At 62.0% G+C, this 57,671-nt stretch carries 47 protein-coding genes and 8 pseudogenes (1 of these 55 running past the window's edge); 16 read left to right on the forward strand and 39 right to left on the reverse strand.

The features are described 5' to 3' along the window. Positions 1 to 95: 95 nt before the first annotated feature. Positions 96 to 275 (forward strand): annotated as a pseudogene (locus CWO89_RS47545) (transposase); the annotation flags it as partial. Here CWO89_RS47545 and CWO89_RS03185 read toward each other — a convergent pair. The 9 genes and pseudogenes from CWO89_RS03185 to CWO89_RS03230 all read right to left on the reverse strand — a co-directional run. After that, a pseudogene (locus tag CWO89_RS03185) lies at positions 268 to 1,374 on the reverse strand (nitrilase-related carbon-nitrogen hydrolase); the annotation flags it as partial. The pseudogenes CWO89_RS47545 and CWO89_RS03185 overlap by 8 nt on opposite strands. A 22-nt stretch (positions 1,375 to 1,396) precedes the next feature. After that, on the reverse strand, positions 1,397 to 2,095 hold the full coding sequence (gene urtE, locus CWO89_RS03190; protein WP_130577223.1) for an urea ABC transporter ATP-binding subunit UrtE: 699 nt from the start codon (positions 2,093 to 2,095) through the stop codon (positions 1,397 to 1,399). Beyond that, positions 2,092 to 2,296, reverse strand: a pseudogene (locus CWO89_RS49385) (ABC transporter ATP-binding protein C-terminal domain-containing protein); the annotation flags it as partial. The pseudogene CWO89_RS49385 and the gene urtE, both read right to left, overlap by 4 nt. A 91-nt stretch (positions 2,297 to 2,387) precedes the next feature. Beyond that, on the reverse strand, positions 2,388 to 3,545 hold the full coding sequence (gene urtC / locus CWO89_RS03205) for an urea ABC transporter permease subunit UrtC (protein ID WP_130577224.1): 1,158 nt from the start codon (positions 3,543 to 3,545) through the stop codon (positions 2,388 to 2,390). 5 nt (positions 3,546 to 3,550) lie between these two features. Then, a complete protein-coding gene (urtB, locus tag CWO89_RS03210; protein WP_130577225.1) occupies positions 3,551 to 4,444 on the reverse strand; it encodes an urea ABC transporter permease subunit UrtB in 894 nt (297 codons plus the stop codon). A 78-nt stretch (positions 4,445 to 4,522) separates the two neighbouring features. Then, on the reverse strand, positions 4,523 to 5,773 hold the full coding sequence (locus tag CWO89_RS03215) for a transporter substrate-binding domain-containing protein (protein ID WP_130577226.1): 1,251 nt from the start codon (positions 5,771 to 5,773) through the stop codon (positions 4,523 to 4,525). Positions 5,774 to 6,115: 342 nt separating this feature from the next. Continuing rightward, positions 6,116 to 6,706 (reverse strand): ANTAR domain-containing response regulator, encoded by a 591-nt coding sequence (locus CWO89_RS03220; RefSeq protein ID WP_028161838.1) that lies wholly within the window; start codon positions 6,704 to 6,706, stop codon positions 6,116 to 6,118. A gap of 14 nt (positions 6,707 to 6,720) precedes the next feature. Further along, the gene (locus CWO89_RS03225) at positions 6,721 to 7,872 is read right to left on the reverse strand and encodes a transporter substrate-binding domain-containing protein (protein ID WP_130577227.1); all 1,152 of its coding nucleotides are present in this window, start codon (positions 7,870 to 7,872) and stop codon (positions 6,721 to 6,723) included. A 197-nt stretch (positions 7,873 to 8,069) separates the two neighbouring features. Then, the gene (locus tag CWO89_RS03230) at positions 8,070 to 9,026 is read right to left on the reverse strand and encodes a LysR family transcriptional regulator (protein WP_130577228.1); all 957 of its coding nucleotides are present in this window, start codon (positions 9,024 to 9,026) and stop codon (positions 8,070 to 8,072) included. 36 nt (positions 9,027 to 9,062) lie between these two features. Here CWO89_RS03230 and CWO89_RS03235 point away from each other — a divergent pair. Continuing rightward, positions 9,063 to 10,692: pseudogene (locus CWO89_RS03235) on the forward strand (GMC family oxidoreductase). A gap of 32 nt (positions 10,693 to 10,724) precedes the next feature. Beyond that, a pseudogene (locus CWO89_RS03240) lies at positions 10,725 to 12,220 on the forward strand (CoA-acylating methylmalonate-semialdehyde dehydrogenase). A gap of 94 nt (positions 12,221 to 12,314) precedes the next feature. Here CWO89_RS03240 and eutC read toward each other — a convergent pair. From eutC to CWO89_RS03300, 12 genes and pseudogenes are all read right to left on the reverse strand, one after another. Next, positions 12,315 to 13,121 (reverse strand): ethanolamine ammonia-lyase subunit EutC, encoded by an 807-nt coding sequence (gene eutC / locus CWO89_RS03245; protein ID WP_130577229.1) that lies wholly within the window; start codon positions 13,119 to 13,121, stop codon positions 12,315 to 12,317. A 1-nt stretch (position 13,122) separates the two neighbouring features. After that, positions 13,123 to 14,514, reverse strand: a complete 1,392-nt coding sequence (locus CWO89_RS03250) for an ethanolamine ammonia-lyase subunit EutB (protein ID WP_130577230.1) — start codon at positions 14,512 to 14,514, stop codon at positions 13,123 to 13,125. A 9-nt stretch (positions 14,515 to 14,523) separates the two neighbouring features. Continuing rightward, on the reverse strand, positions 14,524 to 15,312 hold the full coding sequence (gene hisN / locus CWO89_RS03255; RefSeq protein WP_130577231.1) for a histidinol-phosphatase: 789 nt from the start codon (positions 15,310 to 15,312) through the stop codon (positions 14,524 to 14,526). Next, on the reverse strand, positions 15,312 to 16,247 hold the full coding sequence (locus tag CWO89_RS03260; protein ID WP_130577232.1) for a choline/ethanolamine kinase family protein: 936 nt from the start codon (positions 16,245 to 16,247) through the stop codon (positions 15,312 to 15,314). Before CWO89_RS03260 ends, hisN begins: the two co-directional genes overlap by 1 nt. Positions 16,248 to 16,267: 20 nt before the next feature. Further along, the gene (locus tag CWO89_RS03265) at positions 16,268 to 17,233 is read right to left on the reverse strand and encodes a phosphotransferase (RefSeq protein ID WP_130577233.1); all 966 of its coding nucleotides are present in this window, start codon (positions 17,231 to 17,233) and stop codon (positions 16,268 to 16,270) included. After that, positions 17,230 to 18,519: a Zn-dependent hydrolase gene (locus CWO89_RS03270; protein WP_130577234.1), complete on the reverse strand. Its 1,290-nt coding sequence runs from the start codon at positions 18,517 to 18,519 to the stop codon at positions 17,230 to 17,232. The genes CWO89_RS03265 and CWO89_RS03270 overlap by 4 nt, the downstream gene beginning before the upstream one ends. Then, entirely contained in the window at positions 18,512 to 19,273 is a 762-nt protein-coding gene (locus CWO89_RS03275) for a DeoR/GlpR family DNA-binding transcription regulator (RefSeq protein WP_130577235.1), read from the reverse strand. Before CWO89_RS03275 ends, CWO89_RS03270 begins: the two co-directional genes overlap by 8 nt. Positions 19,274 to 19,334: 61 nt before the next feature. Beyond that, on the reverse strand, positions 19,335 to 21,173 hold the full coding sequence (locus CWO89_RS03280; protein WP_130577236.1) for an ABC transporter ATP-binding protein: 1,839 nt from the start codon (positions 21,171 to 21,173) through the stop codon (positions 19,335 to 19,337). After that, positions 21,170 to 22,090 carry an ABC transporter permease gene (locus CWO89_RS03285; protein WP_130577237.1) on the reverse strand — a complete coding sequence of 307 codons (921 nt, stop codon included), beginning with the start codon at positions 22,088 to 22,090 and terminating at the stop codon, positions 21,170 to 21,172. Before CWO89_RS03285 ends, CWO89_RS03280 begins: the two co-directional genes overlap by 4 nt. A 13-nt stretch (positions 22,091 to 22,103) precedes the next feature. Continuing rightward, positions 22,104 to 23,084 (reverse strand): ABC transporter permease, encoded by a 981-nt coding sequence (locus CWO89_RS03290; protein WP_130577238.1) that lies wholly within the window; start codon positions 23,082 to 23,084, stop codon positions 22,104 to 22,106. A gap of 69 nt (positions 23,085 to 23,153) precedes the next feature. Then, positions 23,154 to 24,729 (reverse strand): annotated as a pseudogene (locus tag CWO89_RS03295) (ABC transporter substrate-binding protein). 397 nt (positions 24,730 to 25,126) lie between these two features. Beyond that, positions 25,127 to 25,786 carry a TetR/AcrR family transcriptional regulator gene (locus tag CWO89_RS03300; RefSeq protein WP_165420972.1) on the reverse strand — a complete coding sequence of 220 codons (660 nt, stop codon included), beginning with the start codon at positions 25,784 to 25,786 and terminating at the stop codon, positions 25,127 to 25,129. 157 nt (positions 25,787 to 25,943) lie between these two features. On the opposite strand from CWO89_RS03300, the gene CWO89_RS03305 reads away from it, so the two are divergent. From CWO89_RS03305 to CWO89_RS47550, 9 genes and pseudogenes are all read left to right on the forward strand, one after another. Further along, positions 25,944 to 27,311, forward strand: a complete 1,368-nt coding sequence (locus CWO89_RS03305) for an aminotransferase class III-fold pyridoxal phosphate-dependent enzyme (RefSeq protein ID WP_130577240.1) — start codon at positions 25,944 to 25,946, stop codon at positions 27,309 to 27,311. A 41-nt stretch (positions 27,312 to 27,352) separates the two neighbouring features. Continuing rightward, positions 27,353 to 28,462, forward strand: a complete 1,110-nt coding sequence (locus tag CWO89_RS03310) for a histone deacetylase-like amidohydrolase (protein ID WP_130577241.1) — start codon at positions 27,353 to 27,355, stop codon at positions 28,460 to 28,462. A gap of 138 nt (positions 28,463 to 28,600) precedes the next feature. Then, entirely contained in the window at positions 28,601 to 29,896 is a 1,296-nt protein-coding gene (locus CWO89_RS03315; RefSeq protein WP_130577242.1) for an ABC transporter substrate-binding protein, read from the forward strand. An 87-nt stretch (positions 29,897 to 29,983) separates the two neighbouring features. Then, a pseudogene (locus CWO89_RS03320) lies at positions 29,984 to 30,724 on the forward strand (ABC transporter ATP-binding protein); the annotation flags it as partial. After that, positions 30,717 to 31,445, forward strand: coding sequence for an ABC transporter ATP-binding protein (locus CWO89_RS03325; protein ID WP_130577244.1), 729 nt, complete (start codon positions 30,717 to 30,719; stop codon positions 31,443 to 31,445). The pseudogene CWO89_RS03320 and the gene CWO89_RS03325, both read left to right, overlap by 8 nt. Before the next feature lie 4 nt (positions 31,446 to 31,449). Next, positions 31,450 to 32,334 carry a branched-chain amino acid ABC transporter permease gene (locus tag CWO89_RS03330; protein ID WP_130577245.1) on the forward strand — a complete coding sequence of 295 codons (885 nt, stop codon included), beginning with the start codon at positions 31,450 to 31,452 and terminating at the stop codon, positions 32,332 to 32,334. Between the two features lie 7 nt (positions 32,335 to 32,341). Further along, the gene (locus CWO89_RS03335; RefSeq protein ID WP_130577246.1) at positions 32,342 to 33,379 is read left to right on the forward strand and encodes a branched-chain amino acid ABC transporter permease; all 1,038 of its coding nucleotides are present in this window, start codon (positions 32,342 to 32,344) and stop codon (positions 33,377 to 33,379) included. 15 nt (positions 33,380 to 33,394) lie between these two features. After that, entirely contained in the window at positions 33,395 to 34,981 is a 1,587-nt protein-coding gene (locus tag CWO89_RS03340) for a GMC family oxidoreductase (RefSeq protein WP_130577247.1), read from the forward strand. 98 nt (positions 34,982 to 35,079) lie between these two features. Further along, a pseudogene (locus CWO89_RS47550) lies at positions 35,080 to 35,191 on the forward strand (transposase domain-containing protein); the annotation flags it as partial. Between the two features lie 787 nt (positions 35,192 to 35,978). Here the strand turns inward: CWO89_RS47550 and CWO89_RS03345 are convergent. The 4 genes from CWO89_RS03345 to CWO89_RS03360 are packed head-to-tail and all read right to left on the reverse strand — an operon-like array spanning position 35,979 to position 41,111. Next, positions 35,979 to 37,178, reverse strand: a complete 1,200-nt coding sequence (locus CWO89_RS03345) for a M24 family metallopeptidase (RefSeq protein ID WP_130577248.1) — start codon at positions 37,176 to 37,178, stop codon at positions 35,979 to 35,981. Between the two features lie 42 nt (positions 37,179 to 37,220). Then, positions 37,221 to 38,678 carry an MFS transporter gene (locus CWO89_RS03350; protein WP_130577249.1) on the reverse strand — a complete coding sequence of 486 codons (1,458 nt, stop codon included), beginning with the start codon at positions 38,676 to 38,678 and terminating at the stop codon, positions 37,221 to 37,223. Beyond that, a complete protein-coding gene (locus CWO89_RS03355) occupies positions 38,641 to 39,486 on the reverse strand; it encodes an alpha/beta fold hydrolase (protein WP_130577250.1) in 846 nt (281 codons plus the stop codon). Before CWO89_RS03355 ends, CWO89_RS03350 begins: the two co-directional genes overlap by 38 nt. A gap of 2 nt (positions 39,487 to 39,488) precedes the next feature. Further along, the gene (locus CWO89_RS03360) at positions 39,489 to 41,111 is read right to left on the reverse strand and encodes an FAD-dependent monooxygenase (protein WP_130577251.1); all 1,623 of its coding nucleotides are present in this window, start codon (positions 41,109 to 41,111) and stop codon (positions 39,489 to 39,491) included. A 110-nt stretch (positions 41,112 to 41,221) separates the two neighbouring features. Between CWO89_RS03360 and CWO89_RS03365 the strand changes: the two genes are divergently transcribed. Next, a complete protein-coding gene (locus CWO89_RS03365) occupies positions 41,222 to 42,133 on the forward strand; it encodes a LysR family transcriptional regulator (RefSeq protein ID WP_130577252.1) in 912 nt (303 codons plus the stop codon). A gap of 20 nt (positions 42,134 to 42,153) precedes the next feature. Here CWO89_RS03365 and CWO89_RS03370 read toward each other — a convergent pair whose 3' ends face one another. Next, positions 42,154 to 42,570: a 4'-phosphopantetheinyl transferase family protein gene (locus CWO89_RS03370; RefSeq protein ID WP_283813496.1), complete on the reverse strand. Its 417-nt coding sequence runs from the start codon at positions 42,568 to 42,570 to the stop codon at positions 42,154 to 42,156. Here CWO89_RS03370 and CWO89_RS03375 point away from each other — a divergent pair. Beyond that, complete coding sequence (locus CWO89_RS03375) at positions 42,491 to 43,036, forward strand: LysR substrate-binding domain-containing protein (RefSeq protein WP_282529636.1); 546 nt, start codon at positions 42,491 to 42,493, stop codon at positions 43,034 to 43,036. The genes CWO89_RS03370 and CWO89_RS03375 overlap by 80 nt on opposite strands. A 744-nt stretch (positions 43,037 to 43,780) precedes the next feature. On the opposite strand, the gene CWO89_RS03380 is transcribed toward CWO89_RS03375, so the two are convergent. Further along, positions 43,781 to 44,839, reverse strand: coding sequence for a saccharopine dehydrogenase family protein (locus CWO89_RS03380; protein ID WP_130577255.1), 1,059 nt, complete (start codon positions 44,837 to 44,839; stop codon positions 43,781 to 43,783). 122 nt (positions 44,840 to 44,961) lie between these two features. Between CWO89_RS03380 and CWO89_RS03385 the strand changes: the two genes are divergently transcribed. Further along, positions 44,962 to 45,912 carry an AraC family transcriptional regulator gene (locus tag CWO89_RS03385; RefSeq protein ID WP_130577256.1) on the forward strand — a complete coding sequence of 317 codons (951 nt, stop codon included), beginning with the start codon at positions 44,962 to 44,964 and terminating at the stop codon, positions 45,910 to 45,912. 118 nt (positions 45,913 to 46,030) lie between these two features. Here CWO89_RS03385 and CWO89_RS03390 read toward each other — a convergent pair whose 3' ends face one another. Beyond that, the gene (locus tag CWO89_RS03390; RefSeq protein ID WP_130577257.1) at positions 46,031 to 46,429 is read right to left on the reverse strand and encodes a winged helix-turn-helix transcriptional regulator; all 399 of its coding nucleotides are present in this window, start codon (positions 46,427 to 46,429) and stop codon (positions 46,031 to 46,033) included. Between the two features lie 102 nt (positions 46,430 to 46,531). On the opposite strand from CWO89_RS03390, the gene CWO89_RS03395 reads away from it, so the two are divergent. Beyond that, positions 46,532 to 47,554 (forward strand): zinc-binding alcohol dehydrogenase family protein, encoded by a 1,023-nt coding sequence (locus tag CWO89_RS03395; RefSeq protein ID WP_130577258.1) that lies wholly within the window; start codon positions 46,532 to 46,534, stop codon positions 47,552 to 47,554. 377 nt (positions 47,555 to 47,931) lie between these two features. Here CWO89_RS03395 and CWO89_RS03400 read toward each other — a convergent pair whose 3' ends face one another. The 11 genes from CWO89_RS03400 to CWO89_RS03460 form a co-directional block, all read right to left on the reverse strand. Further along, positions 47,932 to 48,330: a filamentous hemagglutinin family protein gene (locus tag CWO89_RS03400; RefSeq protein WP_165420973.1), complete on the reverse strand. Its 399-nt coding sequence runs from the start codon at positions 48,328 to 48,330 to the stop codon at positions 47,932 to 47,934. 52 nt (positions 48,331 to 48,382) lie between these two features. Beyond that, positions 48,383 to 48,796, reverse strand: coding sequence for a GFA family protein (locus CWO89_RS03405; RefSeq protein ID WP_130577260.1), 414 nt, complete (start codon positions 48,794 to 48,796; stop codon positions 48,383 to 48,385). A 104-nt stretch (positions 48,797 to 48,900) separates the two neighbouring features. After that, positions 48,901 to 49,365 carry an SRPBCC family protein gene (locus CWO89_RS03410; protein WP_130577261.1) on the reverse strand — a complete coding sequence of 155 codons (465 nt, stop codon included), beginning with the start codon at positions 49,363 to 49,365 and terminating at the stop codon, positions 48,901 to 48,903. Continuing rightward, the gene (locus CWO89_RS03415) at positions 49,362 to 49,691 is read right to left on the reverse strand and encodes an ArsR/SmtB family transcription factor (RefSeq protein WP_130577262.1); all 330 of its coding nucleotides are present in this window, start codon (positions 49,689 to 49,691) and stop codon (positions 49,362 to 49,364) included. Before CWO89_RS03415 ends, CWO89_RS03410 begins: the two co-directional genes overlap by 4 nt. A 320-nt stretch (positions 49,692 to 50,011) precedes the next feature. Next, complete coding sequence (locus CWO89_RS03425; protein ID WP_130577263.1) at positions 50,012 to 51,493, reverse strand: aldehyde dehydrogenase; 1,482 nt, start codon at positions 51,491 to 51,493, stop codon at positions 50,012 to 50,014. A gap of 389 nt (positions 51,494 to 51,882) precedes the next feature. Further along, on the reverse strand, positions 51,883 to 52,983 hold the full coding sequence (locus tag CWO89_RS03435; RefSeq protein WP_245475685.1) for a sigma-70 family RNA polymerase sigma factor: 1,101 nt from the start codon (positions 52,981 to 52,983) through the stop codon (positions 51,883 to 51,885). Between the two features lie 80 nt (positions 52,984 to 53,063). After that, positions 53,064 to 53,813 (reverse strand): SDR family NAD(P)-dependent oxidoreductase, encoded by a 750-nt coding sequence (locus CWO89_RS03440; protein WP_130577264.1) that lies wholly within the window; start codon positions 53,811 to 53,813, stop codon positions 53,064 to 53,066. 217 nt (positions 53,814 to 54,030) lie between these two features. Then, a complete protein-coding gene (locus tag CWO89_RS03445; protein ID WP_245475687.1) occupies positions 54,031 to 54,957 on the reverse strand; it encodes an SDR family oxidoreductase in 927 nt (308 codons plus the stop codon). A 23-nt stretch (positions 54,958 to 54,980) separates the two neighbouring features. Next, the gene (locus tag CWO89_RS03450) at positions 54,981 to 55,772 is read right to left on the reverse strand and encodes an SDR family NAD(P)-dependent oxidoreductase (RefSeq protein WP_130577265.1); all 792 of its coding nucleotides are present in this window, start codon (positions 55,770 to 55,772) and stop codon (positions 54,981 to 54,983) included. 269 nt (positions 55,773 to 56,041) lie between these two features. Continuing rightward, the gene (locus CWO89_RS03455; protein ID WP_130577266.1) at positions 56,042 to 56,461 is read right to left on the reverse strand and encodes a YciI family protein; all 420 of its coding nucleotides are present in this window, start codon (positions 56,459 to 56,461) and stop codon (positions 56,042 to 56,044) included. Positions 56,462 to 56,795: 334 nt separating this feature from the next. Continuing rightward, positions 56,796 to 57,671, reverse strand: the 3' portion of a protein-coding gene (locus CWO89_RS03460; RefSeq protein WP_130577267.1) for a zinc-dependent alcohol dehydrogenase family protein. 132 nt of this gene lie beyond the right edge of the window; only the last 876 of its 1,008 coding nucleotides appear in the window; its start codon lies off the right edge, out of view; its stop codon occupies positions 56,796 to 56,798.

Genomic DNA, 57,671 nt, shown 5'->3' on the forward strand with positions numbered 1-57,671 from the left:
TGCGGAAGGTTCTGCAAAAGCTGAGAGGCTGAAGCGGTCATGGTAAGTCCGGTGATTGCGAAGATCACCGCTCATAGAGGAGCTTGGACCCCGCCATGACCGTGACGAAGATTAGGACGGACGTCTCTGCAGTCAAAGAGTTGTTGAGGTCGGACAAGGAGTTCCTGAAGCCGCTGATCCAGGGTGCGGTGCAGGAGATTCTCGAAGCCGAGATGACGGAGACGCTGGGTGCGGAGAAAGGAGAGCGCAGCGACGGACGGCTTGGCTATACGTCCGCAGCTTCATGGCGAGCCTGGTCAACGCCTTGACGGCGGGCCCCTCCAGTTCCTCGGCGTGCGCTGCCGGATCGGTCAAGCCGGTCAATGACAGCTCGGGAAAGACGACCATGTCGGGCTTGGCAGTCCCGACAAGCTCGCGGGCGCGATGCTCGATGGTCGCCAGATTTGCAGCGACATCGTCGGCTGGCGAAAATTGCACGACCGCCAGCTGCGACAGCTTCCCCTTCGGAATCGGCTGGTAGCCGTAGAGCTTGAAAAAGTCGCCCGGATTCCAGGTGAAACTGTTGGTCATCAGTTCGGGGTAGAGTTCCGGGCGCCGTTTCTCAAACACTTTCTCGCCGAGCACCTCGCGTTTGCGTGACCTGCTCAGATCGATTTCTGCATAAGCGATGCCGTCCCCGGCATCGATCGACGCCGCCACGCGGCCGTCCGGCTCGATGATGCAGCTGCCGCCCGAGAACTGCACGGTGCGCTCCAATCCCCAACGGTTCGCCTCGATCACGTAGCAGGAATTCTCGAATGCCCGGTTGATCCAGTAAGGCGCAGGCGTGCGCTCCTGCAGCCAGTTCGAGATGTGGCAGATCACGTCGGCGCCCGCGACCGCCTCGATGCGTGCGGTTTCGAAAAAGTGCAGGTCCATGCAGACCAGCATTCCGATCCGACCGAGTTCGGTCTTGAAGACCTGATGCGCGACGTCGCCGTTCGCCGCCCATTTGGGCTCGGCGATATAGGGATGCGATTTGCGATGCCGACCGACGATCCCGTTCGGTCCGATGAGGACGGCTGTATTGTAGTAGAGCTCGGTCGCAGGATCGACCTCGGGCATCCCGAGCACGATGTAGCAATTATGCTGCTCGCAAATCCGCTGGAAGCGGTCCGTCGACGGGCCCGGAACGGTCTCGACGAACGGCTTGACCTCGTCGCGATCATACCAGCAGTACCCCGTCGTCCCCATCTCGGGAGTGACGATCAGGCGCGCGCCCTCGGCTGCGGCCTCGGTGCAGAGCTTGATCAGACGCGCGAGATTGCGCTCCTTCTCGTACATGGTCGGCTCGAATTGAACCGTTGCGGCGCGGTAGCTCGTGGATGTCGTCATTGATGTACTCCGGAAGGCGCCGTCAGACGGCCATGTGCTCGTGAACGAGCGTGTCGGTGAGAGTGGAGATCGGGCCAGACGCAACGATCTGCCCCTTCTCGAGCATCGCGAAACCGTGGGACGCGAAGCGAACGAATTCGATGTTCTGCTCGACGAGGACGACGGTCAGCCCCATCTCGCGATTGAGCCGAACAATGATGCGCTCGATATCCTCGACGATCGACGGCTGGATGCCCTCATTCGGCTCGTCGAGCAGCAACACCTTCGGGTCGGCCGCGAGCGCGCGTGCGATCGCGAGCTGCTGCTGCTGTCCGCCGGACAGCAAGCCGCCTGGCCGATCGAGATTCTCGGTGAGGTAAGGAAACAGCTCTCCGATGAAATCCGGCAAAACGCGCTTGCCATCGCGGCGGGCAAAGCAGCCCATCAGGATGTTTTCCCGGATCGTGAAGTCGGCGATGATCTCGCGCCCCTGCGGCACGTATGCGATCCCGGCGGCAGCCCTCAAATGCGTCGGCTTGGCCGACAGATCCTCGCCATTGAGGACGATGCGCCCGTCGGCGTGATCCGTGAGCGCCATGATCGTTTTCAGGAGTGTCGTCTTGCCGGTCCCGTTCCGGCCCACGACGCTCGTCACCTGCCCTGCCGGAACTGTGAGCGACAAACCGTGAAGGACGTGGCTGCGGCCGTAAAAGCTGTCGATACTGGAGAGCTGGAGCGTCACGACAACCCCTTTGACCCGAGATAGGCTGCGCGGACCTTCGGGTTCGCCTCGATTCTCCGAGATCCCGCCCTCGGCCAGGACGCGGCCGAGATGGAGAACCGTGATCCGCTGCGCAATCTCGCGCACGAAGCCCATATCGTGCTCGACCACGAGCATCGTGTGCTGCCCTTTCATGCCGTTGATGATCTCTGCGGTTCTCCGTCATCGACGGTGAGCGAGACGTTGTCGACTGCCTTGAAGCCGCCGAAGTTCACGCCGAGCCCGTCGATCGTGATCGCGACCGCCGACATTCTCAAGCCTCCTTGGTTTCGGTGACGGCCGCGCTGGACATCGGGACATGAGCAACACGCGGCTTGTCACGCCCGACCGAAGCAAACCGCCCGATCTGGTCATGCAAGAGCCCAGCGAGGCCCCGAGGAAGGAACAGGACGGTCAGCACGAAGACCAGTCCTATGATCGCTTTCCAGGCTCCGACCAGCGCCTCCGTTTCGCTGATGCCGGCCTCCATCATGTTGATCAGAATCGCTCCAACGCACGCGCCCAGGATGGAAGCGCGGCCGCCGACGGCCGCCCAGACCACCATCGTCACGGAGAAGGCAAGATCCATGAAGGTCGGCGAGGCAAACTGCGCGACGATCACATAGAGCATGCCCGCCACGCCCGAGATCGCCGCCGCCACGCAAAAGAAGAACGTCTGGTAGAGCGAGACGTCGAAACCGAGATAGCGAACGCGCCGCTGGTCGTCCCGTGCCGCCTGCAACACCAGACCGGCCCGGGTCTCGACGATCAGGCGCGTCGCCACCAGGGTCAGGGTCAAGATACCCGCGGCCAGCCAGTACGTGCCCTTGCTGTAAGGATCGAACTCGAAGCCGAAGATCTCGAGCGAGGCGAGGTCCGTCAGCCCGTTGAATCCACCCGTGACCGGCTGCGCATCGACCAGCACGAGGCGAACGAGCAGCACCAGGGCCAGCGTGATGATCGAGACAAACGGCCCTTCGATCCGCTTGCGAAATACAATGATGCCCAGCAAAGCCGCCACGATCACCGGCAGCGCAATTCCCATGACGAGACCGACGCTCTGGTGCTGGAACGGCAGCCAGAGAAATGATGCCTTGTTGATGCAACACAGGTCGGTCGGCGCACCCGGCTCGGCATTCCAGAGCATGAAGTCCGGCACCGGCTTGTCCGCACCCTGTTGCAGGCTGGTTGGGCTCGCCAGTTTCAGCGACATGGCGAGCATGTAGGCGCCGAGCCCGAAGAAAAGCCCCTGCCCGAGATTGAGGATACCCGCGTAGCCCCAGGACAGCGCGATCGCGATGCCGAGCATGCCATAGACGAGAAACTTGGCGATCCGGTTCAGCCCAAATTCGTCGACGAACAGCGGCACCGCAAAGATTGCGACGATGAACAGCGCGTAAGCGCAAAGTGTCAGCCTGCGATCGAGAGTCATGGAGCTCAGCGACGTTTGAACGAGAACAGCCCTTCGGGCTTCAAGACGATGACGAGAATCACGGCCGCGAAGATCACGGCGCGCGCCAGGATGTCGTTGGTCGCGACTGCGACGAGCGCATTGGTTTCTCCCAGAAGTCCGGATGCCATGATGGTACCGATCAGGCTACCGAGGCCGCCGGTGACTACAACCATGAAGCCGTCGACCACCATGCTCGAACCGAGATCAGGCGAGACCCCCTTGAAGCCTGACATCATGACGCCGGCAACACCGGCTAGTCCCGAGCCATAAGCGAAGGTGAGCGCATTGACCTTCCTGACGTCGATACCGCAAGCGGCCGCCATTTTCGGGTTGCGAATGATCGCGCGGACCTTCATTCCGAGCGACGTCCAGTACATGATGAACCAGGTCAGCGCGGTGAGCACCACGGTCACGAGCACGATGAAGCCACGGTAGGCATTGAGTTCGACGCCGGCGATGTTGACCACCCCCTGAAGTTCGGCAGGCACGGCGACATTCTGCAGGCCAGTTCCCAGGCCAGCGATGTGGATTCCCAGGAATGTCAAGCCGAACTCGAGCCGGATCGCCTGCTGAATCAGCATGGAGACTCCCCACGTCGCGAGCAGGGTGTCGAGAAGCCGCCCGTAGAGACGGCTCACCACCAGACGTTCGATGATCCAGCCAAGGGCTGCAGCGGCGAGAAAGGCCAGTGGTAAGGCCACATAGAAGCTCGTCTTCAGCCATATCCCCGAGAGCACCGCCACGTAGGCCCCTGCCATCACGATCTCGCCATGCGCCATGTTGATGACGCCCATGGCACCGTAGGTGATCGCAAGGCCGAGTGCGACCAGCAGCAGAATCGAGCTCAAGCTGAGGCCGATGAAAAGAACGTCAATCATGAAGCGTACCGCAAATCCAGCGCCTGTCGCTGTCATAGCCCGTGAGGCGAAGATCGTCTCACGGGCTGAGTGATGAGCTCAGATCTTCAGCTTCGCCGTATCGAGGCCCTTCGAGGTGCAGAAGAGGTTGGATTCGGTTTCGCCATAGGCGAAATACGGAAGCGGCTTGATCGGGTGCGGATAGGCATCGACCACCTTGCTCTGGCCGTCCGCCTGCCACTGACCGATGCGCGGCGTCAGCCAGCAATGCAGATTGTCGGCGTCGATCGTCACCTTACCGCCGGGCGCCTCGTAGCTCTGACCTGCGATGCCGGTCCGGATCCCCTCTGCGCCGAGATCCTTGCTCTTCTCCACCGCCTGCTTCCACAGGAAGACCTGGAAATAGGCGGCCTCCAGCGAATGATAAGTGACCTGCTTAGGATCGTTGACGAATTTACGGAAGCGCTCGATGAAGCTCTTGTTCCCTGGCATGTCGAGCGACATGAAATATGGGAACGAGGTATAGCTACCGGCCGCGTAATCCGCGCCCATGGCGGCGATCTCGATTTCCGACGTCACAGTTGCGCAAATCGGGATGTCGGCCTGCGAGATGCCCTGGTTCTTGAACTCTCGATAGAATGCGATGATGGAGTCACCGACGACATTGGACAAGACGACATCGGCGCCCGACTCCTTGATCTTCTTCACCATGACCGCCCACTCGGAATGGCCGAGCTCGAGATACTCGTCGGCCACCCATTGGGCGCCAGCGGCCTCGATCAGCTTCTTGGAAACTTTCGCCATCTCGCGTGGGTAAATGTAGTTCGAACCAACGATGAAGAACTTCTTCTTTCCGAGAGTCTTCACGATCCAGGGAATATAGTTCGCGAGCTGATGGTTCGGCACGGCGCCGGAGTAAATCACGTTGCGCGAGCACTCGAACCCTTCGTAGTGGGTTTGATAGAACAGCATCGCACCGCGCTTCTCGAAGATCGGCAGTACAGCCTTGCGGCTCGCGGAGGTGTGGCAGCCAAAGACGGTCATGATCTTGTCCTTGACGATCAGCTTGGAGGCCTTCTCCGAGAATGTCTTCGGATCGGACGCCCCATCCTCAACGACGACCTCGACGGGACGGCCCAGGATGCCGCCCGTGGCATTGATTTCGGCGACGGCCATCGACACGCCATTGGCGAGCAGCTTCTCCGCCACTGCCAGATTTCCCGTCTGCGAGTAGAGCGCGCCGACCTTGATCGGCTCGGCCGCAAAAGCACGGCTCACAATGTGTGGTGCGGCGAGGCTGGCTGAACCCAGCGTGGCTGCTTTCAGAAGGTGACGACGACTTACGTTCATAGAACTTCCCCTGTTTCCAAAAGTCGATGAAAGCGGAAAAACATCCATCTCCCTTCGTCCGGCGCCGGCAAATTCAAGCCAACACCTGCCGAGCTCAAGGCGAGCGCCATCGGTCGAACAACATGTCGACTTGACGATCATCCCGAAATGAATGGGCTGACGGCCTTGTCAGCAGGCAACAAAAAACCCGCACTCTCCTCTGTTCAGAGGATTGAGCGGGCTCCATCGCCGCAGTGTCGCGTGTGCTACACGCCACACACCTAGAACATGGCCTCAATGGTTGAGGGGATGCGCCAGGAACATCTGTTTCAGATGTCGGAAAATACAAGCATCGTTTTTTATCTAACGCAAGAGGATTTCGGAATTGATGACTGAATTTGCAATCTCGTCGATCGGAAGACGCTGCGCCATCGCCTCTTGGCGCAGCTTTGCGTAGGCGTCCTGCTCGTTCAAATTGTTCGCCGCCATCAGGATCGCCTTTGCGCGCGCAATTTTCTGATCGCCCAGAACCTTCCTCTTGTACTTGCGCGCCTCTTTCAAGAGACGTTGCCGTTGCAGCCAGAGATTGCGGGCGATCGCAAGATTCGTGAGCACCCCAAACGGCTTGATCGGACGCTCGATCACCGACAATGCGCCGCTCTCAAGCACCATCTGCAGCATCGACGGATTCTCATAGCTCACAATGGCAAGGATGGTCGGCGGCGGATTCGGCATCGACTTCAGCAGTTGCCCGATCTCCTCGCGAGCCTCGTCTTCCATCGAGAGAAAGACCACGTCGCATTCCTTGGGCACGGACGAAGGTACCGGCCACAGCAGGTTCGCCATGCAACCGATACGGCGCAGATGCTCGACAAGCCGTTCGCCGTCGGCGTCGAATGGGTGGATCACGGCAACGTCGAGGTCACGAAGATCCTTGAGAAGAGCGACGGACATGGATTTGGCCTCGCTCAGTAGGACAATGCCCATGCACTTCCCGGTTCATGCTTGAAGCGGACCTCCAGCATGAACGGGTCGGGTGGCACCCTCACTCCGGCATCATGCACGACGCGGTAATTTCCAGTGGCATCAACGCGCGCAACGCGCGGCCACAGATGCGTGTGGTTGGTGTTGGCATCGATCCGGACCGGTCCCTGCGGCGCGTCATACTCCACTTCCCAGAGCGACCGCAGCAGCTCTTCGAGATGGTCGCTGCGGCTCCGCTCCAGTGCTGCCGCGAAGAGGTGAACCGAGAAGTAAGCAGCTTCGGCGGGCGCCGTCATCGGCCAGTCCTTCCCTACCCGCTTATGGTAGGCATCAACGAACGCGCTGGCGGCCGGCGTATCGATGGTCTGAAAGAATGGCGCGGCTGTGACATGGCCTTCAGCAACATCGGGCCGCATCAGAACGACATCAGCTTCGCTGGTCGATTGACTGGCGATCGGAAGCTGGCGGCCGTCAAACCCGGCGTCTTTGAAGGCAGTATAGAATGGCACGATGCCTGCGCCGACAATCGTAGAGTAAATAACATCGGGCTTCATCGTGCGGACCCTGTCGAGGATCTTTGCGATGTGGCCATCGGTCAAGCTGAGCGGCACATACATTTCGTCGACAGCATGACCACCGGCCCCCGCGAAGAGATCCGCAATGATCCTGTTCGACTCATAGGGATAGACATAGTTAGATCCCACCAGAAACACGCGGCCTCCGTAGTTCTTCGTGAGATAGTCGACCAGCTGAACTGAGTTCTGATTTGGAGCTGCACCGGTAAAGATGCAGTGGCGCGAATACTCGAAGCCCTCGTAGAGCGTCGGATAGAACATCAACGCGCCTCGCGCCTCGACGACCGGCAACATCGCCTTGCGGGTACTCGACATATGCCCGCCGAAGATCACGCGCACACGGTCCTCATCCAGGAGCTTCACCGTCAGCTCGCGATATCGAGATGGCGTGGAGGCCGGATCGTAGGCTACGGGCTCAATGGGACGTCCGCATACGCCGCCAGCCGCGTTGATTTCTTCGATCGCGAGAAGCGTAGCCGCTCGCTGCGTGCGCTCGATCGCTCCGGTCACTCCGGTCTCGGAAAACAAGATACCGACGCGCCAAGTCTCTGAATCCATCAGCGTTCACCCAAAAAGAAATGGTCCCCGCCCCCTTCTACAGAGGCCGAGAACCACACTGTTCGCGTTCAGGGCGACCTCGACCATGCGAGCCGCATACAAAGTATGTCAGAGGTCGGGACTCGTTGCAATGCAGCAACCGTAAAAACTTCGGCCATAAACGAACGCGAGTTTCCGCGCGAAATGCGGGGGCGTCCAATTCAGCGCAAGAAGGACCTGCGATCTGCGCGGACCGCTGCCGCAACCGCCTCGAGCACCACGCGGACGCGGCGAAGTTGACGGGTATCGTCGTGGACAGACATCCAGTAGCTGCGCGTTGCCTGGAACTTGTCTCCGAGCAGAAGCTTCAACCCCGGTCGCTCGCGTGCAATATAACGCGGCAGAACGCCGATCGCCGCGCCGCTGACCACCGCGTCGACCTGCGCGATCACGCTGCTGGTGCGGATCGTCGGAACGACTTCCACACCGTCACCCAAGTCAAGGAAGTTCAACTGCTGGGTGAAGAGAAGCTCGGGGATGTACCCGACGAAGACGTGTTTCCTGAGATCCTGCAGCGACCTCGGACGACCCATCCGCTGGAAGTAGATATCCGAACCATAGAGATCGAGCGTGTAGTCAGTCAGCTTCTGCGCCGTGACCTGCCCCGTCACCGGCCGGTCGAGCGTGATCGAAATATCGACCTCGCGCGCCGCCAACGAATAGGTCCGCGGCAAGGCGACCAGTTCGATTTCGAGCTCGGGATGCGCGGCGGACAGCAGGAAGAGCTTCCTGCCGAGATATCCGGCCCCAAGGCCTTCCGGAGCACCGATCCGGACGCGTCCATTCACCAGCGACTGCGCATCGGCCAGTCCGGCGATGTCGCGCAAGATGATCGATTCCAGTTCCTCCGTGATTTCAGCGAGCCGGCGGCCATGCTCGGTCACCGCCGTCCGCCGCCCCGCCCTCTCGACCAGCGGCATCCCGACCGACCGCTCGAGCCGGAGGACACGACGTCCGACCGTTGAATCGTCGATGCCGAGCAGTTTCGCGGCCTCGGACATCCGGCCGCTGCGCGTTACCTGGAGAAAGATTCGCAGATCATCCCAATCCATTCGAGCTTCTCGCATTTTTGCAAATAGACGTCGCAGTTTCGGGCATTGAGAGCATAAATCCGCCATGCCATCCAGCGGCAACACTGCGCGGAGAGAAACCTGATGCCGATCGAGGGGGATTTTGACTATGTGGTTGTCGGTGCAGGCACCGCAGGCTGCATCGTCGCGAGCCGGCTTTCCGAAGACCCGCGCAACGGCGTCCTTCTGCTCGAAGCCGGTGGGAGGGACAACTGGATCTGGTTTCACATTCCGGTCGGCTATCTGTTTGCCATCGGAAATCCGCGCGCCGACTGGATGTTCAAGACTGACTCTGAGCCGGGATTGAACGGACGCGAGCTGGCCTATCCCCGCGGCAAGGTGATCGGCGGCTCGTCCGCGATCAATGCGATGATCTCGATGCGAGGTCAGGCCGCGGACTATGACGGATGGCGCCAGATCGGACTGACGGGCTGGGGCTGGGATGATGTCCTGTCGGAATTTCGCAATCTCGAAGACCACTTCATGGGCGCGAGCGACCTCCATGGCGCGGGCGGCGGTTGGCGGATCGAGCCTCCACGCGTGTCATGGCCGGTTCTCGATGCCGTGGCAACGGCCGCTCAGGAGATGGGCATTCCGCGCAGTCTGGATTTCAACACCGGAGACAACGAAGGTGTAGGCTACTTCCACGTCAACCAGAAGCGCGGCCGACGGTGGTCTTCGGCGCGAGGTTTTCTGAAGCCGGCCTTGAGCCGCCCAAACCTCCGCCTCCAGACCAATGTTTGTGTGGACCGGCTCCGCTTCGAAAACCGCCGTGTGACCGGCCTGCATCTGGTCCGAGACGGTCAATCCGTCGAGGTCGATGCCAAGCGGGAAGTCATCCTGTGTGCCGGCGCGATCGGCTCCGTGCAGATCTTGCATCGCTCCGGCGTGGGGCCAGCGGACTGGCTTCGCCCGTTGGGTGTCGACATTGCACTTGATAGTCAGGGCATCGGACGAAACCTGCAGGATCATCTTCAGCAGCGCGCGATCTACAAGGTCAGCGGCATTCGCACGTTAAACGAAACGTACCATTCGCTTAGCCGCCGCGCCCTCATGGGACTCGACTACATCTTTCGCCGGCGCGGCCCGCTCACCATGGCGCCTTCACAGCTCGGCATCTTCACCCGATCGAGCCCCACGCATGAGAGAGCCAATATCCAGTTTCATATCCAGCCTCTCTCGCTCGACAAGTTCGGCGAACCACTGCACCGCTTTCCTGCGATCACGGTCGCCGCCTGCAATCTTCGGCCGACATCACGGGGGCACGGTCCGGATCGAGTCCAGCAGCCCCAATGCCCCGCCACGCATCGCGCCAAACTATCTTGCCACGCCCGAGGACCGGCTCGTCGCGGCGGATGCCATTCGGGTCACCCGCACGCTGATGCGACAGCCGGCGGTCGCTCCCTACGCGCCCGAGGAATTTTTGCCCGGTCCGCACGTCGTCGACGACGACGCGTCACTCGCACACGCTGCCGGCAATATCGGGACCACCATCTTCCATCCGGTCGGCACCATCAAGATGGGGCCCGAGGCGGATCCGCTGTCACCGCTTGACGCACGCCTTCGCATGCGAGGCATCGACGGGCTCCGGGTCATCGACGCCTCGATCATGCCGACCATCACATCGGGAAATACCAATACTCCAACCGCAATGATCGCGCGCAGGGGCGCCGGCATGGTGCTGGACGACGCGCATCGATCCCGCATCGCTTAGCTGCCATTCGTTTCATCGAGGAGACTCCGCAAATGACCCATTCCGTTCCGCATTTCATCAATGGCGCCCCGGTCGGGTCTTTGCACGGCCGTGCCGCACCGATATACAATCCTGCGACAGGCGAGCAATCAGGGACCGTGCCGCTGTCCAGCGCCGACGAGGTCTCTTCAGCCGTTGCGTCCGCACGGACCGCCTTTCCCGACTGGGCCAAGTCCCCGCCGCTGCGGCGTGCGCGCATCCTCAATCGTTTCCTCCGTATCCTCGAGGACCGACTCGATGAGCTCGCGGCCGTGATCACGTCGGAGCACGGCAAGGTTTTTTCCGACGCAAAGGGGGAAGTGCAACGTGGAGCGGAGGTCGTGGAGTTTGCCACCGGCGCGCCGCAGCTTCTGAAAGGCGAAATCACCGAGAACGTCGGTACGCGTGTGGATAGCCATTCGTTGCGCCAGCCGCTCGGAGTCGTCGCGGGCATCACACCATTCAATTTTCCGGCGATGGTTCCGATGTGGATGTTTCCGGTGGCACTGGCCTGCGGCAACACATTCATCTTGAAACCCTCCGAGAAGGTTCCCTCCGCATCCATCCTGCTGGCGCGATGGTTGCAAGAGGCCGGGCTGCCGGACGGCGTGTTCAACCTCATTCACGGCGACAAGCAAGCGGTCGACGCGCTGTTGACGCATCCTGATGTCGCAGCGGTCAGCTTCGTTGGCTCGACACCCGTCGCACGATCGATCTACGAGACCGCAACTCGGCACGGAAAGCGCTGCCAGGCCCTGGGCGGCGCAAAGAATCATATGATCATCATGCCGGATGCAGACATGGACCAGGCTGTAGACGCGCTCATGGGTGCGGCCTATGGCTCGGCCGGCGAACGCTGTATGGCGATTTCGGTAGCGGTCCCTGTCGGTGAGACGACGGCAAGGACCTTGATCGAAAAGCTGGTACCTCGGATTCATGCATCGAACATTGGTCCAGGCATGGACCCGAAGAGCGAGATGGGCCCGCTTGTCAGCCAGCAACATCGCGACAAGGTGCGAGGATACATTGATGCCGGCGTCGCCGAAGGTGCGACGCTGCTGGTGGACGGTCGTGAATTTCGGCGCCAAGGTTACGAGAATGGCTACTTCACAGGCGGCACACTGTTCGATCGCGTCACACCCGACATGACGATCTACCGGGAAGAGATCTTCGGACCGGTCCTCGCGGTCGTACGCGCCTCGTCTTATGACGAGGCCGCCGCCCTGATCAACGCGCACCAGTTCGGCAATGGCACCGCGATCTTTACGCGCGACGGCGATGCGGCCCGCGAGTTCGCGAGATCCAGGTTGGCATGGTGGGCATCAATGTGCCGATTCCCGTTCCGATGGCTTTCCATTCCTTCGGCGGCTGGAAAGCCTCCTTGTTTGGCGATCACCATATGCACGGACCGGAAGGCGTCCGATTTTATACCAGATTGAAGACAATTACGACGCGGTGGCCGACGGGTATTCGCACCGGCGCGGAGTACGTGATGCCAACGATGGGATGAAAGGCAAGCGACCGGATACCCCTGCTGCCAAGACATGCGCGGTAGGGAAGGGTGACCGCCCTTCCCCACACGAACCAGCATGCGGCGAATACACCTATAGTGCACGATGCGGAAGGCGCGCGCCCCCTGCAACGTCCGCGACCGCTTCTCGGCAATAAGTCTCTAGGGCATTCTTCAATCCAACTCCGCTAATGCCCGTTTTGAGCATATCCGCCACTAACGACGCCACACCGTCCGCCGCGTTGTCGATTCCGAGCCCACCGGCACGGATGTTCGAGATGCAATTCCTCCGCGAATCGGGCGTACCCGACTGCGGCGAATAGGTGACATAGACCCCGGCGCTGTCGGCCGCCGAGAGGCCGGGACGCTCTCCGATCACCATGATGCAGATCTGCGCACGAAGCGTTTCCGCGATGGGATCGCCAAGCGCCACGCGCGCCTGCGATGTCAACACCAGAGGTGCAATTGAAAGCCGTCGTGCCAAAAGACGTTCGACGATGGCGCGGACCAGGGGCACGGCGTTGGCGTCGATGGCGTTGGCCGACAATCCGTCCGCCACGATGATCACGATGTCGGCGCCTGACCTCATGCCGGCAAGGCGCTTCGCCGCCTCCGTCGAGAGTTTCCGGCCGAGATCTGGACGACGGACATAGGTGGCGCGGTCGATGGCCTGGCTTTCGACCTCGACGATGCCGAGCTTCAACTCGCCCAACGCAGCCCGCAACGAAGCCCAATTGACCTCGGACCAGACTGCCTGCCGCGCTCGCGCGTGATCGAGCAGGAACGACTGCGCTGCCCGCGTCGGCACCCCCGCGCCGAACCGGCCGAGACGCACCCGCGCGTCGGTCATCTGGCGAAGATCGAATGACGCCGCGGCTGTTCCTTCGCGTTCATCCTTCATGTCAGGCACCAGGTAGCCGTGCGTTCGCCATGTAGTTCGCGAGTCGCGGCACCTCCTCCAGAAGACGGCCAGCCCGATCGGTCAACCCGATCTCCACGAGCCATCGCTCGAACTCCGGCGCGGGCGGCCGCTTCAGCGTTTCACGGCAATAGACAGCGTCGTGGTGTGCGAGCGACTGGTAATTCAGCATCACGTCATCTGAGCCGGGCACAGTGATGACGAAATTGACGTTGGCCGCGCAGAGCAGCGTCAGCAGCGCATCCATATCTTCCTGGTCTGCATCGGCATGATTGGTGTAGCAGACGTCCACACCCATTGGCAGGCCGAGCAGCTTGCCGCAGAAGTGATCCTCGAGGCCTGCGCGAATGATCTGCTTGCCGTTGAACAGATATTCCGGTCCGATGAATCCGACCACGGTGTTGATGAGCAGCGGGCTGAACTCGCGCGCGACAGCATAGGCCCGGACTTCCATCGTCTGCTGATCGACGCCGAAATTTGCTTCCGCCGAGAGCGCTGCGCCCTGCCCGGTCTCAAAATACATCAGATTGGCATCGGCCGGACCCCGGTGGAGGCCGCGCACGGCTTCATGGGCCTCCTTCAGCAAAGCGAGGCTGACGCCGAATCCCTCATTGGCCTTCTGCGATCCAGCGATCGACTGGAACACAAGATCGACAGGCGCATCGGCCATGACGGCTTTCAGGGCCGTCGTCACGTGCCCCAGGCAGCAGGTTTGCGTCGGAATCGACAGGCGACTACGCAAATCGTCCAGCAGAGAGACGATACGGACATAGTCATCCACCGTATCCGTCGCCGGATTGACCCCGATCACCGCATCGCCTGATCCCATCAGCAATCCGTCGATGGCCGAAGCGGCAATGCCATAGGAATCATCGGTCGGGTGGTTCGGCTGATTGCGCGTCGAAAGCCGTCCCTTGAGCCCGATCGTCGAGCGGAATGTCGTAACCACTTCCCGCTTGGACGCCACCGAGATCAGATCCTGCAACCGCATGATCTTCGAGACCGCAGCCACCATCTCGGGCGTCAGGCCGGGCGCCACCGCTTCAAGCTGCCTCTGGCCTGTCTCCGGCTTGAGCAGCCATTCGCGAAATTCACCGACAGTGAGCGATGAAACGATCGCAAAGGCGATCGGGTCATGGCGATCCATGATCAGGCGCGAGACGTCGTCGGTGTCGGCCGGAATCAGCTCCTCGGCCAGGAAGGTCTTGAGCGGCAAATCGGCGAGCGCCATCTGGGCCGCGAGCCGTTCGACCGGACCGTCCGCGGCGATGCCGGCAAGCTGATCGCCCGACCGCTCGGGCGTCGCCTTGGCCATCAGATCCTTGAGGTCGGCAAAGCCGAAGACGGTTCCTTCGATGGTTGTCTTGTACGGCATGATCGGTGGCTACCCGTTGATCAAGGCCAGCGCTTCGGCATGAAGTCGCGGCGTTGCCGTCGCCAAGACGCGTCCTTCCGAGCGAATTGAAAGCGGACATCCGTCCCAATCGGTGATGCAGCCGCCCGCGCCCTGCACGATCGGAACCAGGGCCATGTAGTCATATGGCTGAAGCCCCGTTTCGAGAACGATGTCGCAGTGTCCCGACGCAAGCAGACCATAGATGTAACAGTCTCCGCCAAAACGGCGCAGTCTGGCGGCTCGCGAAAGCCGCTCGAATGCCACCATCTCGCTGTTGCGGAACATGTCGGGCGATGTCGTGTAAAAGCGCGCGTCCACGACACGCTCGCAGGCGCTGGTCCGCGCCGATCCACTGCCGAACAGCGCGAGACCAGGCTTTGCCGCCCACCGTTCGCCTGTAAAGGGAACGTCGATCAGGCCGCAGAACGGTTGCTCCTGATAGGTCAGCGCGATCAGCGTGCCGAACAAGGGAAAGCCGCTGATAAAGCTCTTGGTGCCGTCGATCGGGTCGACGATCCAGGTGAACGCACCGCCGGGCTTGCGTCCGATCTCCTCACCGATGATGCCATGCTCCGGAAAGCGTGCCTGGATTCGTTCCCTGAGGCGCAACTCGACCAATCTATCAGCAATCGTCACCGGGCTGGTATCGGACTTGGCGACGACGTCCAGCGGCGTGCGGAAATAGGACAGCACGATGGGCCTGACCGAATCTGCGAGCTCGGCAGCGAATGACAGGTAGACGTCGGCATCGTCTGCCGTGACGGCCTGTTGAGCCATTACAGCGCTTTCAGGAACAGCGGCCATCGCGGATCGTGGATGATGGAGCGCGCCCGCATGTGTTTCCATATGCCGTATTTGTAGAAGTCGAAGTCCAACGTCGAGAGCCGGTTCTGCACCATCGCCCAGGTGCTCCACTTGATGTCGGCGAGTGCCTTGTGGACAATGAAGCGCGCGTGCCATCGCTTGTCGTATCGGCCGAAATACGCCTCGATGATCTCCTGCTCGACATCTTCCGGGAAGAAGTGCTCGCCGCTCCAGATCGCGAGGTCGTAGAGCCGCTCGTTGTTGGATGCATATTCGAAGTCGATCAGCTTGATCGAACCGTCCTCGCCGACCAGGAAGTTTCCAGGCATCGGATCGTTGAAGCAGGGAACGAGGTCGAGCCCGGCGGCCTCGAGCGCTGCACGCGCCTGTTGATATTGGCGGTAGAGCCAGGCATGATCCTCGGGCCAATGTCCGCCGAGTTGCCTCACCTGCTCGTAGTGCTCCTCGATCATGTCGAACACGGTCTTGGTCAGCGGCAGTGGCGAAGCCGCGTGGAGGCGGCGATAGATCTGCACCACGTTGGCACGAAAGGCCGGATCGACGAAGTCGCGATGGGTCGACGCCCGCCGGTCAGCGAGAAATTCGGAGACCTCGATGTCGAGATGGTCGAGGAAGTCGAAAGTGCGAGGCCCGACACCGATCACCTCGGCCTGCCTGCTGGCGGCCCGCGCCGCATTACGATCGATGAACATCTCGGTGCCGCGGCCCGGAATCTTCACGAAATATCCGACGGGATCCTGCTCGACCGTCACACGGAAATTGGTGTTGCTGATGCCACCGGACACCGGCTGATAAGACAAGCGGCGCCCTTTCCAGGCCTCGACCTGAACGATCGCGGCCTCGAGAGACCGCTCCGTATCCGACCTGCCGCTACCGACTTCAATCATGCCTCTCGTCTCGCTTCGCCCTAGAGAGTTCGCAACCGCTGCTCGAAGCCCGGATGTCCGAGCAGCATCCGGCAGCGCAGGAACCGCCATTCCGCGTATTTCAGGAACTCCACGCCGCGAAGCGGCGATCGTGCGTGCTGAAGCAGGCTGCGCAACGCCCAATACAGATCGTCGGCTGCGGCATACAGCCTGCATCGACTGAAGGCCTGCTCGCTGAATCGACCATCATGCATCTCCAGCAGCGGCTTCATCTGGCTCTCGAACTGGAACAGCTCGTTCATCTGAACACCCAGTTGGTAGTAGGGATCGATGTCGCCGGCCATGTCGAAATCCACCAGCATCATCGCGTTGTCCGGGCCGAGCATCACGTTTGAGGAATGCGGATCGCCGTGCGCAGGTTTCCGTTCGACCCCGGCCGCGGAGATCGCCTCGCGGATCGCCGTCATCCATGCCAGCATCCAGCCCGCATCGCCCGGGAGCACGGCTCCTGCCCCTGCGACCAGCGGACAAAGCTCATCGATCCCGTCGAAAACCGACCAGGACCGACCGAATGGCTCGCCCGCGGCGATCGACTTCTGCATGTCGATGAGCCGGACCATCGCGCCGTCCTGCATCAAGTCGTCGATTTTCGCCGTGCGCCAGCCATTGCCGAGCCGCGCGAACAGCGCGGCCCTTTCGGCAGGCGCACGCGCGATCGGCTGCGGCGACAGATGAAGCCCATGAAGGCTGCACGCCGCCGAAAACGCCACCTCGTCGTCGACCAGTTCGGCAACCTCGTCATTTGCGAGCCGAAGGAAGAGCGTTGCATCATTGCCCTCGGGGGCGACGTTGAACGAGGTCGACTCGACGGCATGGTAGGACGGCGAGGCCACCGGAAACGTGGAGGCTGCATAGGCCGCTCGCGCGGCATCGATGACCGGCAAGCTCCTGATCGCGCGTTCGGCGCGCTGCTCGAGGGCCGTCGCCGGATTGCCGAGCGTCTTCATGCTGCCGTCCCGCTTGGATCGACCGCTTGCAGGCCTTCGCTGGCGATCGCGTACAGCATGTCCGCCAGGACCTGCGTTCCGAGGGCCTGATCGGGGGCGCTCGTGAACTCGGTCGGGTGATGAATGACGCCGTCGCGCGAGCGCACCGCCAGAACGACCGAAGGACAGACACCGGACATCGCCACGGCATCGTGCCCGCCGATCGTGTCCAGATGGCGCGCCGTTTCACCATGGGTGGCGGCAGTTCGCTCGGCGAGCGCGATCAGCCCTTCGGCAAACCGACCCGCCTTGCGGCGGTCGACCGCCCTAACCTGGTAGGTCACGCCGGCCTTCTCCGCCGCTGCCTCGACCCGGAGCTTCATCTTGCGTTCGGCTTCGGCGAGAACGTCGGGCGAGCCCGACCGTAACTCGATGAAGAGAACGGCTTCGGACGGGACCGTATTGGGCGAATTCGGAAACACCTCCAGACGGCCGACGGAGGTGTGCAGGTCGAGGCCGTGCTCGCCGGCGATCTGCTTCAGATCGGCAATGAGATAGGCCGCCCCGAGCACCGCGTCCTTTCGCTCTGCCATCGGCGTCGCGCCCGTATGCGCCTGCCGGCCAAGGAATGCCAGACGATACTTGGTTGCGCCCCAGAAGCGGGTAAAAATTCCGAACGTCTCGCCGGCCTCGAACAACGCCTTGTCGCCCTCGATATGAAGCTCGATCAGTGCGCTGGGGATTGCCACCTTGTCCTTTCCGGCATAGCCGATCTCGGCGAGGGATTGGCGCACGGTCACTCCATCGCCATCCTTGCGGTCGAGCGCCCATTCGAGCTCGGTTGCCCCGGCGAATACGCTGCTGCCCAACAGGCTCGGCTGGAAACGCGCGCCCTCCTCATTGGTCCAATTCACCACCTGGAAATTGCAGAGCGGCAGCTTGTTCTCCGCCTTGAACCTTTCCGACACGGCGAGCACCGCCTCGCAAGCCGCGACGACACCGAGGGCCCCATCGAAGCGGCCGCCATTCGGCTGGCTGTCGATATGCGATCCGACCATGACGACCGGCGCGTTGGCGCCCGCCATCGACAGGCTCCCGAACTGATTGCCGATCGCGTCCACGGCCTGCGCAAAGCTATTTCGGGCGAACCATCGACCGAGCCAATCGCGTGCCGCTCCATCTTCCTTCGACAGCGCCAGCCGCGTCATGGATCCGTCCGGCCCGCCACCGAATGTCGACAGTTCATCCATCATCGCCTGAAGGCGCGAAGGATCGATGGGAGCGCGACTGCAGGCGATTTCAGACATAGATGATTTCCACGTTGGATTTGAGGAACTGCTCGGAAAAATCCTTGGTCAGGGTGCATCCTGTGATCACCCCATCGACGTCGTGCAGACCGAACGTGTGGATTGAACCGAGGCGACCGAATTTGGAGCCGTCGGCGACGATGACCGAACGCTTGGCCTGGGCCCGCGCCACGCGGCGGATGATCGCCTCGTCCTCCCCGTAGTCCATGAAGCCGCGTTCGGCATGCACGGCGCTGATCGCGATGATCGCGAGATCGAAGAAATGCTCCTTCATCGCGGCCACCGTCTCCGGCCCGAAAGTGGCCTGGTAGTCCGGCCGCAACCGTCCTCCGAGCACGCGAACGCTGGGCGGCGACGAATAATAGAAGTGGGCCGCGACCGCGAGCGAGTTGCTCACGATCGTCAGATCCTTGCGGATTTCGAGATGCTTCAGGCATGCCAGCGCCGTGGTTCCTTCGTCGACGAAGATCTTCATGCCGTCCTTGACCAGAGCCGCCGCGGCCTCGCCGATCCGCGCCTTCTCCCTTGCGCCGACCCGCAAGCGTTCGGCAAAGGGCTGGTCGCTCTCCTGCCGATCCAGCACGGCACCACCATAGACACGGCGCGCGAACCCCTGCGTCTCGAGCTCCCTGAGGTCGCGCCGGATCGATTCCTGGCTGACGTTGAACTGATCGACCAGATCCTTGACATGGACCCGCTGCTGCTGACGCAGCAGATCGCGGATCAGTTCCAGACGATGCTCTGTAAAGCTCATGGCCGTTTCCCGGTTGCCACGGCACTGTCGACCGCTTCATGGTCCATATTGACGCCCCATCTCATGGCATCGTGGCGCGCACGTCGAGGCTGGCGGAAGCTGTCGGCGGCACCACCAGATGGCAGGCAGCGAAATCCTGCCGCTCCCGCACCGTCAGGCTGGGCTGAAGACGACCGCATTTGTTCATGGCCTGGGGGCAACGCGACCTGAAGCTGCAGCCGATGGGAATGTCGAGCGGGCTCGGCGGCTCACCCTCCAGCAGGCAATCCTCCGGCCGATAGCGACGCTGCTCAAGTGTCGGCATGGCGCTCAGAAGCGCCTTTGTATAGGGGTGTGCCGGATCGAAGAACAGACGCTCATTGTCGGCGAGCTCGAAGACCTCGCCGAGATACATCACGGCCACGCGGTTGCAAGCTTTCCTCACCATCGCAAGGTCGTGCGAGATGAAGATGTAGGTGAGATCATAATCCTTCTGAAGCTTCTGGAACAGGTCAAGCAGCTTGAACTGCTCGGCCTGGTCAAGCGCCGATAGCGTCTCGTCCATGATCAGGATTTCCGGCTCAAGAACCAGCGCACGGGCAACGTTGACGCGTTGCCGCTGTCCCGCGCTCAAGCCCAGCGGGAGCTCCTCGTAGAGTTCGGCCGGCAGCCCTACCTCTCCCATCACCTTCAGCACGCGCTCGCGAATCCGGGCTTTGTCGCGCCACCCGTGCGTCCGCAGCGGATCCTCCAGCATGGTTCCGATCGCGGTCCGCGGCGGCAGCGAACCGAACGGGTCCTGCAGCACCATCTGCAGCTTGCCACGAAATTCGAGTAAAGCCCTGCCCTTCAGCGTCGCGATATCCTTGTCCGCACAGAGAATCTGCCCGGAGCTCGGCAGTTCGAGCCTGCTGAGAAGCCGCATCAGGGTCGATTTTCCGCAGCCGGACTCACCGACGATGGCGAAGCTGTCGCCGCGACGGATGTCAAAGGTGACATTGCGCACCGCGCGCACGAGATTGACCCCGCCGAAGCCGGTCTTCTTCCTGACCTTGTAGATCTGTGAGGCGTCGCGGAGGCTGAGGACCACTTCGCGCTGCCCGTCGGAGTGCGGCGTCGATGCGGGCTCACCCCATATTCTCGGCGTCTGCCGGACCAGCTCGCGGGTATAGGGATAGACCGGTCGGTCGATCAGATCTTCGGTGGACTGCTCCTCGACGATACGACCTGCATCCATGACCAGGATGCGCGAGCAAGCCTCGCGCGTCACCGGAAGCGACGACGAGATGAACAGGACGGCGGTATTGAACGTCGTCGTCAATTCCTTCATCAGCCGAATCACCTGGGCTGCGACGGTGACATCGAGCGGCTGCGTAACGTTATCGGCGACCAACAGCGCAGGATTTGTCACCAACGCGTCCACGATGAGCGCGCGCTGCATCATGCCGCCCGAAAACTGCGAGGGATAATCGTGAAAGCGATTTCGCGCAGACGGAATCCGCACGGCGTCGAGCAGCTCGACGACGCGCCCTTCGGCCTCCCGACGCGATACGCCAGGCACCACCGCGCGCATCTTCTCGACGATCTGGGCGCCGACCGGCAGGGTGGGATCGAGTGCGCCCATCGGATTGGCGCCGACATAGGACACCCGCTGGCGCAACGCGCGCATGTCCGCGCCGCGCAGCGCGTAAATGTCACGTCCCTCGAACAGGACCTCGCCGGATCGTCTCGTCAACGGCGGCTCGAGCCAGTTGACCACGGCTTTGGAAAGCACGGTCTTGCCGGAGCCGCTGGCGCCGACGACGCCAACGATCTCGCGCGGCGCCAGGCTCAACGACACGCTGTCGAGGATGATCTTCGGCGCCTCGATGCGGCCGCCGGCAATCGTCACGTTCCTGAGCGCGAGAAGCGGCCGCGTCATCCTTCCGCTCCTCCGTGAACGGTGTTGCGCGCGCGTTCGAGGGACGCCCCGATCAGGTTGATGCTGGTGAGGGTCAATCCGAGGAACAGGCCCGGCATTGTGGCGATCCACCACGCGTTCAGCAGATATTTGCGCCCGTCCGCAATGATGTTGCCGAATGTCGGCGTCGGCGGCTGCACCCCGAGCCCGAGAAAGCCGAGCGTCGATTCGAAGATCATCATGCGCGCGACGTCGAGCACGGAGGTGAACAGGACGGGCGGCAGCAGCAATGGCAGCAGCAGGCTCAGGATGATCCGAAGGTCGGTCGAACCGCCGATCTTCGCGGCGCGGACATACTCCCGCTGCCGCTCGGTCATCACGATGCTGCGCATGATGCGTGCGTAAACCGGCCAGTTGGAAATCCCGAGCACCAGGATGATCGCCGGGATGGTCGGGCGAGAGACGCCGAGGACGGAAATGGCAAGGATGATCATCGGGATCGAAAGCTGCGCGTCGGTCAGCCGCATGATGATCGCGTCGGTCCGTCCGCCGAAATAGCCGGCAATCGTGCCGAGCGTGCAGCCGATCGCCAGCATGACGATGACGGAGGCGACGCCGATCAGGAACGAGTAGCGCAGGCCGACGAGCGAACGCACCAGCATGTCGCGGCCGATCTGGTCGGTCCCGAGCGGATGGGCCCAGCTCCAGTTGCCGCCGAGAAACAGCGGCGGCAGCAGGCGGGCCTTGATATCCATCTTGGTCGGATCGAGGCTGCTCAGTTCCGGATAGAGCGCGGCTGCCAACGCAAGCACGACGAAGATGCCGAGGCCGACGCGGAATCCCGGCGTGGCTGCCGCCTTGTCGAAAATGCGTCGGGCGATGGAGCGTTGGACCGGCTTGCGCGCAATCGGCGCGCCGGCGGCGGTGGCGACTGACATCAATATTCCAGCCTCAATATTCCAGCCTCGGGTCCATGGTGGTGGCGACGAGATCGACGACGATATTGATCAGCACGAAGATCGCACTGGTGACAATGGCGATCCCCTGGATCAGCGGGAAGTCGCGCTGCAGCACCGCGTTGATGGTGAGGAGGCCGAGCCCAGGATAGTCGAAGATGTACTCGACGATGATCACCCCACCGAGCAGGCTCGAAAACTGGATCCCGAGCAGGTTGAGAAGCGGCACGGAGGCATTGCGGAGCGCATGGTTCGCAATGATGCGGCCGCGACCGAGGCCGCGTACGTGCCCCACCGCCACATAAGGCTCCGTCATCTGCGCCGATACGGAGCTGACGAGCGTCCGGATCAGAACGGGTGACAGTTCGACGGCCAGCACGACGGCCGGGAGGACCGTATAGGCGAACCCCTTGTAGCCAATCGCCGGCAGCCACCCGAGCTTGACCGAGAACAGCAGTGCCAGGACGATTCCGAGCCAAAAGTTCGGCAGCGATATGAAGATCGAGGAAATGTAGAACGCGAGCTTGTCCGGCCATCGCCCGATCGCCAGACCACCGGCAACTCCAATGACGCCCGAGAAAACCAGCGCGATCACCAGCGTGAGCGCGGCGAGCTGAAGGGTCATGGGCAAGGCTTCCAGGATCAGGCTCAGGACCTTTGCCCGTTCACCGCGCGTCGTGTCGTTGAAGGTCGCGCCGCCCGTCGCGGCGCCATTGGCTGGCCGCACGAAGGATTGGCCGAGATCGCCGCGCACGACGCCGCCCATGTACCGCCCGAACTGGACAACGATCGGGTCGCGCAAGCCCATGTCAGTCGCAATCTTCTCGATCAGGGCCTCCGGTGCCATACCGCCTGCCATCAGGCGCACCGGATCGCCCGGCACGATTCTGAGCAGCGTGAAGATCAGCAGCGACACGAGGAATATAATGAGCACGCCCTGAGCCAGACGCCGCAGCAGGAAATTCAGGACGAACATTCGCGAGCTCCGGAAGGGGCATGCTGAACCGCGTGCCGGCCAGGCCCAGCACGCAGCGAGCATTCGTGGTCAGGCGACGGGCCTGGAGGCATCCATTGATCCATCCGGATAGATGTACAGGCCTTCGAAATCCTTCTGCATCGCGTGGATCATCACGGACGTGAAGAGCGCGAGCGCCGGCATCTTCGAGGCCAGCAAAGGCATCGTTTCGGTCTGCAGGATCTTCTTTCGCTCCTCGAGCGTCGGCGCGCTGCGCTCCTTGTCGAGGCTCGCATCGATTGCCGGATCCTCGATGCCGCAGATGCGATGCGACGACGAGTGGAAATGGGTGCGGAGGATCAAGTCGGGCTCGGGCGAACCGGTCGACCAGCCGCAGTCGACCATATGGCCGGGGCCGCCGCCAGGGCGATGGTACAGCCTCTCGTTCCAGGCGGCAGGCTCAAGCACGGTCAGGCTGACGTTGAAGCCCTGTTCGTTGAGCATCGCGGTGATGATCTCGCCATACTCCTTGGTCTTCGGATAGAAGCCGACCGACGTGATGTATTCGAGTGGCGGCAATCCTTTGCCGTTCGGAAAGCCGGCCTCGGCGAGCAGCGCCTGGCACTTCTTCGGATCGAACTTCGGATAGTTCTCGAGATCGATGTAGCCGAACTTGACAGGCGATACGAAGTTGGATGACGCGTGCCCTGCAGAGCCCAGCACTTCGAGGATGAGATCGCGATTGATCGCATGACAGGCGGCAAGACGGATGCGCGGATCGTTGAACGGCGGCTTCGAGCAGCGGAACCAGAGATACTTGTTCTCGACCGATACCACCCGGTTGATGTGGATGTTCGGATTGCCCTTGACGGTATCGACCTGCTCGGGCTCCAGCCGCTCGACGATCGAGGCCTGGCCGTTCATCAGCGACAGCATGCGCGTCGTTGAATCGCCGGTGAAGGTGAAATTGATGCCCGTGATCGCAGGCTTGCCTTTGAAGTAGCCATCGAAGGCCTTCATCACGGTATCGTTGCCGCGCTGCTCGACGAACTTGAAGGGACCGGTGCCGTTGAGCCGCTGCGACAGCACGCCGCCCGGCCCGCCGGCAACATCCTTTGCCGACATGATCGGCAGGAAGGCCGCGAGGAACATGAAAAGGTGCGCCGGATAGCCGCCCTTCGAGGTGTCGATGATGACGGTGTAGTCGTCGGGCGTCTCGATCTTCAGCGTTTCGCTCGGGCCGGGATACCATTGCGCCGGGCGATCCGGCTTGGAGCCATATTCCAAAGTGGCCTTGACGTCGTCCGCCTTGAACGGCTTGCCATCGTGGAAGACCACGCCCCGGCGCAGCTTGGCGATTGGGATCGAGCAACTTGATGTCGGTGGCGAGCTCGTAGACAACCTCGCTCGGGTTATCGAGCCTCATCGGGGTGCGGGTGAGGAAGCCCATCACGAAGCCCTCGATGTTCTTCTGCGACAGCGTCGTGTGAGCGGTCGGATCCCAATTGCCGGTGATGTTCTCGGCCGACAGGAAGGTCATGGTCTTGCCGGCCTGTGCGTGAGCCGCGGAGATGAAATAATCCGGATTGATCTGCATGTAGCCTGCGGCAACCGCGGCTCCTGCCGCCCCTTTCAAAAAGTGGCGGCGGTCAACTTTCGGATGCATCGACATTCCCCTTGTTTCAGAACGACCAGAGAATCGGTCAAAACGGTCATGCAGGAGCCGTGCCAGAGCCCGGAAATCGACAAGTGACGCGGGAGTCGACGTGGTTTTTGACCACTTCTACAGCAGGATTGCGCTCAAGCTGTCCCGGACCTCCCGCTAAACCGCCCTCCGATGGGCAGTTCGCCTATGAGAAGGGCATTGAACTCAACACTTCGGTCAAGCCAGCCAGCTGAGGTGAGGAAGCATTCGCGCGAACGCCACCAGCGGACGTCGCTCTTGAAGCAGACCCACAATCGATAAAATCGCACGAGTGAGCGGCGACGGATTGGGCAGACACTGCATTGTTACGCGTCGTAGTCACGAACCTGGCGACGGTGTGCTAGGCATGCTGTAGCCCTCAGTTCCGCGGCGCCGCGCGCTTGCTCGTCTTGCGTTCGTTCGACAGCCCGCTTGCGAATACCTGAGTCGCCGCGATCAGCGTCTCGATCGCGCGCGATGATCTGGTCCTGTTCGGCTTCGCCAGCTCCTGCAACAATAGTCCATCAATACCGGCTAGCATGAACCGCGCAACGTCGGCGCATCCCGCCGCATCGAGCTCGCCGGTGCGCGCAGCAACGCCCTGCAGGATGTCCTGATAGACCTTGATATATGCATCATATTGATAACCCGCGAGCCCGGCTGCATCGTCACGGCGGAGCGCGTACAAGGTTAGCTCGTACTGCACGATCTGCAGCTCGAGCGTTCGCGTCAGGTAGCGCCAACCGGCACGCAGGGACTCGCGGATGCAGCTTGCGATGTTAGCCGTCTCGCCGGTCTCCTCGCGCAGCGCCGTGATCGTCTCATCGATCAGATGTTCGAGCACCGCAAGCAGCAGCGCGCTCTTGCTCTCGAAATGATAGTGCAGCGTGGCGAGCCGAACGCCGGCACCGGCCGCGATGTCGCGGGTCGTCGTCGCCGCGACGCCGCCGGTCGCGAGCGCCTGCAAGGCGCCCTCGATGATCTGGCGCCGCGTCCGTTCGCCCTTGGCGCCGATCTGCTCACGTCCTGCAGTTGTCATCCGTCTCTCCAATGCGCGCGACGACTGTCTATCCCGTGACGCACAAATTTGCATGTTGCACAAAATTGGTCATTTGACCAATTTTGACTCCTGTGTTTTCCTTGAGGCAGGGAACATCGAAGTTCCGGGGGAAACACATGTCGAGAGGAACGAGAACATGACCACGGCAGCCGCTCGCAACAACGACACGCTGACTCGTCACGTCGTCTACCCCTTCGCGAATGCCAACTTCCTCGCCGCGAACCCGCCAATCTGCATCGAGGGCGGTGACGGTGTCTATGTCTCGGACGGCCAGGGCGGCCGCTATCTCGATGGACAGGCCGGGTTGTGGAACGTCAATGTCGGGCATGGCCGGCCCGAGATCAAACAGACAATCATCGAACAGCTCGATCGTCTCAGCTTCTATTCGACCTTCGGCAACACCACCAACAGCCCGTCGGTCGCGCTCGCGGACGAGCTCTGTCGGCTGGCCGAGCCGGAAGGCATGGTCCGTGCATTCTTCTCATCCGGCGGCTCGGAGGCGAATGAAGCTGCCATCAAGCTCGCCAAGCAATATTGGCGGCTCGCCGGCCAGCCGCTGCGCACCAAGATCATCTCGTTGCGCGGCGCCTATCATGGCGTGACGCTCGGCGCGTTGTCGGCCGGCGGCGTCAATGTCTACAAGGAGCAATTCACGCCGCTGCTGCCGGGCTTCTTCCAGGTCGAGGCACCGCACGTCTATCGCAATCCCTTCACGTCGGATCCGGAGGCACTCGGCCGGCTCTGCGCCGAGCTGCTGGAGCGCGAGATCATCTATCAGGGTCCGGATAGCGTCGCGGCCTTCATGGCCGAACCGGTGCAGGGCGCCGGCGGCGTGATCGTGCCGCCTGCGAATTTCTGGCCGCTGCTGCGCGAGGTCTGCGATCGCCACGGCGTGCTGCTGATCGCCGACGAGGTCGTCACCGGCTTCGGCCGCTCCGGCAGCATGTTCGGCAGCCGCGCCTGGGGCGTGAAGCCCGACATCATGGTGTTCGCCAAGGGGATCAACAGCGGCTACATCCCGCTTGGCGCGACCTTGATCAATGCGAAGGTCGCGGCGGCCTTCCAGTCCGACGACAAGTCCCAGTTCACGCCGCGCGCTTTCATGCACGGCAACACCTATGCCGGGCATCCCCTCGCCTGCGCGGCCGCGATCGCCAATCTGCGCATCGTCGAGCAGGAAGCGCTGCCGGCCAATGCCGGCAAGGTCGGCGCCTATCTGCTGGCGCGGCTGAAGGACATCCAGACGCGCCATCCCAACATGGGTGACGTGCGCGGCAAGGGACTGATGATCGGCATCGAGCTGGTCGCCGATCCCGCAACCAAGCGGCCGTTCGATCTGGCGGAGAATTTCGGCCAGCGGATCTGGGAGCGTTGCGTCGCCAAGGGCATCCTGATCCGCAACCTCGCCGATACGTTCATCATCTCCCCGCCGCTCACCTTCACGACCGAACATGCCGACAAGATTGCGGACACGTTCGACGAGGCGATCAGCGCGGTCGAATAGATCAACACGAGGGCGGCGCGTCAGGACGAAGGATTGCACGCATGGCTACTGGGTTCGTCTGCCATGAACTTTACATGTGGCATAACACCGGCAACTGGGCTCAGGTGTTTCCGCCGGGATTGACGATCCAGCCAGGGACCCATGCGGAGAATCCGGAGACCAAGCGCCGCATCCGCAATCTGGTCGAGGTCAGCGGCCTGCTCGATGAGCTCGTGCAGATCAAGCCGCGTTCGGCGACGGTCGCCGAGATCGCCCGCGTCCACACGTCAGAGCATATCGCGCATATCAAGCGCCTCAGCGATGCCGGCGGCGGCGATGCCAGCGAGCTGACGCCGCTCGGCGCCGGCAGCTACGAGATCGCGCTACTCGCGGCCGGCGGCGCGATCGCCGCGGGCGAAGCGGTCGCATCCGGCGCGGTGACCAATGCCTATGCGCTGGTCCGCCCTCCCGGACATCATGCGCGCCCCCAGCTCGGCATGGGCTTCTGTCTGTTCGGCAACGCAGCGGTCGCAATCCGCCATCTGCAGGCGACGGGCAAGGTCGGCCGCGTCGCCGTCGTCGACTGGGATGTGCATCACGGCAACGGGACGCAGGCGATCTTCTACGAAGACCCCAGCGTGCTCACCATCTCGCTGCATCAGGACAATCTATTTCCGCCGAACTCGGGCGCGCTCGCTGAGAACGGCGCTGGTGCCGGCGAAGGCTACAACATCAACGTGCCGCTGCCGCCGGGATCGGGCGTCGGCGCCTATCGCGCGGCATTCGAGCGCGTCGTGCTGCCCGCGCTGCATCGCTTTGCGCCAGACATGATCGTGGTCGCATCGGGCTTCGATGCGTCGGGTGTCGATCCGCTTGGCCGCATGATGCTGTCATCGGCGGCCTATCGCGAGATGACGCGCATGCTGCTCGCCGCCGCCAAAACCTTGTGCAATGGCCGCATCCTGATGACACATGAAGGCGGCTATTCCGAGATGTACGCGCCCTATTGCGGGCTTGCGGTGCTCGAGGAGCTGTCGGGCGTGCGGACACATATCGCCGATCCCTGGGAGCCGCTGATGGCCGCATGGGGCGGCAACGATCTGCAGCCGCATCAGGCCGCAGTGGTCGAGGCCGCCGCTGCACTGGTGGCGCAGCTTCCTGCCACGCGCTGAGTTCACTCGATGGTGTTGTCGATGCACGTGATTGCCGGATGCCATGGCATGGTTCGTGCAACAACGGCCGCCGTGCATCTCTTGCTCTAGAGGGAGGCGTCGGATTGTCCGCGCCATTGACGAGGGGTACTGACGCTCATGATTGACCGACGTTCACTTCTCGGCGGCGTTGCCGCCGGCGCAGGTTCAATTGCAATGCTGGCGAGCTTGAACGGCGGGGCTCGCGCGGCGGGCGCACCGGCCAAGGTCGGCTCGGCACTGCCGATGTCCGGCTTCGCCGCCGCAGACGGCATCGAGTTCAAGAACGGCCTCACGCTCGCCGCCGAAGAGATCAACGCCGCCGGCGGCATCCTCGGACGCCCGATCCAGATCGAGATCGAGGACACCAAGGAGATGGGCGCCGACATCGTGACCCAGGCGATGCAGCGCCTGATCGATCGCCATTCGGCCGGCGCGATCATCAACGGCTACAATGTCGGCACCAACATGGTGGAGATGGATGTCGCCGCCGACAACGACGTCATCTTCGTGCACTACAACACGCTGATCTCGCACAACACCAAGTTCCTCAGCGACCCGCAGCGTTATTATTCGTGCTTCCAAGGCGACCCGCCCGAGTTCTACTACGGCCCCGGCTTCCTGCTGTTCCTGAAGTCGCTGATCGACAGCAAGCAGTGGAATCCGCCGAACAAGAAGATCGCGATCATCCCCTCGGCCAACGAATATTCGATCGTGATCGCCAACGCGATCCGCGACCGGGTCAAGGAGTTCGGCTTCGAGCTCGGGCTCTACGAGACCGTGCCCTTCCCGACCAATCAATGGGGACCGACGCTTGCCAAGCTGCGCCAGGATCCGCCGGCCGCGATTGCGGTGACGCACTTCCTGCCGCAGGATCTGGCGCAGTTCATGACCCAGTTCCTGCCCGAGCCGACGCAGAGCCTGGTCTACATGCAGTACGGACCATCGCTGCCGGCGTTTCGCGAGATCGGCAAGGAAGCCATCAACGGCGTGATCTATTCCACCGTGATCGGCTGCCTGCCGGATGAATTCTCCGCGGCCTACCGCAAGACCTATCGCGAGAAGTTCGGCGCCAACGCTGCCTTCATCACGGGCTCGCAGACCTATGACGGGCTCTGGCACTACGCATTGTCGGCAGCGATCGCCGGCGGCGCCAGCGAGCCCAACAACAAGGAGCAGACCCGCAAGGTTTCGGAAGCGATGAAGCGGCTGATCTATCGCGGCGTCAACGGCATCTATCACGCCGATCCGAAGGGCCAGTCCGCGTTCTGCTATCCGACCCAGGTCAAGGATCCCTCGCTCGGCATGGCGCACCAGTTCCTGCAACACCAGGACTATCGCACCGATCCCAAGCTGATCGCGCCTCCGCTCTACGCCACCGACGCGATGAAGCTGCCGCCCTGGATCAAGGCGTGAGAGGCTGGCGCGGTGACCTCTCCTGACCAGACGAATGATCCACTGCTCGTCTGCGAGGACGTGACCAAGACGTTCGGGTCGCTCCGCGCGGTGGACGGTCTCTCCTTGACCGTCCGGCCCGGCGAGGTGGTCGGCCTCGGCGGGCCGAATGGCGCCGGCAAGACGACGTTCTTTGACGTCGTCACTGCCGTCACCCCGATCACCGATGGCCGCATCCTGTTTGCGGGACGTGACATCACCGGTCTTGCGGCGCACGAGGTGTGCCGCGCCGGCATCGCCCGTACCTTTCAGCTCAATGCGGCCTTCGACAGCCTGTCGGTGCAGGAGAATATCGAGGTGGCCGCGCATTTCGGCCATAGCGAACGCCGCTTTCCCGGTTTTGCCATCAGCCGTGCCGCCAGGCAGAGCGCCGCCACAGCGCTCGATCTCGTCGGCCTTGCCGGGCGCAAGCGCATCGCGCGTGACCTGCCGGTGCTCGACCGCAAGCTGCTGATGATCGCCGGCGCCGTTGCGACCTCGCCGCAATTGCTGCTGCTCGACGAGCCGGTCGGCGGCCTCAGCCCGTCAGAGGTCGACCGGATCGCCGACGTCGTGAAGCGGCTGTCGGCCTCGGGGATTGCGATCCTGCTGATCGAGCACGTCATGCGCTTCCTGCTCTCGCTGTCGACGCGCGTCGTGATCATGCACCATGGCAAATCGATCTTCGAAGGCGCGCCCGCGGCGGTGGCCGACGACCAGACCGTGGTCGAGACTTATCTCGGCAAGGCCGCGACCAGCCGGTTGAAGGCCTTCTTCATCAAGCAGCCTGAGATGAGCGCGCATGGTTGAACCGTCGAACTCTCCCTGCCTCGTCGTCAACGGGCTCGTCACCGGCTACGACGGCCGTAACGTCCTGACCGGCGTATCGCTGTCGCTCGATCCGGGCGAGCTCGTCACCGTCGTCGGCCCCAACGGCCACGGCAAATCCACCCTGCTGCGTGCGATCTCCGGCCTGCTTCCGGTGCGCAAGGGATCGATATCGCTGAACGGCCGCGTGATCTCCGGCCAACCGGCGCATCGCGTGGCATCCAGCGGCGTGATCCATGTGCCGCAGGGTGATCTGTTGTTTGCAGGGATGAGCGTGATCGAGAACCTGCTGATGGGCGCCTATCTCGATTCCGACCAGGCGGCAGTGGCGCGGCGGCTCGACGAGGTGTTCACCCTGCTGCCCAAGCTTGCCGAGCGCCAGACCCAGATCGCCGCCAGCCTCTCCGGAGGCGAACGGCGCATGGTCGGCATCGGCCGCGGCTTGATGATGAACGGCTCGGTGATGCTGATCGACGAACCGTCGCTCGGCCTCGCGCCGATCATCATCGAGCAGATCTACGAGGTGATCGCGCGGCTGAAGGCGAGCGGCCGCACCATCCTGCTGGTCGAGGAGAACCCGGCCCGCGTCGCCGACATCGCCGACCGCATCCATCTGCTCGACAACGGCGCCTTCGTCTGGTCGGGCGAACCGGCCGTGCTGCTGCAGCGCGACGAGCTGCTCGCAACCTATCTCGGAGGCTGACGACGTGGAGATCATAGGACCCGTACTCGTCTCCGGCATCACCACCGGCGCTCTGTACGCGCTGGCGACACTCGGTCTGTCGCTGGTCTGGGGCTCGCTCGGCATGCTCAACATGGCGCATGGCACACTGTTGACGCTCGGTGGTTACGCGGCCTTCACGGCGGCCAGCCAACTCGGGTTGCCGGTGCCGCTTGCGGTGCTTGCCGCTGCCGCGGTCGGCGGCGTGATCGGAGCGCTGATCTTCGTGCTGGTCGCCTATCCGCTGTCGCGCCGCAGCCCGGAGACCTTCGAGACCACCATCATGATCGCGACCTTCGGCGTCGCGCTCACGCTCGAGAACGCCGTGCTGCGGCTCTATGGTGGCCAGCCGCTGGGGCAGCCGCTCTCGGTTGGCGGCGCGATCAATCTCGGCGGCTTCGCGCTGCCCTGGCAGAACCTCATCATCATCGTCAGCGCCATCGCACTGATGGGCGCCACTGCGCTGTTCCTGACCCGCACCAAGACGGGCCGCGCCATCCGTGCCACTGCACAGAACCCTGATGCCGCCAAGCTGATGGGCGTGCCGGTCGCGCGGGTCTATCTGCAGGTCTTGATCCTGTCCGGGATGCTCGCCGGCGTCTGCGGTGTCTTGGTGTCATCGATTACCCAGCTCTCGCCCTCGCTCGGCGCCGATCCGATGCTGAAGGCCTTCATCATGTGCGTGGTGGCAGGGCTCGGCAATCTGCCCGGCGCGATCATCACCTCGTTCGGTCTCGCCATCGTCGAGGCGCTGGTCCAGTTCCTGGCCGGCGCGCGATGGGGTTTCCCTGCTCTGCTCGCCATCGTGATCCTGGTGCTCATCCGCCGGCCCGGCGGATTGTTCGGCAGGGTCGAAGTGCGGCGTCTGTGAGGTCCATGTGAAACGCGAAGATCTCGCCCATCTCCTGGTCGGCCTCGTCGTCCTCGCCGCGGCGGTCGCGCTGCCGTTCTATGTCGACAGCCGTTACGTGATCGGCCAGGTCACGCTGGGCCTGTTCTATGCGATCGTCGCCTCGCAGTGGAACCTGCTGTTCGGTTTCTCTGGCGTTTTCTCGCTGGCGCAGATGGCGCTGTTCGGATTCGGCGGCTACGCCACCGCGATGCTGTGCTTCTATTTCGGCCTCAACATCTGGGCCGCGATGCCGCTCGCGGCTGTTGCCACCGTGCTATTCAGCCTGGTGATCGGCGCGGCCTGCCTGCGGCTGAGCGGCGCCTATACTGCGCTGCTGACGCTTGCGGTCGCGCAGGTGATGTATCTTTTGATCGTCACCGACACGGACTGCTTCGTGATGGTCGGCACCCAATGCCGGCAACTCACCGGCGGCGCCGTCGGCTTCGCTCGCTTCGGTGATCTCGGCACGCGCGCGATGTTCAAGGCCAAGTTCCTGGTCGCCAACTACGCGCTTGTCGTGGCGCTGTTCGCCATCACGATGGTGTTCACCTGGGCGATCATCCGCGGCCCGATCGGGCTCGCCTTCCGCGCGTTGCGCGACAATCCCGGCTGCGCCATAGCTCGCGGCATCAGCCGCTTCCAGATGCAGCTCCTGGTGTTCGGGCTGTCGGCATTCTTCACCGGCCTGGCCGGCGGGCTCTATGCCGCGCATTTCAACGCGATCGGTCCTGGCGTGCTGTCGTTCTCGCAGCTGTTCTTCATCATCGCCATGGTGGTCGTGGGCGGCATCGGCCGGCTGTGGGGACCGCTGGTCGGCGCCATCGTGCTGGTCGCCGCCGACGAGGCGATGCGCGAGATCGGCGAATTCCGCTCGCTCGGGCTCGGCATCATCATCGCCGCCGTCATGGTGCTGATGCCGAACGGGCTGATCGGCCTCTTTGAGAGCATCTGGGACCGCTTGCGCCGCTTGCGCACGCGCAATCCCGCGATGACAGCAGAGATATCCGGCGACACGCCGGCGTGACCCATGGAGCGAGAGATGTACGATACGATTATCGTCGGCGCCGGTTCGGCCGGATGCGTCTTGGCCAACCGGCTGTCCGCAGATCCGGCCCGCAAGGTGCTGGTGTTGGAAGCCGGCCGCGCCGCGCCGTTGGCGTCGGACATTCCGTCGGACTGGCCGACGATGTTCAACACCGCGGTCGATTGGGGCTTCTACACCGAGCCGCAGGCCAGCTGCCGCGGCCGCCGCGTGTTCTGGCCGCGCGGCAAGATGGTCGGCGGCTCCGGTGCGATGAATGCGATGATCTATATCCGCGGCCTGCCCTCCGACTATGACGGTTGGGAAAAGGCCGGATGCACCGGCTGGGGCTGGCGCAAAGTGCTGCTGGATTTCATCGCATTTGAGAACAATGCCGACTTCACCGACAGCCCGATGCACGGCACCAAGGGCCTGCTCTATGTCGCCCACGTTCCCTTCGTCGACCCCAATGAGGAGCTTTGGCTGGAGGCGGCCAAGGCAGCCGGCCACAAGCACAATCGCGATTTCAACGGTGACAGTCAGGAGGGTGCAGGCTTCTTCCAGTTCGTGATCAAGCAGGGCGAGCGGTTCGGAACCGGCAAGGCCTATCTGCGGCCGGCGCTGGAGCGTCGGAATCTCACCGTCAAGACCGGCGTGCGCGTGATCCGGATCGTCGTCGAAAAGGGCCGCGCCACCGGCGTCGAGTATCTCGAGAACGGCCAGCTCAAGACCGCGCAGGCGGCGAGCGATGTCGTGATGTCATCAGGTGCGATCGGCTCCGCTCAGCAATTGCTGCTGTCGGGCATCGGCCCCGCCGACGAGCTCAAGTCCGTCGGCGTGACGCCGGTGCACGACCTGCCCGGGGTCGGCAAGGATCTCCAGGACCACATCAACATTCCGATCACTTTCTACACCAAGGAGAAGATCGGTGTCGGCGCCTGGACCGATGAGAGCCTGGAGGCCAGCCTGAGGGAATGGCAGGACAGTCGCAGCGGCCCCCGCTCCTCGCCCTGGGTCGCAGCCGGCGCGCACGTCCGCAGCCGTCCGGACGTCGAGCCCGACCTGCAGCTCTATGGCGCGATCAGCCCGCACCGTGACTACGTCCGCTTCCTGTCCTCGAAGCCGGGCATCACCTTGCACTCGACATTGCAGCGGCCGAACAGCCGTGGCGAACTGACCTTGCGCTCGGCCGATCCGCTGGAATATCCGGCAATCGACCCGCGCTACTTCTCGTCCGATCCGAGTGGCCGCGACATCGCAACGCTGGTCGAGGGCGTGCGCATCAACCGCCGCATCGCCGCCCAGTCACCGCTCAAAGAGCTGATCGAGGGTGAAGTCACGCCGAGCGTGGAGGCGACCAGTGATGCCGACATCGCCGAATATGTGCGCGGCCATTGTACCACGCTGTATCACGCCTCCTCGACCTGCCGTATGGGCAACGACGGGATGGCGGTGGTCGATCCCCAGACCTTCAAGGTCCACGGCCTCGAAGGCCTTCGCGTCGCCGACGCCTCGGTGATCCCGATGATGATCTCTGGCAACATCCAGACGCCGACGATCCTGATCGCCGAGCGTGCGGCCGCGGCGATCGCGGGCCAGGGCTGATCCCTCTTCACCAGTGCAGCGGCCTGGAGGCAGTCGCAAGTACGCGCAAACGACGACACTTCTCAACACCAACAGGCGTAGTTCGGCAGTCGGCATAATCGTCGAAAATGAACGGCATCAACTCGCAGGTGTGCTTCACGGATCCCATGTCTCCGTATTGCCGCTCACCCGGCTCACCGGCTGGACGAGTTACTGTCCTGGAATTGGAGCGCCCATGTCCGGGCCCCGCGCGCGTCAGGGCGCCTGCGCGAATGCTGTCGCGCGAAATCGCTCAATAGAGTAGGTTGGCGTACAAAATCGTACAAATGGCGGAGAGAGTGTCAGTCAATCTCCGTTGAAAGATAAAGCATTTTCGATCGTCGTGGAACAAAACCACCAATTGAGCTGCGGCTGAAAAACGGTGTTCGTCTGCCAGCACGTCCGGCTTATGCTCGACCAGATCCGCGCCTGAAGGCCCGAGGCTGCTGAGCGAAAGCCTCGGCGAATACGTACGGAGGGCGACCACTGCGTCCCGAACGCAGTGAGCATCTTCTAAGTTATTGATCTTTCTTGATATGGGGACCGCATTGGTCGCGTTCTGTTCACGGTCGTTTCACGCAATTCGTTGCGAATTCGTTGCGGCGTCCCAGACGAGAACCGGACTTGGGGGAGAGCCGAAGCTCTCGCAAAGGCTGCATCGGCGTGATCGCCTTCAACAGGCCGGAGATCCCGGCAGCGGCGAGTTCGCCCACGTCAAACTGATCCGGAAGTTCGGCGAGCTGCCAGACGACCTGAGCTTCCTGTGAAGCTCGACTCGGTGCGCAAGAAATCGTGCGCATGCGCGGGCAATTCCGCGCACACTCGCGCGAGAGCTGGAGGGTGCAACGCGCAGGCATCGTGACGGCGTCCGTTGAACTGCTACTCGAATCACATTCACAAATCCGCGGGAATCACTTTCGGCCCTATGGGAGAGGTGAACCGAGTTCGCGGCCGGACCACTGCCAGGCCAGCGGCGTTTTTACCGCACCGCCGTGCCACCTAAATTCCAGCCGCGGCCGCCTTCGCCGAAGATTTCGTGCCCGGTTGCGGTCACGGCCACCGTGTCCTCGAGCTTGATGAAGCCGCGCTTCGGATGCTTCATCGTGGTTTCCACCGAGATCACCATGCCGGCCTCGAGCGGCCGCTCAGCATCATAGGCGTCGTAGCGAACCGGGCCGGTCGCGGTCAGCCGCGGCGCCTCGTGGCTGACGAGGCCCATGCCGTGGGCGAGGAACTCGGTGTGGTCGCGCTGGCTCGTCTCCTTCAGCGCGCGTTCGGCGGCGGTGTAGATCGCCCCGCCCATGGCGCCGGGCTTGATCACGGCAAAGGCCGCGCGCTGCACGGCTTCGATCTCGGCAAGCAGATCCTTCAGTTCCTGATCGGGATCGCCAAGCACGGCCATGCGGGCGAGATCACCGATGTAGCCGTGATAATTGCCGCCGGAATCGAGCGAGAGCACGTCGCCCTGCTCCCAGCGCTGCTCCGACGGCGCCCGGTTGTGGCTCGTGCTTGCCGCCAGCAGGCAATATTCGAACGTCAAGCCGCGCTTGACCTCCGCGACCTTCAGCGCATCGAACAGCTGCCGCTTGGTGGTGCCGGGGCCGTGGTGGGCGATGACGTCGAGCATGGACGCGATCACGAGATCGGAAGCCGTGCGCAGCTTGGCCAGTTCCGCCGGCGTCTTCACCGCGCGCAGCCGCTCCAGCACGAACAGCGCATCCTTGATCTCGCTGTCCGGAAACGCGTCACGCAGCGCGTCGCCGGCATCCATCGGCAGGAAAGCCATCTCGACGCCGATGCGCTTGGCGGGAACGCCGCTCTTGCGGATCATCTCCACCGCGCTTGCGATCGCATCGACGGAGCCGTTGCCGGAGATGCGCACCTCCTTAAGCCATGGCTGCTCCAGCCGGCGCTGATAGGTCTCCATCCGATGGGCGACATAGCCGGCCTTGTCCGGCGCGCCCTTGGCATAGATGACCACTGGCAGATAGCGGCTGACGCCGAGCGCATCCATGTAGTCGAAGAAGATCGCGCGCTCGATATCGAGCATGTATTGCACATTGTGCTTGGAGGTGACGAGCAGCAGGTCGAGGCCTGCCTGCTCCATCAGCCGGTCAAGCTTGCCGGTGTCGAAGGGGATGGCACGGGAGGCCGTTCGGGTGTGGACGCTCTCTTGCATCATGCGTTTCCTTGTTTGTTATGATGGAGCCTCAAGCGAAAGCTAAGTCGGCGTCGGCCGCGCCGCAACGCCCTCCGGCTCGCCGCCGAGGCTGACGACCACGGTTCCCGCGGTCTCACCGGCTTGCGGCGCATCCAAAGCCAACGGCCGGCCATGGGTTTCGATGCCGAGCAGCGTGAAGGCAAGCCCGATCGCAAGACCGCAGGCGGCCAGAAACAGGAACGCCGGCGTCACCGCGTCGATGGTGGCCTTCGGCGTGATCAGGTTCGAGGTGCCCGCGATAAGTGCCAGACACAACGGACCTGCGATCTTGCCGACGCCGTTGGCCGCCTGCGCGAGGCCGACGCCGCGCGCGCTCAGGCGAACCGGGAAGATCTCGGCGGAGTAGGGCGCGATGTTGGAGAAGCCGCCGTCGAAGAACAACGCAGCCGGGATCAGCAGCACGACGAAGGCGGGATAGCCGAACAGGGTGCGATCGAAAAATACGCCCGCAGCGCCGAGCGACACCGCAATGGCGTAGCCCATGATCGCGCCGCAACGCCGCCGCCCGATCCATTGCGGCAGCACCGAGAAGATGGCCCGCCCGACCATGCCGGTGAGCGACACGATCACGAACAAATGAGCGGCCTCGACCGGCGACACGCCCGTCAACAGCGCAACGATGGTCGGCCCCCACAGGAACACGCCGTAATTGGCGGTGCTGGCGCCGAACCAGACGATCACCGTCAGCCAGAATCGCCGGGGCTCCGCGAGCAACTCGGAGAAGCCCGCGCCCTGCGGGCGGCTGACGCTTTCGACCGCCGGCGGCGGCAGCGCCTCGGGCGCTACGCGCAAAGCGCGCGCGACGATGCGGCGTGCGTCCGCATCGCGGCCGCGCGACACCAGCCAGCGCACGGATTCCGGCATGATCAGCGCGATCAGGAGCGCCGGCACGAGCGGCAGGAAACCTAGCGCGGCCAGTCCGCGCCAGCCGATCTGGTGCAGCAGCGTCGCGGCCGAGAGCGAGGCTGCGAGGATGCCGAGCGAGACCGGAATCACGGTGGCGCTGGTGATCACCGTGCGATGCCGGGTCGGCGTATATTCGACGATCAGGGGCACCGCGACGGAGGCGGCGGCACCGACGCCGAAACCGACGAAGAAGCGGAGCACGGCGAAGGCGACCCAGGCGCCATCGGGGATGAAAGAGACCGAGCCCGCACTCAGCGCGCACAGGGTGACGCCGGCCACCAGCAGCGCCTTGCGCCCGAAGCGGTCGGCGAGCGCGCCCCAGGCCAGCGATCCCAGGATGGCGCCGACGCCTGCGGCGAGCAGGATCAGCGAGGTCTGCCCGAAGCTCAACTGCCATTGCGGCGCCAGCACCGCGACCAGGAAGCCGACGACGAAATAGTCGAAATAGTCGAACACGCTGGTAGAGATGCCGAGTGCGATGCTGATCCAGTAACGCGCATCGAGCCGCGCCCGGTCATAGGCTGTGACCAGATCCTCCCCGAATTCCGCCATGGTCGTTCTCCTCCGCGATATGTTCTGTTTTTTTGCCGTGTAGAAAGGCGATCACCTGCGCCGCGACCGCGGCCGGATCCTGGATCGTGCCGACATGGCCGACGCCGTTGATCACCGCCGTGCGTGCCCCCGCAATCTCGCGCGCCAGCGACAGCGTGTGCGCCGGCGGGATCAGGCGATCGTCGCGGCCGGCCAGCACCAGGGTCGACGCCTTGATGTCGGCGAGCGATATCGCGATCGGTTGCGCCAGCACCGCGCCGCGGCGCTCGCGCTGGCCGGCATCGCGCTTGTTGCCGCTGAAAATGCCGAGTGCCTGCGGGTAGGTTGCGATGTAGCTGGGCGGGAAGAAATATTCGGCGAAGGCCGACAGCGACTCCGGCAGCTTCGCCCGCAGCTCGGCAAACCGGGGAAAACCTTCCGGGTTGATCGACGCCACCGATACGCCGACCCGAAACGTCGAGGCGAGCACCAGGCGGTCGATGCGCGCCGGGTGGCGGACCGCCGCAACTTGCGCAATGGCGCCGCCGAACGAGGTGCCGAACACATGGGCGCGCGACAGGCCGAGGCCGGCGATCAATGCGGCGAGATCGTCGGCGAGCTCGCCCAGACCATAGGGCGTGGCCGGATTGCGCGTGCCGCCGGAATCGCGCTGGTCGTAGGCGATGACGGTGAAATGCGGCGCAAGGTGTGCAGCAAACGCATCGAACATGGCATGATCGGCTTCCGCGCCGTGCAGCAGCACCAGCGGCGGGCCTTCGCCCGAGCGCTTGAAGCTGATCGAGATGCCGTTGGCTTCTATGCGCTCCATGGCTAGTGCAACACGGTCTGCAGCGCGGCGGCGAGCTCGCGGGCGGGATTTTCCGGGATGTAGGGGATGCGCCAGGCGACATGGCCGTCAGGCCGCACCAGCACGGCGCCGCGCGGACCCATCTGGATCCCGTCGGAGGAATGCGCATTCGGCAGCTGCTGCAGGTTCAGCCGAATGCCTGTCTTCTCCGACACTGCGCGGCCCGCCTCCAGCCAGGCGCCGCCGAGCGGGCCGGCGACCACCGTGAACTCCTTGTCGAACCAGTCGAGCGTGGAGTGTTTCCGCGCCATGTCGAGCCACAGATGCGGGAAGCGCCCGCCCGGCCGATCGGACGGGAAATAGTAGCGCGTCAGATGCCCGCCGCGCGGCGTGCCGTCGGGGATGACCGCGCCCTCCTCATAGGAAAAGCCGAGCGCCTGGCCGATTGAGTGCAGGTGATTGTCGAGATCATTGACCCAGAAGCGGATGCGGTCCTCATTGCCCGAGCGCACCGCATCGTCGAGCCGGCGGAAGCGGATCAGGTTGCCGTAGGAGAAGTCGGCGTTGGATTGCGCCACCGGGCGGCGCTCGACGTCGTAGGTGTCGAGCAGCTTCTCGGAGGCGATCCCGCGCAGCACGTAAGCGAGCTTCCAGGCGAGGTTGTGCGCATCCTGCACGCCGGAGTTCAAGCCGAAGCCGCCGGTCGGCGGAAAGCGATGTGCGGCATCACCGACCACGAAGACGCGGTTTTTTTTGAACTGCGACGCGACCTGCTTGCTCATGCGCCAGATCGAGCGGTTGAGCAGCGTGACGTCGAGATCGGGCACGCCGACATGGGCGCGGATGATCTCGACCGTCTCGGCATCGGTCCACGGCCGCGGCCGCTCGTCCTTCTCCTCGCCGATCTGGATCACCGACAGCCAGCGGTCGCGGCCGTTGGTGTTGAGAATGCCGGCTCGCCGCGGCATGCCCGGCTTGTCGCTATAGACCTGGTAGCCGGCCGCCTCGCGCGTGATCGGAAAGCGCGACAGATCGGCGTGCCAATATTCGTTGAGCATCACCGCAAGCGTCGCCGGCCCCACCATGTCGATGCCGGCGCGGCGGCGGGTCTGGCTGCCGGCGCCGTCGCAGGCCAGGAGATATTTGGCGTTCCAGAACTCGCCGCGGCCGGTTTCCACCGAGCGGGTCTCGCAGACGACGCCGTCCTCGGCCTCCTCGAAGCCCATGAACTCGGTCGAGAAATGCACCTCCACCAGCTTGGAGCGGGCCACAACCTTGTAGATCTCCTCCTCCACCGCGTCCTGCGCGACCAGCGATTTCCAGGCCGGCGTCTGGCCGAGATTGGGCTCGGGACGCGAGCGGCTGATCTCGCGGCCGGCGATGCTTTCGACCTGCACGAACATGTCGGTGGAATCCTGCAGGCCGCGGTCGCGGATCGCCTGCTCGACGCCCCATTGGCGGAAAATCTCCATGGTGCGCACCCAGCAGCCGCGCGATTTCGGATGATCCGTGGTGGTGGGGCTCTTCTCGACAATGACGGCGTCGATGCCGAAGCGATCGAGCAGAAGCCCCATCGCGAGCCCGACCGGCCCGCCGCCGACGATCATGACGGACGCGCGGCGAGGCGTCTCAGAAGACGTGCCCATGGGCGTTTCCTTCCCCGTTGGTCTTGTTGGCGGCAGGATGCGCCGTTTTTGACATCTCACAAGAATATGTTTGATATGCTTCCGATCTCGTTTCGAGATGGAGGCCGTCAATGGACCTGCGCCAGCTCCGCTACTTCATCGCCGTGGCCGAGCGCGGCGGCTTTGGCGCGGCGGCAAGCAGTGTCAACGTCGCGCAATCCGCGCTCAGCCGGCACATCAAGGAGCTGGAATACGAGCTCGGCGGCGCGCTCTTGACGCGCACCGCGCGCGGCGTCGCGGTGACGGAGTCGGGCAAGGTGCTGCTCGAGCGCGGACGCTGGCTGCTCGGCCTGGTCGACGACATCAAGGCCGAGGTGCGCACCGAGAACCGCGAGCCGAGCGGCACCGTGCGGCTCGGCGCGCCGCCTTCTCTCGGCGAGGTGTTCTATCCGCCGCTCGCCCAACTGGTCGTCGAACGCCTTCCGCGCGTGAGCCTGGAGCTCAGCGAGGGACTGACGGAATTGGCCAGTGATCGGCTGCTGCGCGGCCAGCTCGATCTCGCCATCCTCACCTCGCCGATACCGAACGATCACCTCGATTACGACACGCTTGTCGTCGAGCAGACCTACCTGATCGGTCCGCCGCGCGATCCCCTGCTCAAGCGCGGCAAGCTCACGCGCCCCGAATTCAAGACCCTGCCACGCGCCGTGCTGCCGCTGAGCCGCTCGCCATTCCCGCCGGAGGTCGCGAGCCGATTGCGCGTCGACAGCTCGATCTCCATGAAGCGCATGGTGGCCTCGGGACTCGGCTATGCGCTGATGCCCTATTCCGGAATCTATCGGGAGGTCGAGGCCGGCGCGCTTTCGGCCGTTCCGCTGTCTTGGATGCATGCAAACCGCATCCTGGCCTTGCCGCGTGGACGTCCCGTCAGCCGGGCCACGCGCGAGACCATAGCGCTCTTGAAGGAGATTTGCGGTGATTTGATCCGCGACGGCATCATCCGACCCAGCCGTGGCGCGGGCGCCGGGAAGACCAATATCTGATCAAGCGTCGAGCAAGCGATTCACACGAGCGGCACCGGCCACGGTCGCATTGTGATCGGCAGACCGCCGGGCGTTCCGCTGCCATCGGCAATCGCCAGCCGATGCCGCGGTGAAGGCGAATGCCTGGTGAAATGCCAGCGCTTGGGATCGTCATCGATTTCGCGCGTGAAGCTGATGCCGATAGCGGGGCCGGAGAACAGGATCGCGAACTGATCGAGCGGAAGACGCAAGCCCAGGCCCCTCGCCTTCAGATAGGCTTTCTTCAGGGTCCAGCAATCATAGAAGCGGTCGCAAAGATCGTCCGGCGTAAGCCCGCGCAAAGCCGCGATTTCGGCCTCGGCAAAGCTGTGCTGCGCGATCTCCCATAGCGGTCGTTTCGCGGCGTTGCATCCCGGCGTGAAGCTCGAGGTGCAGATCGGGGTCAGCGCGGAATTGATCGGGCAGCTCGGCGCAGGCCGGCTCGACGTCGTGTTCGCCAAGCGCCCGCTTGGCACGTCGCGCGGACGGCTGGTGTGGCGCGAGCCGCTGGTCTGGGTGGCGGCGGAGAGTTTCGATCTCGCTCCCGGAGCGACATTGCCGCTCGCGCTTTATCGCGACAAATCAGTCTCGCGGGAGGCGGCGCTCGCCGCGCTCGACCGAAGCAATCTGATCTGGGAGATCGTCTATACAAGTCCCAGCCTGACAGGTGTGCGCGCGGCTTCGCTTGCGGGTCTTGCGATTACGCCACTTCCAGTGAGCGCAGTTGTCACTGGCCTGCGCGTTCTGGGATCGGAAGAAGGTCTGCCTCGTCTGCCAGACCTTGAATTCGCGATCTATGAGAGGGCGCGGCCCGGAAAGGCTGCAGCAGCCCTCGCCGCAGCTCTCCTGGCGCCCGGACAATCGCCGACACGCCCGACGATTTGAGAAGCACGATCCAGCGCTACGCTGACAGCCGCGAGAACAGGTGCACCAGCCCTCCACCCGATACAGCCGTCACCGCCTCGGTCGGAAGCACGCCAGGCGGAGCTCTCGGTCCTGCTCTTCGATTGCGGGCCGACACCCCGAATATGCTCCCGAGCGCCTCGCAACTTTATGCCAAGAAGGTCGCGTACCTGACCGAGGCCTTGAACCATCCGGAAGATCGCGCAGAGGCCGCACAGGCCCTGCGTGTCCTGATCGAACGAATCCTGCTGCGTCCTGGCGCCAAGCGCGGGCAAATCGATGCCACACGCTATGGCGAGTTGGGGACGGTTCTGAGCTGGACAGCGGCTCGCAACCCGCAAAGGCACACAAACGAAAACTCCCGCAGCTTTTGGCTACGGGAGTTTAGGTCTACTTGGTTGCGGGGAGGCGCAACCACCGATACCGACATTCGGTTCAAGTGGCGATCTGATAGGTTGAGACCACTGCGTTCCGAACGCAGTGAACATTTTCTAAGTTATCGATTTTTCTCGTTGTGGCGGGTGCCTCTGTCCCGTTTTGTTCGCGGTCGTTTCACCCAATTCGTTGCGGCATTTCTCAACGAGAACGGCGCACGCTGCGACACTCTTCGGAGACTTGAGTGTGCTTGCCAGGACTCGGGGGTGTCACTTGCAAACATTGCAGGCCGAATGACAGGCTGCGACGATCATCATCGCAGATCGCGGATTTCGACACTCAACGGTGGCTTCATGGCATGAATGCCTTTCGTGTCTTCTCCTCGATCCGCCAACGAACGTTATAGGCAGCTAGGCGGTCGAGAAATTCAACGGGCTCGAAAGCTTGCGAAGCCGCCAGCACACCTGATCTTGCTTGGCCCTCCACGAGCCGTCTGGTGCATTCAACGGCAATGGCGGCAGTGGTTCCATAAGCGTCGGTACCTTCCACCGTCCCTCTGAGTACGCCGCCATCGGTCGACGTGGCCTCTAAGACGATCAAAAATGTTTGATCCTTCCGGACGTCCGGCGACGGGTTTGAGACGGCTTCGATCATTTGCTCCGAGAAAGGAACAGATAGTCGCGTCGCGATGGATGTTTCGATCACCCCGACGACACGACGCACCCAAACATGCCTCGGTATTGTAACCGCCTCGATCAGGGGAAACTTCGATATGGCCACCTCTTCGTCGCCTAAGAAGGCGATCGTGGACCTGTCGAGCGGTTCACCGTTTCGCCATGCTCCGTCTTCATAGGTCAATCCGCCGGCAGCGATATCCCCGCAAGTCTCCACGACGGACCGCAAGGAGCCCTTTGATGGACCGCCGCCTCCGACGATCTTATGGGCTACTATGATGCTATCGATCTGGCCCGCCCGTCTGGCGATCATATGCGCCACGAGGTCGCCCGGAACCGCCCCGTCGGTCGCCGACGGGAGCACGGTGACGCCCGCCTTTTGCGCTTCGCCCGAGAAATTATCGAACACCGACTTCACGAACCCCTGTTCGCCGGCAGTGTCGACATAGTGATAGCCGGCGGCGATTGCCGCGCTGACGATCGGCTCTGCGCGTCTGGTGAAGGGGCCCGCGCAATTGATGACCGCACCGCACCCTTCGAATGCGCGAAGCAGGGCCCGCCGATCCGTTGCCTCCGCAACTCTCAGCTCCACGGCGGACATTTCCAGCTCGCCGGCCGCGGCAGTCAGGCGCTCTTGATTGCGCCCAACGAGAACAGCTTGAATCCCGTTCTGCATCAGCATGGCGGTGGTCAATTTCCCCTGAAAGCCATTGGCTCCGTAAACAGCAACTCGCATCGTACAACCGCTCCTTGCATCAAGGTTGATCTGACGGTAGCGCCGCGTAAGATACGAACAATGCGAGATGGGAGCGAAAACATGTTTATTCGTCTTTCAATCGAATAATTGAGACGATTGCCGTGGATCTTCTGTCCGACATCATCAGCGTGAGCCGACTGGGAAGACCCCATTCAGCCCGCGTGCATCGACGTTCGCCCTTTCATCGCCGGTTGGCACAAAGCGAGGCAGCGGGGTTTCATGTGGTACTGCGGGGCACATGTTGGGTTGCGGCGCCCGGTTTTGAGCCGGCGCAGCTCAGGCCCGGCGACATCGTGTTTTTCCCGCGCGGATCAGCCCATGCGCTGATGGAGAAGCCGACAGCTGTATCGTTCGATGGTGACCAGGAAACATCGAGCAATATCTCGATTGAACAACTCGAGTCGACCGAGAACTGCCGCGTTAAGAATGCATTGTCCGCGAACGTAGCGATGTTGTGTGGTGCCTATCTGCTCGATCGTTCTTGTTTTCACCCGTTGCTGGAGGAGATGCCCGAGATGTTGCATTTCCCGGCAGAAGCTGGCGCCCAATGGCAGTTGCGTGCGACGATCGAACTATTGGGAGCGGAGGTTGATCGGGGGCTATTGGGAGTCGATACGGCCATCTGTGCTCTCCTTGATCTGATGTTCTTGTACATTCTTAGGACTTGGCTGGCCGAGAGCAGCCATCGCAGACGTACTGCCGGTTGGTCAGCAGCACTAAAGGACTCACGAATCGCTGCCGCCCTGGCTGGTATCCATAGTGAACCGGCAAAGCCATGGACAGTTGCGACGCTTGCAAGTGCAGCAGGGCTTTCGCGCGCCGCATTTGCGCGTCGGTTTTCCAGTCTTCTTGGCCAATCCCCCGCAGCTTATCTGACCTTGTGGCGGATGATGGTCGCTACTCGTCTCATGCGAGATTCCGATCTACAGCTTGCCGCTATCGCTGCTCAGATCGGATATTCTTCCGAATACGCCTTCGCTCACGCCTTTAAACGTCTGCACGGTATTTCGCCCGGAGCGTATCATCGCGGCTGGAAGAAGCCGGGCGGATGACCTGCTGATCTCGCGCGCGCCAGTTCTGCGATGAGCTCGAAACAAATCCCGCTAGCGCTGATTCGTGTGGTAAGGGACTGATTGAGCAATCCATGCTCAAAGATGACCTTCTCGGGACTTATGTCCTGCATTTACTTCGAGCGAGCTTTGTTCGAGCAAGTAGCGGCGCGCGAGCTTGTTTCGCGCGTTGCCGGTTCAGTCTTTCTTCTCCCCATTTCGAGAGCATTTCGACGAGGGGCCTCAGGCTTTCGCCTTCCTCAGTCAAGCGATACTCCACTCGTGGAGGGACCTCGGCATAGACGGTCCGTAGAACCAGCCCGACCTCCTCGAGCTCACGAAGCTGCTTGGTCAGGAGCCGCTGCGTAATGCCAGGCAGGCGACGATGAAGCGCGTTGAACCGCAGGCATCCCGCATCAAGCAGATGGAAGAGCATGGCGCCTTTCCAGCGCCCGTCGATGAGATCGAGGGTCACCTCCACCGGGCACCCCGGCACGTCTGAATAGTGCTTGATCTTCATACCATAGTTCCCTTTCGGAAACCTAGTACGCCAAATGGCCGTACTAGCAAACACAAGCTACGTAACGATTTCTCCGACAGATCAGCGTCGAGGGAAAATTACATGCAAGCTATCACTTACCGTCCAGGCGCCGTCCTGTCCGATCCTCAGTGCTTCACGATCGCCGACAAGAAGGATCCTGTCCCGGGTGTTCGTGACCTCCTGGTCTCAGTATGCGGCGTCTCCGTCAACCCTGTCGACACCAAGATCCGTCTCGGTCAGGTCTTGATGAGCGATGCCGTCGATATCCTTGGTTGGGACGTTGCTGGTATCGTCGTCGATGTCGGAAGCGAGGTCACAATTTTTCGCCCTGGCGACGAGGTCTTCTATTCCGGCAGTCTGAGCCGGCCCGGCGGTAATGCCGAGCTCCACGCCGTCGACGAACGCCTCGTCGGCCGCAAGCCGGCGCGGCTCAGCTTTGCGCAGGCGGCGGCGCTGCCCCTCACGTCGCTCACGGCGTGGGAATTGCTGTTTCACCGCCTTGGCGTTGGCTTGGGAAAGCGACACGATGCGGGCGGTTTGCTGATCATTGGTGGCGCGGGTGGCGTCGGCTCGATGCTGATCCAGCTCGCACGGCGCCTCTCCGGACTAACCGTGATCGCCACCGCCTCACGTCCCGAGAGCCGTGACTGGTGCCTCTCGCTTGGCGCCCACCACGTGATCGATCATTCGCAGTCGATGACAGACGAGCTCGCTAGAATTGACGCGCCGGACATCACCCACATCGCCGCCCTCAATCAGACGGACCTGCACTGGACTGCGATCACCAAGATCATTGCACCAGGGGGCAAGATCGGCGTGATCACCAACCACGCATCCCTCGACGCCGCACCTCTGCGGCCCAAGAGCGCATCGTTGCATTGGGAGGATGTGGTGACGCGGCAGCATTTCGGTGGCGCCGACATGATTGCCCACCATAAGATCCTTGATGAAATCTCCTCGCTCGCCGAAGCCGGCGTCCTGCGCTCGACGGCGACGACGAAGCTCGGCCCGCTCACACCCACCTCACTTCGGGAGGCACATGCGCTGGTTGAGAGCGGCCGCATGCTGGGAAAGGTTGTTCTCGACCGACTTTGCCCCCGGTGACCCGAGGTGACCGTCCGTCCATTTCGCTGCAGCCGATCGCGGCGAAATCCCCGGCGGTCACGCTGCCTATTCTTACGCGCGTAATGATCATGGCCCGCAAAGGCGGGCCATGAGTCGGCGATCCAACAAACCAACTGTCCGGCACGCGACCTGCAATAACACGGATACTTAGCCTCGCGTTTGCATCGTCGACGAGCTGCGCCCTTCGTCCAGCCGTCGGCAGCGCAAGTACGCGGTCAAATTCGATGACGTCCGCATCCTCCTCCGGGCGGGTGGACCCGCATAATCATGCACCAAGCCTGCTGATCCTGGGGCGGGATGGCCGTTAGTGCAGTGAGGGTCGATATAAGCAGGATAGTCGCCAACATCCCACAGGGCTATGCGGAGGTCAGAAATTTCTCCATCAGCAATGAGATGACGTCGGCGGCAGGCACGTCGGGCCGCGTCTTGCCGATGCCGCTGCCCGCAGCACCTCCCGACAACTTGGTCGTGAAGGTGCCGGTCGAGGGGTCGTAGGTGACCTCCGGCTGCGTTGAGATCAATGCGGTCTTCGCGCCCTTGCCGGCGTCGATGTCGCCTTCCGACCAGATCAGGATATCGCCGCCACCGAAGGTCTTGATGCGGTTCTGGTTCACCTCCACCGATCCGGTGCTGAAGCTGTTGATGGCGCCGCCCCACAGCGTGATGATACCGAGCAGGCCGGGCGTCTTGGGGAATCCGCCAGTGATGTCCGGTGTAACGAAGGACAGGCCGGCATCGATCTTTCCGCCGGGCACCAGCAGGTCGATGCTCCCGCCGTCGCTCGTTTTGATCTGGCTACCCCATGTGTCACGCTGGGGGCATTTTTTCGAACTTCGGAAGAGCTGAGTCGAGGTGGTCCCAAGCATAACCAGCTGCCGTCCATGTGACCTGTTGTGGCCTATACCGGCTAGGATCATCAAGACTCCCAGCGCGCACAACTAGGTAATTCGGCATGTCGCGAAACGTCGCGTAGACCGGTGACCCGCAAGTAGGGCAGAAGGCGCGTATTTTGACGGTGCCATTATCACCGACCAACTCCCAATGCGTCGCCTCTCCTTGGATGCTCGTCGCTGAACGCGGAAAGATCAGGTGGGACAAGTGCCCCGTGCCGCTTTCACGCTGGCATTGACGACACTGGCAATCGGTCATCATCACGGGTTCGGCGGACATTTTGTAACGAATCGCGCCGCAGGCGCATCCACCGGTATAGGGCTCGTTCATGTCTTCTCACCTTCATAGAATCGCCGCTGGCGCAAAAAGATCTGAGGGTATCAAACTTTCGCTCACCCGATATGGGCGGGCGGAGACGATTGCCTTCGTTGCACTCAAGCCTGCTCGTTGGCAGTACTACCGATGTTCTTGAGAACGTTTTTCCAGCCTTCGCTCATGTTCTTGTAAGCCGTATCGTTCCTTGGCAGGACGAAGCCGGAATGGACAAGCCGAAGGCGCGTTCCGTTCTCGACCTTCGAAAGCGTCCATGTGACCACTGTATTCAATAGTGAGCCGTATCCGACGTTCTCCTCGTGTCCTCCCTTCCAAGCATAGGCGAGGCGTTCGTTGCGCTTCACCTCCAGTACCTGACAGTGAATGGTACCGTCCCAGGCGCCGGCCGGCTTTGTCTGGAACGTAAAATGCTTGCCCTCTACCGGCTCGAATCCCGTGGGCGCCATTATCCAGCGGCTCATCAGCTCGCCGTTTGTCAGTGTCTTCCAGATTGTCTCAGGCGCATGTGGGAAAATCTGGTCAACCACAATCTCCTGCGTGTCGGGTTTCAATTCGGCGCCAGTCATGGATCAATCTCCTTCAGGAGGGTACGAAGATTGGCGAACCGATTGCGCCAGAAGACGCCGTAATGGCTTATCCAATCGAAAAGTGGGGCGAGGCCCTCAGGTTGGGCGCGATAATAGACCTTTCGACCCTCGGGTCGTTCGGCGACCAGACCAGCATGCTTCAAAGCTTTCAGATGTTGGGAGACGGCGCCTTGCGTTACCCCGCTCTCCCGCGTGAGTTCGACTACGCTAATCTCACCGGTGCTGATCACCCGCTCGAACACGGCGCGCCGGGTTGGATCTGCAAGGGCGCGCATCACGATATCGATGGGGGTGGCTACATGCATAAAGAACTCATTAGCGATGACTAATTCATTAGTCAATACTAATTAATTGGACACCGATTGCCTTCGGCAGCGATCGCTTGCACGCGTTCGGGAAGCGCCTCTGCCCGTTGACGCATCGAGATATCGATCATTTTGCCATTGATGGCGAAGGAGGCGCCCTCTGGGTGAATGCCGGCAGAATCCACAAAACCAGAGTCCGCCGACCGCCTCTGGCTAGGTGCAGTGTCAACTACTCGGCCGGCGATCGCAGTCCAACCAGAAGGCTTTGGTCCCAGCCTTCGCATCGGCCTGCCGCCGACCCAAATGTAGTCACGTTCCGCTCACCGCATGACGAAGGGATTGGACGGAACGTCCTGTGCGGTGGAGATCCAGACGCTCTTGGTCTCCAGATATTCACGAACCGCATCGATGCCGCTCTCGCGGCCGACACCCGAACGCTTCATACCGCCGAACGGCATCATGTAGCTGATGGCGCGATAGGTGTTCACCCAGACGGTGCCAGCGCGCAATTGCTTCGGCACGCGCACTGCGCGCGCCAGGTCGCGGGTCCATATGCCAGCTGCAAGGCCGTAGATGGTATCGTTGGCGATGCGGATGGCATCGTCCTCGGTATCGAATCCGATGATTGCGAGGACCGGTCCGAAAACCTCCTCGCGTGCGATACGCATGCTGTTGTCGACATCGGTGAAGATAGTTGGCTCGACAAATTGACCGCCGATGATGCCATCACCGGAGGCCGGCTTTCCGCCGAACAGACAGCATGCGCCCTCGCTCTTCGCGACCTCTATGTAATCGAGGACTTTCTTGTACTGCGCAGGCGTGGTGATTGGGCCGATGTTCGTGTCCGACTTCATAGGATCGCCGATCTTGGCGGATCGAGCCAATTCCAAGAGGCGCGCGACAAACGGTTCCTTGATCGAGTTCTGCACCAAGAGGCGCGAGCCGGCGATGCAGGTCTGGCCCGTCGCCGCGAAGATGCCGGAGATTGCGCCGGCTGCGGCAGCACTCAGATCGGCGTCTTCGAAGACGATATTGGGGGACTTCCCGCCAAGTTCGAGCGACACGCGTTTCAGACTGCGCGCAGCCGTCTCATAGACTTTTGCGCCTGTCGCGTCCGAGCCGGTAAACGTGATCTTGGCGACGCCTGGATGCGCGATCAATTCGCTGCCGATCTCAGGCCCGAAACCCGTGACCACGTTGAAGATGCCATCGGGTATGCCGGCCTCCTTCGTCAGCGCAGCGAATTCCAGTGTGCTCGCAGAGGTGAATTCTGATGGCTTGACGATGACGGCGCAACCGGCGGCGAGCGCGGCGGCACATTTCCAGGCAACGAATAGCAGCGGCGAGTTCCAGGCCGTAAGTGCCGCGACGACGCCGACGGGCTCATGCGTCGTGTAGGCAAAGGTCTCAGGCTTGTCGATCGGAACAAGGCCGCCCTCGAGCTTGTCGACGAGCCCGCCGAAATACCACCACCATTCCGGATGATAGCGAAGCTGCCCCAGCATCTCGGCCATTAGCTTGCCATTGTCACGCACCTCGATTTCGGCGAGGCGCTCCGCATTCACGGCGACGAGGTCGCCCAGCTTTCGCATGGCCTTGCCGCGCGCGGACGCTGTCATCTTAGACCACGGCCCGCGCCACATCGCCTCGTTGGCGGCCTTCACGGCCTTATCCGCATCCGCCTTAGACCCGCGCGGAATCTTCGCCCAAGGTTCGCCACTATAAGGGTCGATCGACTCGAACCACTCTCCGTTGGCAGGATCGACGTATTGGCCATTGATATAGAGCTGGTAAGTCTTCACGATTTCCTCCTGTCTCAAACAGGTCTACAACGCAGACAACAGCGAGCTCGGATAGTGCACCTTGAATTTCCTACGATCGCATTTGCTTGCGACTGAGCAGTGGTTGATATGATCATGCTCAGAACCATTCTACGACCTCGATTTCGCCTCGCTCAAGAGGAGCGTCCCAAATCGGGCGAGTAGTTCGAGCAACCTCGGATCCGATTCGGTGGCCGGCAACGTGATATCCTCGTCTTGCGAACGAAGTCGGCGAAGTCCTCAGCGTATCACTGCGCCAGAACCGGTGCGAACCCTTGGAACGGTTCTTCCAATACAAGTCGCGTGCCGAGCATCAGCGCTCAAGCGCCACCTTCTTGCTCTGACCGCCCGAGGCTGATCCCGTTGGCCGCCTAATACGAGTTCTGGTCTCGATTCGGAAAATCATCGGTTACGATGGGGATGATGTGAGGAAGATCGAAGACCGAAAACAAACTTTGCGCTAGGGGCTTTGCGAAGAGCGTCAATGTGGAAATGGCGCCGTTCTCGACCGTAAGAACATGGATGGAATGTGCGGTCCAAGGCGTTTCGCTGCTGGCACGAGAGTATGCTGCGAACGCGGGCTGATTGTTAGCGGCCGTTGGAACTAGGCGAAAGCTCTCGTAAGCTCTCCATGCCCATTCGAAGAAATTACCGATAGCCGTCCGACCGGCGTACCACTGTGCTTTCGGCGGCATCGTGTAAGTCGCGTCCTCTTTAAGCAGAGCCACAAGACCGTCGACGTCGAGCCGCTCCCAGGCGTTCAAGTAACGACTTAGAAGTTCCTGCTCAAACGGATTGGGCGAGCGCGACGCTGCTGGGCGACCATCGGGGTAGCGCTTGGAAAGCGTCTCGCGCGCCCGCTGCAAGATACTGTTGATCGAAGCTGCTGAGCCGCCAAGGAGAGTAGCAGCCTCGTTCGCAGACCAACCCAGCACGTCACACAACAGAAGCGCAGCTCGCTGACGGGGAGGCAAGCCCTGTATTACGGCAACGAAGGCGAGTTGGACAGATTCCCGTGATAGATATCGCGCCTCCGGATTCGCCGACTCGTCAATGCCCTCAAGAAACGAGTTCGGATACGGTTCTAGCCACGGCACGTCGGTAACCGACGTACCGTCCGGCATGCGCGTGCCCGCCGTAGGCAGCAAATCGTTAGGGAGCAGGCGCGGAGCATTCTTTCGAGCGGCGAGAGTATTCAAGCACACGTTCGTTGCAATTTGATACAGCCACGCCCGGAAAGATCCTCGCCCCTCAAATCGATCGAAGCTGCGCCAAGCCCGCAAGAATGTATCTTGAACCGCATCCTCGGCTTCGTGAACGGACCCAAGCATCCGATAGCAATGCAATTTAAGCTCTCGGCGAAAGGGCTCAATGCGCCGTCCAAACGCATCGTCGGGGCGATTCAACTCTCTCTTTGAGTTTGGTGCTTCAGTTGCTGTCATGGCAGCTGGATATTTGCATTCGGACAACATCCTTCAAGTCCTGACAGCCAGAATACACTTGTCGAAGACTGTGCCTGCGCAATGAAAGCTAGTATCGAGCGCCAGTCGGGTCATTGAGGCACTGCTTCGAGCCCCCGGCCTGACACGATGAACGTATTTCCCTCGATTGGCCCAGTATTTGCGGCCAACTCAATAAATGCGGTCGCCACCTGCGATGATGTCGGCGGAGAGGCCATACTCCGCACGAAGTCCGCGGACGATATGCCGAGATATCGAGAATAACCAGCGATCGCATGCCTCCCTAAGTCCGTATCCGGCATGATGCGCGGTGCTAACGATATGAACCGCAACTCAAGCCCGAGACGGTCCGATTCCTTCTGTGCATAGTTTGCGATAAACATCTGCGTTCGCTTGGCGCCAGCGTATCCTCCCGAGTTTGGGGATCCTGCGAGAGCAGCGCCGCTCGACACCAGAATGATCTTGGTCCCTAAGGGCAACGGGCGCAATATTGCTGCTTTGCAGAAGTTAAAAGCTATCCGGACGTCAGCCTCCCAATTTCTCCCGAACTCCTGCCAGCTCTGCTCATGGAGTGGGGCGGCGGGCGGGAAAGCCCCGGCACAAATGGCAAGGACGCTCGGCTGGCGGACGTCGAATATTTTGCGGGGCGCATCCTCGTCCGTTGCGTCGAGCGACATGATCTGGACGTCAGACAGTTCTTGTTGCAACTGCTTAAGGGGCTCCTCCTGCCGAGCGACAGCAAGCACGCGCGCGCCGTTGCTGTGACCTGCCTCCACGATACGGCGCCCCACGCCTCGGCTGCCTCCGATCACCACGATGTCCTTGCCCGTCAATGCAAGCATGCTACTCTCCTAGCGTTGGGCGTTTATGTCTGCCTGACGATAAATAAGACCGGCTCGACGACCGAAATTCATCGGTGAGGTCATCTTTTTTCGCAGGTGGGCTTACTGAGTGGTACGCATCTCCAAGCCACCACGCCCTTGGGAGCCTTCCAAACGGCTCGCAGAAGAACTTCGGCTCAGGCGCGCTTTAGATTAACCGCAGGCGGCCACGCATACGTCAGGTGTAAGATAGACGCGTTGGCTTGGAGTCATTAACTCCCGCGGGCACGAGTTTTCTGGAAGCCTTCCAGAGCTGTCCGTTAATAAAATTCGGCGCGAGTCGGCGCATGAATGCGAGCTGCTTCGACTGCCCCGGCCGGATCTCGGGAACGCCTGCTTTGAATCCCTCGAATGATTGTTTCACTAGCTGTTCGGTTGTGATCATGGTGATGCCATCGTTTTCGCGAAGGTCAGCCGTCATCTCAGTCTTGACCGCCGGAGGCATGAGTTCGATGACCTCCACACCAGTCTCCTCCAACTGGAAGCGAAGCGATTGGGTGTACGAGTGGATCGCCGCCTTGGTCGCGCAATATATCGGCAAGCATGGCAAGGGCACGAACGCCAAGGCAGAAGACACGTTGATGAGCGTACCTTTGTTAGCCTTTAGCATGTCGATGAAGGCGGAAGTCATTCTGATCACGCCCCCCGCGTTGACGTTTAGCTCCACCGTCAAACCAGCAAGATCGGCTACTGTGCCCTTGAGGTTCTTATAAAGGCTAATACCGGCGTTGTTCATTAGCACGTCAAGCTGCGGGAAATCCTCCTTCACGCGTGCAGCAAGTGCAGCAATCTGAGTTGGATCGGCGACATCGCTCTGGATCGTTTGTATTTTCGGATACTGTAGCTTCACTTGGTCGAGCACGGCCTTGCGCCGACCCGTCACGATAACCTGGTTCCCGAGCCCGACGAACTTAAGCGCGAACGCAAGACCAATGCCGGCAGAACCTCCGGTGATGAGGATTGTGCGACCGGTGAGTTTCATGGATTCCTCTAAGTAAACTGTGCCCCGCTCGGAGGGACGCCGACAAATCGCAGTCGAGAACAGATCAACCGCCTTCTGCCGTCCGCCGACCACCCGGATCGAGCGGTCGAACGGCACGATCACGCTGGCAGATTCGAAGCATGACGCTAGTCGTCGAGGGCTCCCAGGCTCATGTTGACGATAGTACCAGTCGTCGCGCTCGCCTGATCGGAGGCGATAAAAGCAGCCACGTTTGCCATCTCAGCAAGGGTCGTCAGCCGACGCGTGTGGGTTCTGCTTGCGATCAGATCGTGGAACTGGTCCCAGGAAATTCCCCATGCTTTGGCATGAAGACCGTAGACTTCTCTGATCGTGCCAGAGTCCGGCATGCCGAGCGGTCGAAGACCAACCACTCGAACGCCATCGCGCGCAAGTTCGGCAGAAAGGTTCCGGGTGAGCGCTTCTACGGCGGCCATGGCCGGACCGACCCCGCCCATCATCGGAATGCCGGTTCGCGAGGGGGTTGACGTGACCGTCATGATCACACCTGATTTTCTTTCGACCATCCTGCGAGCGGCCTGACGCGCGGTCAAAAGGTACGATTCCGTGTAAGTCACGATTGGCCGCAAGAACTGGTCCAACGCGAGATCGACCAGAGACACCCCCTGCAAATTGGTATTCGGGATCCCGACGGCATTGAAAGAGATGTCAATACGACCGGCCTCGTCAACTACCGACTGGAGATGACGGCTGATCGCCCCCTCGTCGAGAGCATCAACTTCTGCCGTTTGGACCGCGGCGCCATCAAAAGCGATTTCTTTTGCGACGGCTTCAACCGAGGCTCGATTGCGGCCGGTGAGAAATAGCTTGGCTCCTTCGCGTGCAAAAGCGCGCGCGACAGCGCCCCCAACCGCGCCTCCAGCCCCGTAGATCACTGCAACCTTGTCCTTCAGCATCATCTCTGTCTTCCTGCTTGTTCTCTTGTTCGCCCGGTGATCCCGAGCGACCTCGTGCGTAAGACCGGAGTGGCGGGCAAAACTCATCGGTGCCGCACGATTATTTTGTGATCCGCTTCGTTGGCGAAGGGGCGATGGCGACCTAACAATCGCGAGCGCGGTCTCTCAAGCGGCAGCATCCCCGGTCTGCTTGCCGCCGCCAAGGAACATTCGAAACCTTGATGTTCTCGGTTCTGGTGAAACTTGCTCCGCTCGGAGGCGCGGCGCCTCTCTTATGGCCTTTGAAGGCCGGCAAGCGGCCGAATCTCGCAGGCGGTCATACCAACCGCGTCTTGAAAGGAGGCCTCCACAAAAGCCAGCGCTCTATCGAGGTTGGGTGCTTCAATAATCTTAAGACTCAACAGATCCTGCTTTCTCGCAATCAATGGCCCGTCAATAATTGCAGACACCGGCCCGCCTCGAACAACGACAGCCGTCGTCGTCGGAAGGAGTTGGACGTCCAGTCGGGTCTCTGAGCGCACCTCATCAGGACCATTCGGATCAACGTCGGCAATCGAATCGTCTCGTCGGTCGAACTTGGCAATCATTTCTTCGGAGCCATAATATAAGAGAGCGTATTGCATCGGCTTAGTTACTTTGTCCCATGATTTCGGGAGACGCCATACAGACTGATGGAAAAGGGGCGAAAGCATCGGTCGCATCCATCCAACAGCAGAGCCCGCCGCGGCCTAGCGGTACGCCTTGTGAGCTGCGCCTCGCTACTCTTCGCTGCTGACCTCAGAGCCTCCATCGCGAACGGCGGAACTACAGCAAAGCTCGCGCCGGTGACCGAGGTCGTGTACGTACCCGTTTACGACTCAATTTGCGGTTTTGATCTAGGATTTCCGCGGACAAGGACGCCTACCTCCTAGTGATAAGACCGGGGTAGCGAGCAAAATTCATCGGTGATCGAAAGTATTTTTGACGCCATATGACCATTGACAGCGGGGCATATGGCTCCGCCCTGCCAGATTTGGTGGGCGGCGCTCAAAAGGTAAGGACGATTTTTCCGAAGTGTTCACCTGAATGCAGGCGTTCGAGCGCGGGGCCAACATCGTTCCAGTCGAACGTGCTGTCGAGGACGGGCCGCCTCGAACTCGCGGCCATGGCGTTCAGCAGGCTTTCAAGCGACGAACGAGAACCAACAGGAATGCCCTGGACGGTAGCTTGCTTTCGGAAGATATCGAGCGGATTGATACTGCCCTGGGCCCCTCCCAGATATCCAATCACGCTAATTCGCCCCCCGGAACGGACTGCCTTGAGCGATTGGGCAAAGCTGCTAGGTCCGCCAGTTTCGAGAATATGGTCGGCCCCCTGCCCCGCCGTCAACTCAAGGACCTCGTCCGACCAGGCTGGCGTTCCGCGGTAGTTAACTCCCGCCAAAGCACCTAGAGCCTTTGCTCGCTCCAATTTTTTGTCGCTGCTCGACAAAACGATCACCTTCGCACCGACGATCAACCCCAGTTGAAGGCCGAATAGTGCGACCCCTCCCGTCCCTTGAACGACAACTACATCTCCCGGCCGGATCTGGCCGAACGAAACGAGCGCCTGCCAAGCGGTGGAGCCGGCACATGGAAAGGCGGCAGCCTCGCCGTCCGATAACGCGTCGGGGATCTTCACCAATCGCTGCTCGTCCAGTGTGACTTGTTCTTGCAGCAAGCCATCTCCGGGACCGCCCAAAGACTTCCCCGCCTTCGCGATATCGAAGCCGCCGTCGTTCCATTCACCCCAGAAAGCCGAGCAGACACGATCTCCCGGCTTGAAGCGCGCGACGTCCTGACCGGCCTCGACGACCTCTCCGACGCCGTCCGAGATCGGTATCAATGGCAAGTTGTAAGCTGTTGCAAACGTCCCGGAGACGAT

This window comes from Bradyrhizobium sp. Leo170 (genome assembly GCF_004296405.1).
Classification (GTDB): Bacteria; Pseudomonadota; Alphaproteobacteria; order Rhizobiales; family Xanthobacteraceae; genus Bradyrhizobium.

Excerpts from the sequence above, each read along its gene's own strand:
- urtC (WP_130577224.1), bottom strand. The coding sequence starts at position 3,545 with ATGACTCTCGATCGCAGGCTGACACTTTGCGCTTACGCGCTGTTCATC.
- urtB (WP_130577225.1), bottom strand. The coding sequence starts at position 4,444 with ATGATTGACGTTCTTTTCATCGGCCTCAGCTTGAGCTCGATTCTGCTG.
- CWO89_RS03215 (WP_130577226.1), bottom strand. The coding sequence starts at position 5,773 with ATGAACGTAAGTCGTCGTCACCTTCTGAAAGCAGCCACGCTGGGTTCA.
- CWO89_RS03220 (WP_028161838.1), bottom strand. The coding sequence starts at position 6,706 with ATGTCCGTCGCTCTTCTCAAGGATCTTCGTGACCTCGACGTTGCCGTG.
- CWO89_RS03230 (WP_130577228.1), bottom strand. The coding sequence starts at position 9,026 with ATGGCGGATTTATGCTCTCAATGCCCGAAACTGCGACGTCTATTTGCA.
- eutC (WP_130577229.1), bottom strand. The coding sequence starts at position 13,121 with ATGAAGGATGAACGCGAAGGAACAGCCGCGGCGTCATTCGATCTTCGC.
- CWO89_RS03250 (WP_130577230.1), bottom strand. The coding sequence starts at position 14,514 with ATGCCGTACAAGACAACCATCGAAGGAACCGTCTTCGGCTTTGCCGAC.
- hisN (WP_130577231.1), bottom strand. The coding sequence starts at position 15,312 with ATGGCTCAACAGGCCGTCACGGCAGACGATGCCGACGTCTACCTGTCA.
- CWO89_RS03260 (WP_130577232.1), bottom strand. The coding sequence starts at position 16,247 with ATGATTGAAGTCGGTAGCGGCAGGTCGGATACGGAGCGGTCTCTCGAG.
- CWO89_RS03265 (WP_130577233.1), bottom strand. The coding sequence starts at position 17,233 with ATGAAGACGCTCGGCAATCCGGCGACGGCCCTCGAGCAGCGCGCCGAA.
- CWO89_RS03270 (WP_130577234.1), bottom strand. The coding sequence starts at position 18,519 with ATGTCTGAAATCGCCTGCAGTCGCGCTCCCATCGATCCTTCGCGCCTT.
- CWO89_RS03275 (WP_130577235.1), bottom strand. The coding sequence starts at position 19,273 with ATGAGCTTTACAGAGCATCGTCTGGAACTGATCCGCGATCTGCTGCGT.
- CWO89_RS03280 (WP_130577236.1), bottom strand. The coding sequence starts at position 21,173 with ATGACGCGGCCGCTTCTCGCGCTCAGGAACGTGACGATTGCCGGCGGC.
- CWO89_RS03285 (WP_130577237.1), bottom strand. The coding sequence starts at position 22,090 with ATGTCAGTCGCCACCGCCGCCGGCGCGCCGATTGCGCGCAAGCCGGTC.
- CWO89_RS03290 (WP_130577238.1), bottom strand. The coding sequence starts at position 23,084 with ATGTTCGTCCTGAATTTCCTGCTGCGGCGTCTGGCTCAGGGCGTGCTC.
- CWO89_RS03300 (WP_165420972.1), bottom strand. The coding sequence starts at position 25,786 with ATGACAACTGCAGGACGTGAGCAGATCGGCGCCAAGGGCGAACGGACG.
- CWO89_RS03305 (WP_130577240.1), top strand. The coding sequence starts at position 25,944 with ATGACCACGGCAGCCGCTCGCAACAACGACACGCTGACTCGTCACGTC.
- CWO89_RS03310 (WP_130577241.1), top strand. The coding sequence starts at position 27,353 with ATGGCTACTGGGTTCGTCTGCCATGAACTTTACATGTGGCATAACACC.
- CWO89_RS03315 (WP_130577242.1), top strand. The coding sequence starts at position 28,601 with ATGATTGACCGACGTTCACTTCTCGGCGGCGTTGCCGCCGGCGCAGGT.
- CWO89_RS03325 (WP_130577244.1), top strand. The coding sequence starts at position 30,717 with ATGGTTGAACCGTCGAACTCTCCCTGCCTCGTCGTCAACGGGCTCGTC.
- CWO89_RS03340 (WP_130577247.1), top strand. The coding sequence starts at position 33,395 with ATGTACGATACGATTATCGTCGGCGCCGGTTCGGCCGGATGCGTCTTG.
- CWO89_RS03345 (WP_130577248.1), bottom strand. The coding sequence starts at position 37,178 with ATGCAAGAGAGCGTCCACACCCGAACGGCCTCCCGTGCCATCCCCTTC.
- CWO89_RS03350 (WP_130577249.1), bottom strand. The coding sequence starts at position 38,678 with ATGGCGGAATTCGGGGAGGATCTGGTCACAGCCTATGACCGGGCGCGG.
- CWO89_RS03355 (WP_130577250.1), bottom strand. The coding sequence starts at position 39,486 with ATGGAGCGCATAGAAGCCAACGGCATCTCGATCAGCTTCAAGCGCTCG.
- CWO89_RS03360 (WP_130577251.1), bottom strand. The coding sequence starts at position 41,111 with ATGGGCACGTCTTCTGAGACGCCTCGCCGCGCGTCCGTCATGATCGTC.
- CWO89_RS03365 (WP_130577252.1), top strand. The coding sequence starts at position 41,222 with ATGGACCTGCGCCAGCTCCGCTACTTCATCGCCGTGGCCGAGCGCGGC.
- CWO89_RS03380 (WP_130577255.1), bottom strand. The coding sequence starts at position 44,839 with ATGCGAGTTGCTGTTTACGGAGCCAATGGCTTTCAGGGGAAATTGACC.
- CWO89_RS03390 (WP_130577257.1), bottom strand. The coding sequence starts at position 46,429 with ATGAAGATCAAGCACTATTCAGACGTGCCGGGGTGCCCGGTGGAGGTG.
- CWO89_RS03395 (WP_130577258.1), top strand. The coding sequence starts at position 46,532 with ATGCAAGCTATCACTTACCGTCCAGGCGCCGTCCTGTCCGATCCTCAG.
- CWO89_RS03405 (WP_130577260.1), bottom strand. The coding sequence starts at position 48,796 with ATGAACGAGCCCTATACCGGTGGATGCGCCTGCGGCGCGATTCGTTAC.
- CWO89_RS03410 (WP_130577261.1), bottom strand. The coding sequence starts at position 49,365 with ATGACTGGCGCCGAATTGAAACCCGACACGCAGGAGATTGTGGTTGAC.
- CWO89_RS03415 (WP_130577262.1), bottom strand. The coding sequence starts at position 49,691 with ATGCATGTAGCCACCCCCATCGATATCGTGATGCGCGCCCTTGCAGAT.
- CWO89_RS03435 (WP_245475685.1), bottom strand. The coding sequence starts at position 52,983 with ATGTTGTCCGAATGCAAATATCCAGCTGCCATGACAGCAACTGAAGCA.
- CWO89_RS03440 (WP_130577264.1), bottom strand. The coding sequence starts at position 53,813 with ATGCTTGCATTGACGGGCAAGGACATCGTGGTGATCGGAGGCAGCCGA.
- CWO89_RS03450 (WP_130577265.1), bottom strand. The coding sequence starts at position 55,772 with ATGATGCTGAAGGACAAGGTTGCAGTGATCTACGGGGCTGGAGGCGCG.
- CWO89_RS03455 (WP_130577266.1), bottom strand. The coding sequence starts at position 56,461 with ATGCTTTCGCCCCTTTTCCATCAGTCTGTATGGCGTCTCCCGAAATCA.